At 56.2% G+C, this 57671-nt stretch carries 45 protein-coding genes, 5 tRNA genes and 1 riboswitch (2 of these 51 running past the window's edge); of the genes, 34 read left to right on the top strand and 16 right to left on the bottom strand.

Going from position 1 to position 57671, the window contains the following annotated elements; genetic code table 11:
- Nucleotides 1-1142, top strand: partial view of a YhjD/YihY/BrkB family envelope integrity protein gene (locus tag KUF54_RS09255; protein WP_370627606.1) — the 3' portion only. The gene continues 151 nt to the left of window position 1, outside the view; only the last 1142 of its 1293 coding nucleotides appear in the window; its start codon lies beyond the left edge, outside the window; it ends in the stop codon at nt 1140-1142.
- A 216-nt stretch (nt 1143-1358) separates the two neighbouring features.
- The gene (locus KUF54_RS09250; protein WP_219342488.1) at nt 1359-3230 is read left to right on the top strand and encodes a long-chain fatty acid--CoA ligase; all 1872 of its coding nucleotides are present in this window, start codon (nt 1359-1361) and stop codon (nt 3228-3230) included.
- A gap of 53 nt (nt 3231-3283) precedes the next feature.
- On the opposite strand, the gene KUF54_RS09245 is transcribed toward KUF54_RS09250, so the two are convergent.
- The 5 genes from KUF54_RS09245 to KUF54_RS09225 form a co-directional block, all read right to left on the bottom strand.
- Nucleotides 3284-3652: a DUF962 domain-containing protein gene (locus tag KUF54_RS09245; RefSeq protein WP_219342487.1), complete on the bottom strand. Its 369-nt coding sequence runs from the start codon at nt 3650-3652 to the stop codon at nt 3284-3286.
- A 96-nt stretch (nt 3653-3748) separates the two neighbouring features.
- The gene (locus KUF54_RS09240; RefSeq protein WP_219342486.1) at nt 3749-4606 is read right to left on the bottom strand and encodes a PoNe immunity protein domain-containing protein; all 858 of its coding nucleotides are present in this window, start codon (nt 4604-4606) and stop codon (nt 3749-3751) included.
- A 49-nt stretch (nt 4607-4655) separates the two neighbouring features.
- The gene (locus KUF54_RS09235; protein ID WP_219342485.1) at nt 4656-5282 is read right to left on the bottom strand and encodes a hypothetical protein; all 627 of its coding nucleotides are present in this window, start codon (nt 5280-5282) and stop codon (nt 4656-4658) included.
- A gap of 49 nt (nt 5283-5331) precedes the next feature.
- Complete coding sequence (locus KUF54_RS09230; protein ID WP_219342484.1) at nt 5332-6144, bottom strand: alpha/beta fold hydrolase; 813 nt, start codon at nt 6142-6144, stop codon at nt 5332-5334.
- A 68-nt stretch (nt 6145-6212) separates the two neighbouring features.
- Entirely contained in the window at nt 6213-7511 is a 1299-nt protein-coding gene (locus KUF54_RS09225) for an O-acetylhomoserine aminocarboxypropyltransferase (protein ID WP_219342483.1), read from the bottom strand.
- A 211-nt stretch (nt 7512-7722) separates the two neighbouring features.
- On the opposite strand from KUF54_RS09225, the gene KUF54_RS09220 reads away from it, so the two are divergent.
- The 3 genes from KUF54_RS09220 (at nt 7723) to KUF54_RS09210 (ending at nt 11342) form a co-directional block, all read left to right on the top strand.
- A complete protein-coding gene (locus tag KUF54_RS09220; RefSeq protein ID WP_219342482.1) occupies nt 7723-8175 on the top strand; it encodes a CBS domain-containing protein in 453 nt (150 codons plus the stop codon).
- Nucleotides 8176-8357: 182 nt separating this feature from the next.
- Nucleotides 8358-9455: a chorismate synthase gene (gene aroC / locus KUF54_RS09215; protein ID WP_219342481.1), complete on the top strand. Its 1098-nt coding sequence runs from the start codon at nt 8358-8360 to the stop codon at nt 9453-9455.
- A gap of 51 nt (nt 9456-9506) precedes the next feature.
- Complete coding sequence (locus tag KUF54_RS09210; RefSeq protein WP_219342480.1) at nt 9507-11342, top strand: bifunctional UDP-sugar hydrolase/5'-nucleotidase; 1836 nt, start codon at nt 9507-9509, stop codon at nt 11340-11342.
- A 136-nt stretch (nt 11343-11478) separates the two neighbouring features.
- Here KUF54_RS09210 and nrdR read toward each other — a convergent pair whose 3' ends face one another.
- From nrdR to KUF54_RS09195, 3 genes are all read right to left on the bottom strand, one after another.
- Nucleotides 11479-11964: a transcriptional regulator NrdR gene (gene nrdR / locus KUF54_RS09205; protein ID WP_219342479.1), complete on the bottom strand. Its 486-nt coding sequence runs from the start codon at nt 11962-11964 to the stop codon at nt 11479-11481.
- A gap of 21 nt (nt 11965-11985) precedes the next feature.
- Nucleotides 11986-13233: a serine hydroxymethyltransferase gene (gene glyA / locus KUF54_RS09200; protein ID WP_219342478.1), complete on the bottom strand. Its 1248-nt coding sequence runs from the start codon at nt 13231-13233 to the stop codon at nt 11986-11988.
- 33 nt (nt 13234-13266) lie between these two features.
- A riboswitch (ZMP/ZTP riboswitch) is annotated at nt 13267-13423 on the bottom strand.
- A gap of 126 nt (nt 13424-13549) precedes the next feature.
- Nucleotides 13550-14386 carry a lytic transglycosylase domain-containing protein gene (locus KUF54_RS09195; RefSeq protein WP_219342477.1) on the bottom strand — a complete coding sequence of 279 codons (837 nt, stop codon included), beginning with the start codon at nt 14384-14386 and terminating at the stop codon, nt 13550-13552.
- 890 nt (nt 14387-15276) lie between these two features.
- Between KUF54_RS09195 and KUF54_RS09190 the strand changes: the two genes are divergently transcribed.
- Both KUF54_RS09190 and KUF54_RS09185 read left to right on the top strand, forming a co-directional pair.
- A complete protein-coding gene (locus KUF54_RS09190; RefSeq protein ID WP_219342476.1) occupies nt 15277-19206 on the top strand; it encodes a DUF748 domain-containing protein in 3930 nt (1309 codons plus the stop codon).
- Between the two features lie 215 nt (nt 19207-19421).
- Entirely contained in the window at nt 19422-22109 is a 2688-nt protein-coding gene (locus KUF54_RS09185; protein WP_219342475.1) for a DUF349 domain-containing protein, read from the top strand.
- A 133-nt stretch (nt 22110-22242) separates the two neighbouring features.
- Here the strand turns inward: KUF54_RS09185 and KUF54_RS09180 are convergent.
- The 5 genes from KUF54_RS09180 to KUF54_RS09160 form a co-directional block, all read right to left on the bottom strand.
- Nucleotides 22243-22327 (bottom strand) — tRNA-Leu (locus KUF54_RS09180).
- 130 nt (nt 22328-22457) lie between these two features.
- A tRNA-Leu gene (locus KUF54_RS09175) sits at nt 22458-22542 on the bottom strand.
- Nucleotides 22543-22684: 142 nt separating this feature from the next.
- Nucleotides 22685-22769 (bottom strand) — tRNA-Leu (locus tag KUF54_RS09170).
- 142 nt (nt 22770-22911) lie between these two features.
- Nucleotides 22912-22996, bottom strand: a tRNA-Leu gene (locus KUF54_RS09165).
- Nucleotides 22997-23139: 143 nt separating this feature from the next.
- Nucleotides 23140-23224 (bottom strand) — tRNA-Leu (locus KUF54_RS09160).
- Nucleotides 23225-23258: 34 nt separating this feature from the next.
- On the opposite strand from KUF54_RS09160, the gene rnr reads away from it, so the two are divergent.
- Entirely contained in the window at nt 23259-26330 is a 3072-nt protein-coding gene (gene rnr, locus KUF54_RS09155) for a ribonuclease R (RefSeq protein ID WP_255576002.1), read from the top strand.
- Nucleotides 26331-26483: 153 nt separating this feature from the next.
- Here rnr and KUF54_RS09150 read toward each other — a convergent pair whose 3' ends face one another.
- The gene (locus KUF54_RS09150; RefSeq protein ID WP_219342474.1) at nt 26484-27872 is read right to left on the bottom strand and encodes an amidase; all 1389 of its coding nucleotides are present in this window, start codon (nt 27870-27872) and stop codon (nt 26484-26486) included.
- Nucleotides 27873-28097: 225 nt separating this feature from the next.
- On the opposite strand from KUF54_RS09150, the gene rpsB reads away from it, so the two are divergent.
- The 21 genes from rpsB (at nt 28098) to KUF54_RS09045 (ending at nt 50358) form a co-directional block, all read left to right on the top strand.
- Entirely contained in the window at nt 28098-28850 is a 753-nt protein-coding gene (rpsB, locus tag KUF54_RS09145) for a 30S ribosomal protein S2 (protein WP_219342473.1), read from the top strand.
- Nucleotides 28851-29045: 195 nt separating this feature from the next.
- A complete protein-coding gene (tsf, locus tag KUF54_RS09140) occupies nt 29046-29936 on the top strand; it encodes a translation elongation factor Ts (RefSeq protein WP_219342472.1) in 891 nt (296 codons plus the stop codon).
- A gap of 94 nt (nt 29937-30030) precedes the next feature.
- Nucleotides 30031-30753, top strand: coding sequence for a UMP kinase (gene pyrH, locus KUF54_RS09135; RefSeq protein WP_219342471.1), 723 nt, complete (start codon nt 30031-30033; stop codon nt 30751-30753).
- 36 nt (nt 30754-30789) lie between these two features.
- Nucleotides 30790-31350, top strand: a complete 561-nt coding sequence (frr, locus tag KUF54_RS09130; RefSeq protein ID WP_219342470.1) for a ribosome recycling factor — start codon at nt 30790-30792, stop codon at nt 31348-31350.
- 24 nt (nt 31351-31374) lie between these two features.
- Entirely contained in the window at nt 31375-32112 is a 738-nt protein-coding gene (gene uppS / locus KUF54_RS09125; protein WP_219342469.1) for a polyprenyl diphosphate synthase, read from the top strand.
- Between the two features lie 14 nt (nt 32113-32126).
- Nucleotides 32127-32984 carry a phosphatidate cytidylyltransferase gene (locus tag KUF54_RS09120; protein ID WP_219342468.1) on the top strand — a complete coding sequence of 286 codons (858 nt, stop codon included), beginning with the start codon at nt 32127-32129 and terminating at the stop codon, nt 32982-32984.
- Complete coding sequence (gene ispC / locus KUF54_RS09115; RefSeq protein WP_219342467.1) at nt 32981-34159, top strand: 1-deoxy-D-xylulose-5-phosphate reductoisomerase; 1179 nt, start codon at nt 32981-32983, stop codon at nt 34157-34159. The genes KUF54_RS09120 and ispC overlap by 4 nt, the downstream gene beginning before the upstream one ends.
- A gap of 90 nt (nt 34160-34249) precedes the next feature.
- The gene (rseP, locus tag KUF54_RS09110; RefSeq protein ID WP_219342466.1) at nt 34250-35620 is read left to right on the top strand and encodes an RIP metalloprotease RseP; all 1371 of its coding nucleotides are present in this window, start codon (nt 34250-34252) and stop codon (nt 35618-35620) included.
- A gap of 43 nt (nt 35621-35663) precedes the next feature.
- Entirely contained in the window at nt 35664-37979 is a 2316-nt protein-coding gene (bamA, locus tag KUF54_RS09105) for an outer membrane protein assembly factor BamA (RefSeq protein WP_219342465.1), read from the top strand.
- Nucleotides 37979-38485, top strand: coding sequence for an OmpH family outer membrane protein (locus KUF54_RS09100; RefSeq protein ID WP_219342464.1), 507 nt, complete (start codon nt 37979-37981; stop codon nt 38483-38485). The genes bamA and KUF54_RS09100 overlap by 1 nt, the downstream gene beginning before the upstream one ends.
- A gap of 15 nt (nt 38486-38500) precedes the next feature.
- Nucleotides 38501-39502 carry a UDP-3-O-(3-hydroxymyristoyl)glucosamine N-acyltransferase gene (gene lpxD, locus KUF54_RS09095; protein WP_219342463.1) on the top strand — a complete coding sequence of 334 codons (1002 nt, stop codon included), beginning with the start codon at nt 38501-38503 and terminating at the stop codon, nt 39500-39502.
- On the top strand, nt 39502-39942 hold the full coding sequence (gene fabZ, locus KUF54_RS09090) for a 3-hydroxyacyl-ACP dehydratase FabZ (RefSeq protein WP_219342462.1): 441 nt from the start codon (nt 39502-39504) through the stop codon (nt 39940-39942). The genes lpxD and fabZ overlap by 1 nt, the downstream gene beginning before the upstream one ends.
- 6 nt (nt 39943-39948) lie before the next feature.
- The gene (gene lpxA, locus KUF54_RS09085; RefSeq protein ID WP_219342461.1) at nt 39949-40746 is read left to right on the top strand and encodes an acyl-ACP--UDP-N-acetylglucosamine O-acyltransferase; all 798 of its coding nucleotides are present in this window, start codon (nt 39949-39951) and stop codon (nt 40744-40746) included.
- 50 nt (nt 40747-40796) lie between these two features.
- On the top strand, nt 40797-41993 hold the full coding sequence (lpxB, locus tag KUF54_RS09080) for a lipid-A-disaccharide synthase (RefSeq protein WP_219346342.1): 1197 nt from the start codon (nt 40797-40799) through the stop codon (nt 41991-41993).
- Nucleotides 41956-42687, top strand: a complete 732-nt coding sequence (gene rnhB, locus KUF54_RS09075) for a ribonuclease HII (protein WP_219342460.1) — start codon at nt 41956-41958, stop codon at nt 42685-42687. The genes lpxB and rnhB overlap by 38 nt, the downstream gene beginning before the upstream one ends.
- A gap of 119 nt (nt 42688-42806) precedes the next feature.
- Nucleotides 42807-43598, top strand: coding sequence for an RNA methyltransferase (locus KUF54_RS09070; RefSeq protein ID WP_219342459.1), 792 nt, complete (start codon nt 42807-42809; stop codon nt 43596-43598).
- 169 nt (nt 43599-43767) lie between these two features.
- A complete protein-coding gene (carA, locus tag KUF54_RS09065; protein ID WP_219342458.1) occupies nt 43768-44931 on the top strand; it encodes a glutamine-hydrolyzing carbamoyl-phosphate synthase small subunit in 1164 nt (387 codons plus the stop codon).
- Nucleotides 44931-48182 carry a carbamoyl-phosphate synthase large subunit gene (gene carB / locus KUF54_RS09060; protein WP_219342457.1) on the top strand — a complete coding sequence of 1084 codons (3252 nt, stop codon included), beginning with the start codon at nt 44931-44933 and terminating at the stop codon, nt 48180-48182. The genes carA and carB overlap by 1 nt, the downstream gene beginning before the upstream one ends.
- 219 nt (nt 48183-48401) lie before the next feature.
- Nucleotides 48402-48878, top strand: a complete 477-nt coding sequence (greA, locus tag KUF54_RS09055; protein WP_219342456.1) for a transcription elongation factor GreA — start codon at nt 48402-48404, stop codon at nt 48876-48878.
- A 126-nt stretch (nt 48879-49004) separates the two neighbouring features.
- Nucleotides 49005-49424, top strand: coding sequence for a DUF4149 domain-containing protein (locus KUF54_RS09050; protein ID WP_219342455.1), 420 nt, complete (start codon nt 49005-49007; stop codon nt 49422-49424).
- Nucleotides 49425-49470: 46 nt separating this feature from the next.
- The gene (locus tag KUF54_RS09045; RefSeq protein ID WP_219342454.1) at nt 49471-50358 is read left to right on the top strand and encodes a Kdo hydroxylase family protein; all 888 of its coding nucleotides are present in this window, start codon (nt 49471-49473) and stop codon (nt 50356-50358) included.
- 110 nt (nt 50359-50468) lie between these two features.
- Here the strand turns inward: KUF54_RS09045 and KUF54_RS09040 are convergent, their stop codons facing one another.
- Nucleotides 50469-51227 (bottom strand): glycosyltransferase, encoded by a 759-nt coding sequence (locus KUF54_RS09040; protein WP_219342453.1) that lies wholly within the window; start codon nt 51225-51227, stop codon nt 50469-50471.
- Between the two features lie 67 nt (nt 51228-51294).
- Nucleotides 51295-51759 (bottom strand): YhbY family RNA-binding protein, encoded by a 465-nt coding sequence (locus KUF54_RS09035; protein WP_219342452.1) that lies wholly within the window; start codon nt 51757-51759, stop codon nt 51295-51297.
- 32 nt (nt 51760-51791) lie between these two features.
- Between KUF54_RS09035 and KUF54_RS09030 the strand changes: the two genes are divergently transcribed.
- The 5 genes from KUF54_RS09030 to ppk1 all read left to right on the top strand — a co-directional run.
- Complete coding sequence (locus KUF54_RS09030) at nt 51792-52454, top strand: RlmE family RNA methyltransferase (protein WP_219342451.1); 663 nt, start codon at nt 51792-51794, stop codon at nt 52452-52454.
- Between the two features lie 259 nt (nt 52455-52713).
- A complete protein-coding gene (gene ftsH / locus KUF54_RS09025; protein WP_219342450.1) occupies nt 52714-54636 on the top strand; it encodes an ATP-dependent zinc metalloprotease FtsH in 1923 nt (640 codons plus the stop codon).
- Nucleotides 54637-54705: 69 nt separating this feature from the next.
- A complete protein-coding gene (gene folP, locus KUF54_RS09020) occupies nt 54706-55554 on the top strand; it encodes a dihydropteroate synthase (RefSeq protein WP_219342449.1) in 849 nt (282 codons plus the stop codon).
- Nucleotides 55555-55614: 60 nt separating this feature from the next.
- Nucleotides 55615-56949, top strand: a complete 1335-nt coding sequence (gene glmM, locus KUF54_RS09015) for a phosphoglucosamine mutase (protein WP_219342448.1) — start codon at nt 55615-55617, stop codon at nt 56947-56949.
- Between the two features lie 439 nt (nt 56950-57388).
- On the top strand, nt 57389-57671 hold the beginning of the coding sequence (ppk1, locus tag KUF54_RS09010) for a polyphosphate kinase 1 (protein WP_219346341.1). Its footprint extends 1790 nt past the window's final position; only the first 283 of its 2073 coding nucleotides appear in the window; its start codon is at nt 57389-57391; the stop codon falls past the right edge of the window.

Below are 57671 nucleotides of genomic sequence, written 5' to 3'. Positions count from 1 at the left end.
CCTTCACATCGCTGCTGGCGCTGGTGCCATTTTTTACGGTGGCGCTGGCTTTGTTTACGGCTTTTCCCATCTTTGGCAAAGCGCAAAACGTACTCGAGCGCTGGCTGATGGATAGCCTGATCCCCGAGACCATTGCGCGGCAGGTGCAGGGCTATCTCACGCAGTTTGCGTCCAAGGCTAGCCAGCTTGGCTTGGTTGGCTTTTCGATTTTGATCGTCACGGCGGTGATGCTGATCCTCACGATTGATCGCACGCTCAACAATATCTGGCGCGTGCGGCAGTTGCGCCCGCTGGGTCAGCGGGTGCTGATTTACTGGGCTGCCATCACGCTGGGTCCGCTGCTGCTGGGCCTGAGTTTGGTGCTGTCTTCGTATGTCATGTCGGCCTCTAAAGGCTTGGTCGATGCGCTACCTGGTAGCCTGCGCTTTGTGTTCGACTCCATTGAGTTTGTAGTGCTGGCTGCAGGCATGGCCGGGCTCTATCACTACGTGCCCAACACACCTGTGCGCTGGCGCGATGCTTGGGTGGGCGGCGTGTTTGTGGCGGTGTTCATGGAGGTGGCCAAAAAGCTGCTGGGCATTTACCTGTCATCCGTGCCCACCTACTCGGTGATTTACGGCGCATTTGCCACCTTGCCCATTTTGCTCATTTGGATGTATGTCGCTTGGAGCATTGTGTTGACCGGCGCCTTGGTCACTGCCTACCTGCCCACGGTGCTCAGCGGAGTGGAGCGGATGACCGGTCACAAAGGCTGGCAGTTTGAGCTGGCGGTTGAGGTGTTGCAATGCCTTGCCAAAGAGCGCGAGTTGCCCCACAAAGGCTTGTTTGTGCGCCAGCTCTCTAGGCGCTTGCGCATAGAGGAATCGCAAATTCAGCCCGTGCTGCAGGCCTTGGCCCAGCTCGATTGGGTAGGTGCCGTGCAGCCACCAGATGCCTATGTATCGCTAGAGAGCACAGAGCCCCGTTATGTATTGCTGGTGGAGCCACAAGCCACATTGATCGAGCCGCTGGTCGAGTTGCTGCTGCTGCAGCCATCCGAAGCAGTGCAGCCGCTGTGGCAGCGCGCAGGGCTTAACGCCATGACGATGGCGCAGCTGATTGCAGCGCCCATAAAAGATATTAATAGCGGTGATAAAAAATAATCAAACTCTATGAATAGCCTGCGTGATTAGTTAGTTATTTGATAGTGAGTGCGGGCTTCTTTTGGGAGGCGTTGCACAATCGCTTAACTACTCATTCGCCCGATGGGCTGAGACCTTATGCCGGTCCAGCCTTCGGGCGAATTTCATTCCAGCCTACAAATTCAGTCAGAGCTTGGCTCTACGCTGCGTTTTGTTGCATATTATTTTTTGATATTTATGAGCCAATCTGTTTTGGGCCAACCGGTCACTCAAGCCTGGCAGCAGCGAAGTCTGGCCCACATGCTGCAAGCGCGCGTTGCAGCCACGCCAGATTTACCTGCTTATCGTGAGTTCGCTGCCAAAGACCAGCCTTGGACTCAGCTGAGCTGGGCGCAGGCCGGTGCTGCTGTCATGCAGTTTCGCGCTGCTTTGCAGCAAAGCGGGATCCAGCATGGCGAGCGCATCGGCATTTGGCTGCCCAACAGCATCAACGCGATGTGCGCCGATCAAGGCGCCCTGCAAATGGGCGCGATCGCAGTGCCTGTGCACACCACAGACAACCCGGCCAGCATTGCCTATATTTTTGATAACGCCGAAATCAGCTTGCTGGTGCTGAGCAGTCTGAGCCAGTGGCAGCGCCTGCGCGCCACAGACTACGCCATGCCCAGCTTGCATACCGTGGTGGTGGCAGATGGAGTGCCGCCAACGTCGAGCATTGAAGGTCAGCCTCTTGTTGTAGATCAGCCGCGTCTGCTGTCGCTGGCAGACTGGCTGCAAGAGGGCGCCGCGATGGTCGCGCAGCCTGCCCCGGCTTTGCCAGAGCCCGGTGATGTGGCGGCCATCGTCTACACCTCGGGCACGACCGGCAAGCCCAAGGGCGTGATGCTGACCCACGCCAATGTGATGGCCAATGTGTCGGACTTTGCCCAGCGCGTGCAGCCGCGTCAGGACGATCGATTTTTGTCGTTTTTGCCGCTCTCCCACACCTTTGAGCGCACCGTGGGCTACTACTTGTCTATTGCCAGTGGCGCTTGCACTGCTTATGCGCGCTCAGCTGCTTTGCTGATGCAAGACATGCAGACGGAAAAGCCCACCATCCTCGTTTGTGTGCCCCGTATTTATGAGCGCGTGCACGCCAAGATGCTCGAGAAAATTCTGGCGGGCCCCGAGGCTGAGCGTCAGGCTTTTGAAGCGGCGGTGGAGTGGGGCTGGGCTAACTTCTGTGCGCGTCAAGATATTACCGATCTGCACAAGCACGATGCAGATTTGATTGGCACTCCCGCCCCTGCAGCCCACGCGCAGCTTGGTCAGCAGATTGCCCAGATGTTTGGTGGCTGTGTGCGCATGGCCATTACAGGCGGCGCTGCTATTCCGCAAAGCACGGCCCGCGCCTTTTTGGCGCTGGATGTGCCGCTGCTGCAGGGTTACGGCATGACGGAGACAACGCCCGTGATCTCCGTTGTTACGCTCGATAGCAACGACCCCGCGACAGTAGGCGCGCCCCTGCCCAGCGTTGAAATTCGCATCGGTGAGCAGCATGAGCTACAGGTGCGCGGTGCGACGGTGATGAAGGGCTACTGGAAGCGCCCTGAGGAAACGGCCGCCGCTTTTACGCAAGACGGCTGGTTGCGCACCGGCGATCAGGCTGAGTTGGTCAAGGGCCGCATTCGCATCAAGGGTCGCTTAAAGGAACTCATCGTCACCTCGACTGGCGAGAAAATCTCGCCCACCGATTTGGAGCAATCGATGCTGGCCGATCCCTTAATCGAGCAAATCATGGTGCTGGGCGATCACCGCCCCTATGTGAGCGCGATTGCGGTGTTGAGTGAGGAAAACTGGCCCTTGTTTGCCAAAGACAATGGCTGGGATGCAAGCGAGCCTGAAACGTTGCGCCAACCCGCTGTGGTGCAAACCATGCTCAAGCGCTTGCAGGCCTTGTGCGCAGATTTCCCAAGCTACGCCCAGCCGCGTGCGCTGCTGCTAACGCTGGAGCCTTGGAGTGTGGAAAACCAATTGCTGACCCCTACGATGAAGGTCAAGCGCCAGCCTATTTTGGCGCGCTACGCTCAAGAAGTTGAGAGCATTTACGGCAATCGCCGCATGGGCTAAGTCAGCTCTTGCCCATCAAAAAACGGACCTTAAGGGTCCGTTTTTTGATGGGGCTACATCTTGATGCGCCCGAGCAAAATATCGCGCCACATCATCCAGTCGCCCATGAAGCTGTAGAGCGGGCGTTTAAAGCTGGCGGGGCGGTTTTTCTCAAAACCGAAATGCCCCACCCAGGCAAAGGCATAGCCGCAGATCAGGCCTGCCAGTAAATACCACCAGTCCCCAGTCAGAAACAGCACCAGTAAAAAGCCCAGCGACAAACTGCTGCCTATGAAGTGCAGTCGCCTGCAGGTGGTGTCGCGGTGCTCACCCAGATAAAAAGGGTAGAACTCAGCAAAGCTTTTGAACTGGCGCGGGTCAAAAGTGGCGGCTGCGGCAGTAGCCGTGTCGCCCTCTCTTTCGGTGCTCGTGTTTTGAGACATGGCAAGCCTCAGTTTGATGAGATTTTTTCTTATACCGCCGAGCGTGCGAAAGGGTTAGCGGGTAATTGCGCGGCTGCTCCGTTTGATCGTTAAACGTTAAAAGCCGCTACGGGCGTTGGCAAAGTCAACTAGATCGGCTGGGTAGTGGGGCAGGTCGCGTAGCGCAACATCATCCCAGCCGTAGAGCACCGACAAGGCCCCCACCTCCAGCGCCCAGAAAAACGTGCCCAGCCAAAGCTTGCCTTTCTTTTGCTGCGAGGGTGACAAGCGCAAAAAATCAGCGTATTGGGTTTGCACATAGGCCACCAATGGCTCGGGTGATGGCTCGCCGAGCAGCTCGAAAAACGGCAGCAGCGCGCCATAGGGGCGGGGGTGGAACAGGGTCTCGTTGACCTCTTGAACCTCAATTGCGGCGGCGCTTAGATAGTCGAGCAGGCGGTCTGTATCAAAGGCCAGCACTTGCTCGACGATGGCAGGGATTTCTTCAGGTGCATCTAGCAGCACAGCCAACGCCATCAGGATGACGGCGTATTTGTATTCGGCGCTGCGGGCGTTGATGGGGGCGGGCACGCCGTAGTCCTCGCCCGTGGTTTGACTCATGCTGGCGCGCGCGTGGTGGGCCACAGCGGCGGTGTCTTTCCACAGCGCCACAGTCTCCAGATAAATGGGGCGCAGCACATTGCCGGGGAGGCCCAGATCAAGGCCGTAGATCAGCAAATGGCAGGCCTCTTGCCCGGCAGCCTGCCAGCCCCAGTAGTTCTCCAGTGCAGCATGGGCTTGCAGCGCAAACGGGGTCTGGTAGCCGGGGCTATTGGTAAACCGCTGCAGCGTAGCCAGCGCCGCCTTCCAGTCGGCTTTTTTATCCGCCAGATTGAGAGCGCGGCGTGGGTTGAGGCTGGTCAGGGGGATTTGCTTCCAGCTCTGTAGGGCTTGGGTGAGCTGGTTGTCAAACATCAAAATTATGTGAGGTCAAGGCGAGGATTACGGGAGAGATATGTAAGGGTCAGATTACTTTGAAGGATTCCACTTCAAAGATCAGTGTGTCGGGATCAGATTTTTTCGTCATGCCCAGCTCTTTTTTTACATCGAACAGCTTGACCTGACCCGTCAGCAAGATGCGGGCTGGCGGCTTGATCTCGCGCAGCGCCTGTGCCTTGTCCAAGGGAACCACCACGGTCTGTGAAGACAACATGCCTTGCGGTGGCTTGGGCTGGTTGATGTCGAAATGCGAGAGGAACAGATATCGCTTAGCTAGTACAGCGGTTGCAGGGCTGGTAGGTCCTGCCAGCCAAGGTGTGAAGCCATCAAAAATAATGGGCATTTCTACCGATTTTCCAGCGTACTGCTTGCCCAGCTGGAAGTTGTCTAGATCAATATAAATCTGGTTTTGCACATGCTGCGCAGCAGGCGCACTGCTTGCAGCTTGTGGTGTGGCAAATGGAGGTGCGCTGGCAGTGCTGGCTGGAGCGTTGTTGCTGGGTGCGGCTTGAGCTGCTGGGGCTGAAACGGCTGGCGCTTCAGAGGGCATGAGCTCTTGCTTGAGCTTGACGGCGCCGAAAACAATGCCAATCAGCAAACCGATGAGGGACAGTATTTTGTAGACCGCATTTTTTTCTAGGTTCTCAAGCATGTGCATTTCCTAAGGTGATCAGTGGGTACGAAATGTTGTCAAAAAGTTATCAAGAATTCTTCAAGAAATCGTGAATGGCAAACAGCGTAGCGTCGGGCGATTCTGTCATCTGGTTGTGGCCGTTGGCGATGGTTTGTACTTTGACGATTTTGCCTGCCGCTTGCGCCGCGGCGATCAGGCCTTTGGCGGCTTTGGGCGGCGTCATCTGGTCTTGCTCGCCCAGCACAAACAAAACGGGGCAGGTAATTTTCGCCATGGCCGCATCGCCGCCCGCATAGCTATCGCAGGCGGTAAAGCCGGTGTGCAGCAAGTTGGTGTTTGCATTGCTAGCCAGCACGCGGCGGCCCAATGCCATACCGGCACCAAACACCCAGCTGCCTGCGCCATTAGGGGGCGCCAGCGTGGCGCGCGAGAAGGTGTTGACCTTCTGAATCGCTTTTTCTGGGGTATTCAAGGCAGATTCGAGCAGCGCGGGCGAGACCTTCATGGGAAAGGCCGTGCCGACCAGCACCAGATGGCTGATGCGTACTTTCAAAGTGGCTGCCGCTTCCATCGCGATCAAGCTGCCCCAGCTGTGGCCGATGAGGGCGGCTTGCTTTAAGCCCGCGGCATCCATCAGTTGGGCGATGAAGGCGGCTGCATCTTCCACCGTTTTTGGCGCCGCGCCAGCACTTTTGCAATGACCGGGCAGATCCAGCGCCAGCACATTGAAGCCGTGGTTGGCCATGTAGCGGCTTTGCAGCGCCCAGACGCTGTGATCGCACAGCACACCGTGGATGAAGATGGCGGTGGGCTTGGCAGCATCGAACGCTTTGCCGCCGGTGTAGGCATAAATTTGGGCTTTGTTAACTTCAAAAAACATAGCTATACCTGTATATGGAATAAGGACTGGAGGCTGTTTTTATTCAAAATAAGGCATGTACGCCATTTTTATGCCGCTTTCTCTGCAGCCTTCAGTGCTCGCTTCAAGTCATCAATGAGGTCATCTGCATCTTCCAGACCAATCGATAAACGAATCGTGCCTTGGCTGATACCGGCTTGCGCCAGCGCCTCGTCGCTCATACGGAAATGCGTGGTGCTGGCCGGGTGAATCACCAAAGAGCGGCAGTCGCCCACATTGGCAAGGTGGCTGAAAATCTTGAGCGCTTCGATAAAAGTCTTGCCCTGATTGCGGTTACCCGCAATGTCAAAGCTAAATACCGAGCCTGCACCGCGCGGCAGCAGTTTTTGGGCCAGTGCATAAGATGAATGCGACTCCAGCATCGGGTGGCCCACGCGGCTCACTAGCGGGTGGCTGGCCAAGAACTGCACAACGCGCTCGGTGTTCTTCATGTGCCGCTCCATGCGCAGTGGCAGGGTTTCGATGCCTTGCAGAATTAGCCAAGCGCTGTGCGGGCTCAGGCAGGCGCCAAAGTCGCGCAGGCCTTCGCGGCGGGCGCGCAGCAAGAAGGCGCCCACGGTCGATTCTTCGCTGAACACCATGTTGTGAAAGCCGTCGTAGGGCTCGGTCAGTTCGGGGAATTTGCCCGATTTTTCCCAGTCAAAACTGCCGCCATCCACCACCACACCGCCAATGATCGTGCCGTGGCCCGACAGGAATTTGGTCGCCGAGTGATAGACGATGTCTGCGCCATGTTTAAAGGGCTGCATCAGCCACGGCGAGGTGAGGGTGGAGTCCACCAGCAGGGGCACGCCCGAGTCGTGGGCTATTGAAGAAATGGTGGGGATGTCCAGTACATCGAGGCCGGGGTTGCCCACGGTTTCGCCAAAGAATAATTTGGTGTTGGGCCGCACGGCAGCGCGCCAGCCGTCGATGTCGCCGGGCTTGACGAAAGTGGTCTCAATGCCAAAGCGGCGCAGTGTGTAGTGCAGCAGGTTTTGCGATCCGCCATACAGCGCTGTGCTGGCCACAATGTGGCTGCCTGCGCCCATTAGCGTGGCAATGCTTAGGTGCAGCGCGGCCTGACCGCTGGCAACCGCAATCGCGCCCACGCCGCCTTCCAAGGCGGAAACGCGCTGCTCCAGCACCGCGTTGGTGGGATTGCTGATGCGGCTGTAGACATGGCCGGGTCGCTCTAGGTTAAAGAGGCTTGCTGCGTGATCACTAGATTCAAAAACAAAAGAGGTCGTCAGATGAATCGGCGTGGCGCGTGCGCCGGTGGCGGGGTCGGGCTGGGCGCCTGCGTGCAGGCTGAGGGTGTCAAAACCGGGGTCTGAATAGCCGGGCATGTGGGGTCTCCAATATTTTTGATGCTGCTTGGCGATCAGCATAAAGCGACTGTGCAAAAGTGCTGCACTTGTCGCGCACCAAGATGGTGAATTTCATGGATGACCCGTAGCCTACTTGCCTTGATTGGAGTGCAATGTGGGCTATATTTGCAGAGAATTTTTTGCATTTTGTGCGCTCAAGCCTTGCGCCTGAGCCATTCGGAGAACAGCAATGAAAGTAAGTGACATCCTGCGCGTCAAAGGCAACACCCTCTATACGGTGTCGCCCGATGAGAGCTTGGCTGCTGCGGTGCAGGTGATGTCGGATAAAGACATCGGCTCGCTGGTCGTGATGGAGCATGGCGATGTGGTGGGCATGCTCACCTTTCGCGAGGTGATTCAGGGCTTTGTGAAGGCTGGCGGCATTGAGCGTGCTTCGGTGCGTGGCGCCATGGACGATGCGCCCATGACCTGCACCATGGAAACCGACATGGACGAGGTGCGCCGCATGATGCTGGACCGCCACGCGCGCTACATGCCCGTGATGGACAAGCGCATGCTGATGGGCGTGATCTCGCTGTACGACGTGGCCAAGGCCGTGGTGGACAGCCAGAACTTTGAAAACCGCATGCTCAAGGCCTATATCCGCGATTGGCCCGAAGGCGAGCGCCAAGGCGCGGATTGATCGTTCGGTCTTTTTAGATACCAGCCCCGCTTGATGCGGGGTTTTGCTTTGTGTGGGGTTTGCTTTTGTGGGGCGGCTAAGAGCCGCTCTTAGAGTCGCTCTTAGTGGCGATGGCTAGCGCAACAGACTGCCAACGCTTTTAGTGCAAGCGGCGGCATACCCGCGGGCATAATCGACGGTCTATGAGCGGCAATACCTTCGGCACAATTTTCACGGTCACCAACTTTGGTGAATCCCACGGCCCAGCCATTGGCTGCGTGATTGACGGCTGCCCCCCGGGCATGGCCTTGAGCGAGGCAGATATCCAGTTTGATCTGGACCGCCGCCGCCCTGGCACCAGCAAGTTTGTCACCCAGCGCAACGAGCCCGATGCGGTCGAGATTCTCTCGGGCGTGTACGAGGGCAAGACCACGGGCACGCCGATTGCGCTGCTCATCCGCAATACCGACCAGCGCAGCAAGGACTACTCCAATATTGCGCAGAGCTTCCGTCCTGGCCACGCCGACTACGCTTACTTTCAAAAGTACGGTATTCGTGACCCACGCGGTGGTGGTCGTTCTTCCGCCCGCATGACAGCGCCCACCGTGGCTGCAGGAGCCGTGGCCAAAAAATGGCTCAAAGAAAAGTTCGGCACCGAGTTTCGCGCTTGCATGACGCAGATCGGCGAGCTGCCCATTGGCTTTGAAAGCTGGGAGCATGTGCCCCACAATCCCTTCTTCGCGCCTGTGGCTGATGTGACGCAGTTCGAAGACTATATGAACGATCTGCGCAAAAGCGGTGACTCTTGCGGCGCTGCGCTGCGCGTAAACGCCAGCAACATGCCTGTGGGCCTGGGTCAGCCTCTGTATGACCGTCTGGATGCCGACATTGCCTACGCCATGATGGGCTTGAATGCGGTCAAGGCTGTAGAGATTGGCGCAGGCTTTGACAGCGTGGCCCAGCGCGGCACCACACATGGCGACTCGCTCAGCCCCCAAGGCTTTCGCAGCAACAACGCGGGCGGCATTGTGGGAGGCATCAGCACGGGCCAAGATTTGGAAGTGCGCATTGGCATCAAGCCCACCAGTTCCATCATCACGCCGCGTGAATCAATTGACGTGCACGGCAATACCGCTGAAGTCATCACCAAGGGCCGCCACGACCCGTGCGTGGGCATTCGTGCAGCACCCATTGCCGAGGCACTGCTGGCGCTGGTTGTGATGGACCACGCCTTGCGCCACCGTGCGCAGAACGCCGATGTGGATTCGGGCCTGGCGCCCATCCCCGCTTCCGCTGCCTGACATTAAAAACACCAATTTGTGAGGTACAACCGGGGACTCAGGAGAGTCGTGATGGTTGTAGCAAACACAAAGCCCAATCAACGCCAGCCCCGCGCCTTGTCGCTGGGCTGGCGTTGTGCATTTCGAAGCATGACCGCAAGCGCTGCTGCGGCGATTATGGCGATAGTCTTATCTGCCTGTGGCGGTGGTGTCGTCAAGCCCGCAAGCATGGAGATCACCTTGCTGGGCTTCAATGACTTGCACGGCAATTTAGAGCCGCCCAAGCAGGCGGTAGCAGCGCAAAACGCGCAAGGTCACAGCGTTGCTGTACCCGCCGGCGGCGCGGCTTATCTGGCGCAGGCCATTGCCCAGCGGCGTGCGGCCAGTCGCCATGTGGCGGTGGTGACGGCGGGAGACATGATTGGTGCATCGCCCATCGTGTCATCACTGTTTCTGGATGAGCCCACTATTGAGGCTCTGAATCTGATGAAGGTGGATTTTGCCGCCACCGGCAACCACGAATACGACCAAGGCGCTGATGAGTTGCTGCGCATGCAAAACGGCGGCTGCGAGAAGTTCACCAGCAAAGAGCCTTGCCAGTTGAGCAAGCCCTTTCAAGGCGCGTCGTTTCAATACTTGGCAGCTAACACGATTCGAGATGACGGCAAGCCGCTGTTTCCCGCAACCGCCGTGAAGTTTTTTGAGCAAGATGGCTTGCGCATTGGCGTGGGTTTTATTGGTATGACGCTCAAGAACACGCCGAAGATGGTGCGCCCCAGTGGCGTCAAAGGCTTGAGCTTTACGTCTGAGGCGCTGACGGCCAATGCGCTCATCCCGCAACTGCGCGCCCAAGGTGCTGATGTGATTGTGGTGATGGTGCATGAGGGTGGCAGCACCACGTCGGGCCTACAGGAGAACAGCTGCCAAGGCTTGTCTGGCGACATCGTGCCGATTTTGGAGCAGCTCTCTGGCGAGGTGGATGTGGTGATCTCTGGTCACACGCACCGCGCTTACCTGTGTGACTACGCCAAGGTTAATCTTGGCAAGCCATTCTTGCTGACCAGTGGTGGCCTGTACGGCACGCTGTTGACGGAAGTGACGCTCACGGTAGATGGCAACACGCGCCGCGTAAGTCGCAAGTCTGCGCGCCAGCATATCGTGCAGGGCGAGGCCTATACCAGCAGCGCAGGCGTGGTGGCGCTGCAGCCGGACTTTCCGGCTTTTGATGCTGATGCCGATGTGGCGCAACTGGTGGCCCGCTACAAGGCCGCTGCCCAGCCCTTGGCGGCTGCGCCAGTAGGGCGACTGGCCTTGGCCGCTATGCGCACGTTGCAAAGCAGTGGCGAAAGTGTGATGGGTCGCGTGGTAGCCGACAGCATCTTGGCCGCGACGCAAGATGCGGCAGCGGGTGGTGCACAGCTGGCTTTTATGAATTCAGGCGGCGTGCGCGCTGATCTGCTGCCGGATGCCAGTGGCCAAGTGACCTATGGGCAGCTTTTCAGCGTTCAGCCTTTTGGCAATACGCTGATGGTGATGAGTCTGACGGGTGAGCAAATTCGGCAGGTATTGGAGCAGCAGTTCAACAGCGGCAGCAACACCGTAGCTGCGCCGCGCATCTTGCAGGTATCGCAGGGCTTTGGTTACCGATTCGATCTCAGCCAGAATGCCGGTCAGCGCGTGAGTGATATTCGCCTCCATGGCCAACTGCTCGACATGACTCAAAGCTACCGCGTAGGCCTGCAAAGTTATCTGGGTACGGGTGGCGACAACTTCAGCGTCTTTACCCAAGGCCGCGATGTGGTGGGCGGCATGCTGGACTTGGATGCGCTGGTTGAGTATGTGCGTACGCAGAGTTTGACGGCGCCTATGGCGCTGCCGCTGCAGGATCGAATTACGCTTGTTCAGTAGCAAAAATATTATAAAAATAGCTTGCAGTCATTTCAGTGAATGGACTTGTAGCTCTTAAATTAATAGCATTTAAATGCAAGCGCTAAACAAAAAAACCACCCGAGGGTGGCTTTTGTATTGAGCTGGCTTATGTCTATCAGGCCGCTGCAGGCTTCTTAGCTGACTTGGACTTGGGGCTACGCACTTCATCCATGATGTTGGTGAAGTCGTCCACATCCTCAAAGCTGCGGTACACGCTGGCAAAGCGGATATATCCCACTTTGTCCAGGCCCTTGAGTTCATCCATTACCAACTCGCCAAGGCGGCTGGAATCGATCTCGCGCAGGCCTAAGTTGAGCAGTTTGTCTTCAATGCGCTCGATGGAGTCATCGATCAGCGCCGTGCTCACCGGCCGCTTGCGCAGCGCAATCTGGAAGGAGCCTTGCAGCTTGGCGCGCTCGTACTCAATGCGGCGGCCATCTTTTTTGACCACAGTCGGAAAGCTGACCTCGGGCCGCTCATACGTTGTAAAGCGTTTTTCGCAGCCACCGCAGCGGCGGCGGCGGCGAATGAAGCCCCCATCTTCGGACTCACGCGTTTCGACAACTTGCGTGTCCGGGTTGCTGCAGAAGGGGCACTTCATGGTGTGTCAGAGCAGCAGAATTTACTTGCTGTAGACAGGCAGCTTGGCGGTCAAGGCAGCAACCTTTTCACGCACAGCAGCCAAGTTGGCTTCGTCGGCGGGGTTTTCCAGCACATCAGCCACCAAGTTGGCGGTGATGCGAGTTTCTTCCTCGCCGAAACCACGGGTGGTCATGGCGGGAGTACCGATACGGATGCCGCTGGTCACGAATGGCTTTTCGGGGTCGTTAGGGATGGCGTTCTTGTTCACAGTGATGTGAGCCAGACCCAGAGCCGCTTCAGCCGCCTTGCCAGTAATGCCCTTGGCGCGCAGGTCCACCAGCATGACGTGGCTTTCTGTGCGACCAGAGACGATGCGCAGGCCGCGTTCGGTCAGCGTGTCCGCCATGACCTTGGCGTTCTTGACGACTTGTTCTTGGTAAGCCTTGAACTCAGGAGTCAGCGCTTCCTTGAACGCAACAGCCTTACCGGCGATCACGTGCATCAGCGGGCCGCCTTGCAGGCCGGGGAAGATGGCGCTGTTCAGTGCCTTCTCGTGCTCGGCCTTCATCAAGATCACGCCGCCACGGGGGCCGCGCAGGCTCTTGTGGGTGGTGGTGGTGACCACGTCAGCAAAAGGCACGGGGTTGGGGTACACGCCCGCGGCGATCAGGCCAGCGTAGTGAGCCATGTCCACCCACAGGATGGCGCCGACTTCCTTAGCGATCTTGGCGAAGCGCTCAAAGTCGATGTGCAGGGCGTAGGCAGAGGCACCGGCCACGATGATGCGGGGCTTGTGCTCACGGGCCAGCGCTTCCATCTTGTCGTAGTCGATGGCTTCGTTAGCGTCCAGACCGTAAGAGACGGCATTGAACCACTTGCCGGACATGTTCAGCGCCATGCCGTGGGTCAGGTGACCGCCTTCGGCCAGGCTCATGCCCAAAATGGTGTCGCCGGGCTTGGCAAACGCCATCAGCACTGCTTGATTGGCTTGGGAGCCGGAATTGGGTTGCACGTTGGCGGCTTCTGCGCCAAAGATTTGCTTGATGCGGTCGATGGCCAGTTGCTCGACCACGTCCACATGCTCGCAACCACCGTAGTAACGCTTGCCGGGGTAGCCTTCAGCGTACTTGTTGGTCAGCTGGGAGCCTTGGGCTTCCATCACGGCGGGCGAGCAGTAGTTCTCGCTGGCGATCAGCTCGATGTGCTCTTGCTGGCGGTGGTTCTCAGCTTCAATAGCTGCAAACAGTTCGGGGTCGACTTTAGCGACGGTATCGGTGCGTTGAAACATGGCAGTCCTGTGAACTAAAAATTCCCTTGAAGCAAGGGCTGCCCAGGCGAACGGCTGAAACGCTTGTGGATTGCAATCGCTGCGACCTTGGGCGGTACGCTCCCCAGTGGTTCACAGACCTTGCAGTCTGCTGGTTTCCACGTCAGCGGCAGAGAAATTTCTGCGCCTATCGCCAGTTGCGTACACCCTCTAGTGTAGCTGAGCTGACATATCTCAAAGCCGTAACAGCGCTATTCCTGAGCACTTGCGTGCGGGCATAAAAAAAGCTGGCACAGAGGCCAGCTTGAAAAAAATCGACAGTTTATGGATTGAAAACTTACAGGCTGGAACCAGCAACGGTAACTTGCTCAGAGTGAGACACCGTTGTGGACTCCACTGCCTTGGGCGCAGCAGGCTTGGTCGCAACCAAAGTGCTAGCGCCTAGGCCAGCGCCTTGGCGCATACGTTGATGCTCGGCCAGTACTTTGGCGGCGTAGCCACCGTCGCTTGGCAGATTAGCAGCACCTACGTAGTAGCGCAGACCACCTTCGATAGAGCCAGCGCGTGCAATGCACTCCTTGAGCACCTTGACGCCAACTTTGAGGTTAGTCACGGGATCAAATGCAGCATGACGGCCGCCAAAGCTTTCGTACTTGTCGGTGTGGACCTTAGTCATCACCTGCATCAAACCTTGAGCACCGACCGAGCTTTGGGCAAATGGGTTGAAACTCGACTCAATGGCCATGATGGCCAAAATCAGCGTGGGGTCCAGCTTGTTGGCTTTGCCCAAAGCATAGGCTTCGCTGACCAAGGCCGCGATGGGCTCTGGAGCGACGCGGTACTTCTTGCTGAGCCAAAAGGCGACAGCGGCTTGATCCTTGGGCAAGCTTGTGGGGTTGACTGCGGTGGCGCGGTCGCTGGCGACAACGATCTCGGAAGCTGGAGCTTCTTCGATGATGGTTTCAGCCACAACGGGCAGGCGTGTATCGAGCCACTCGCGCAGCTCAGTTGCACCAGCCAGACGCAGGTCTGGGCGGGAAATTAAAATCAAGGCCGAAATGGCCACGGCCAAGCCCAAGAGGGCGAAACCGTTGTGGGTAAGAGCAAGAAAACCGTTGGCCGTCTTATGGCCCAACGTTCGCGCAGAGGCGACTAATTTTCCTGACGCTGGCATAGCTAGTCCTTTCTTGGCTATCGCCCGAGGTTCAACCGGATCAGTGACACGGTGAAGCCAGAGGCAGCACGCCGATGAGGTTTGCTGCGGGCCGATTAAAAGCACCTCGGCGAGGCGCTGATCGGTCTGCTCAGTCGTGAGGCAGCGGAAACAAAAAACGCTCAATTTGAGCGCTGGCGGATTCTAAAAGTGCTCTTAATGCATAGTCAATACTAACAAAAATACTTTTTAGATATTAAAGTAATTTGAAAACATGTATATGCATACAGTTTTTTAAAAAAACATAGAAAAACTCATTGGGCGCAAGAGGGAAAAGCTCTGATATCGTGACATCTGTCATGAAGGCGAAATAAAGTGCAAAAAAACGCTTAACCCTTCGCAAGCGCAGATATAGTGAATCTGCCTGCTATGTTGCAGGTGCTTGCCAAAGGAAAGGGAAAGCAAATCTCGCTACGGCTTTTGATTTCATAGGCTGTCAGCACTTGCTCTTTATCTTCGCTTGAGGCACTTAAGGGAGCAATCTTTGCTTCCAGCAGTAGGGACCCTATCCTCCATGACTGCAAAAGACGGCCCGGTCTGGTACCGGCCGTGAAGCCCGGAAGACGGTTTTGACCGCTTCCGGGCTTTGTCATTTCTGGGGCGCATTTAAGTACATTTATGAGCAGTAATGCGCCGCACATTGTTTGCATTTTTTGAGATTTAAACGGGGAAAAGGTGTGAGCTGTAGCGCAAACTTCTCCTTGGAAATCGCGTTGTTTGCTATCTATATATAGAGCGATGTTTTCAAGGCCGCTGGGCGTACAAGGTACAGTTATGTCCTAGTCGTCTAAAGCGCCTTGTTTTTGAAAGCCGGGGAGGCTTTCAGCTCTTGCATAAATTTAAAATTACCCATGTCACTGCTTACATCGAATCGCTGGTTGCGCCGGCTTCTCGGGTCTGTTTTAGTCCTTTTGCTGTTGTGGCTGCTTTTGTGGGCCGTGGTGCCCATCGTGGCCAAGAGTCAGCTGCAAAAGCAAGCCTCTGCCAAGCTCGGGCGCAGTGTGCATGTGGGAAAAATCGATTTCTCGCCTTGGGCGCTGTCCATCACCTTGCATGATCTGGTGATCGATAAAGCTATTAAAAAAGTAGCTAGTAGTGAAGGTGTTGACGGGGCTGAAAGCCAAAAAGACCTTGAATCTGCAGCCCAGCCCCAGCTAGAAATCAAGCGCATTTTCGTCAATGCCAGCGCGCAGTCTTTGTTTAGGCTCGCTCCTGTGCTTGATGCCATTGAGGTGGATGAACCGGTGGTTCGCCTAACCCAATATTCGCTGGGCAAGCTCGATATTGATGATGTGATCGCCAAGCTCTCTGAGCCCAAGGACGAAGATCCATCCAAGCCGGTCAACTTTGCGCTCTACAACATCGCGCTGCGTGATGGCCGTATTGAACTCAATGACGAGTCCGTGCAGCGCAAGCATGAACTAAAAGGTTTGCAGCTGAGCATTCCTTTCATCAGCAACCTAGAGTCCAAGCGTGAAATCAAGGTGCTGCCGCATCTGGCTTTTGACTTGAATGGCAGTCAGTTCAACTCCACGGGCGAGAGCACTCCGTTCACAGATAGTCGCCAGACTGCGATGACGCTCAAGTGGGACAAGATCGATCTCGCGCCTTATTTGGGCTATGTGCCGGCCAGCGTGCCAGTGCTGCCTTTGGCGGGTGTGCTGGATACAGATCTGCAAATTCGCTTTGAGGAAAAAGAGCAGGCCGTGGTGAGCGTCAGCGGCAAGCTGGCTTTGTCGGGCGTGGAGTTGCAAGATCGCCAAAATGCACCGCTGTTGACCTTTGAAGCCCTTGAAGTACAGCTCAAAAATGTGCAGCCGTTGCAAAACCAGATTGCGCTTGAGTCGGTGCGCTGGGTTAAGCCTGAGGTGCATGCCAGCCGTAATGCGCAGGGCGTGATCAATTGGCTGGGTTTGACTGCACCTGCTAAGTCTGCTGCGCCTGTATCTGCCTCTGCATCTGCATCTGCATCTGCGTCCACACCTGATGCTTCTGACGAGGTTGCTGAGCAGCCGAAGGTGCAAGCGAAGGCAGCCACTGCGGCAGAAAAGACCGTTAGCCCTTTAGCAATCAGTGTCCAGCAGTTCGATATTGATAGCGGGATTGTGCACTGGCACGATGCCGCCACTGGCGCGGCCCCTGCCGCGCTGACGCTCGCGCCGATGGCTGTGCAGGTTAAGAACATTGCTTGGCCTATGAGCGAGCCGTTGAACCTGACGGCAACGACGGGTCTGCATTCTGGCGAACGAGCCAAGACTGAAGGCGCTGCCCAACTGGTGGTTGATGGCCAAGCCACTGTCAAAGACGGCAAGCTGGAGCTGAAACTGGAGCAACTGCCCCTGCAATGGGTGCAGCCCTATATTGAGGCGCACTTTAAGCCGCAGCTCAGCGCCATGCTCAACACCAAAGCCCAGGTTTCTTGGGGTGAGGGCGGCGTGCAGGCGCAGGTGGCTGAATTAACGGCTGACAAGCTGCAATTGCAAGATAAACAGGCGCCAGTCAACGTCGAGCAAATCAAGGTAACGGGTATACATGTCGATTTGGCTGCGCAGCAAGTGCAGGTGGAGTCGATTGCCTTGCAAAAGCCCCAACTGGCTGCCATACGCGATGCGCAAGGCCGCTGGATGTATGAGCGCTGGCTGCCCAAGGCTTCGGGCGCCAAACCAGCGCAGCATGGTGGCAAGGTGGAGCCTAGTAAGCCATGGTCCGTCAAACTGGCATCGATTGCCGTGGATGGCGGATCTATCCAATTGCGCGATTCAGCGCCCGCGCAAGGGCAGGCAGCGCAAGTGGTGCAGTTGGATGTGAATGGTTTGAACGTGCGCCTAGGTGCTTTTGAGCCTTTAGCCACCAAAGCAGCACCCACGCCGCTGGAAATTTCAGCGCAACTGGCGGCCAATCGCCGTGTGAATGCGGGCAGCTTGCAGTTCAAGGGGCAGTTTGGCTTGACCCCTGTGTCTGCCCAAGGTCAGTTGCAAGTCAAGGCGCTGCCTTTGCATGCGTTTGAGCCTTACTTTGGGCACAAGCTCAATGTGGATTTGGTACGTGCGGATGGAAACTTCAAAGGCAAGGTCAACTATTTTGCCCATGCCAAGGGACCGCAAGTCGCCGTACTGGGCGATGTCGAGCTGAACGATCTGCGTGTGCGCTCCACCTTGGCGGCTCCCGTGAAGGAAGAAGCAGGTAAACCCACCACAGCCAAGGGCGCGCTGACTGCGGTGTTGAACGAATCAACGGCTGACCGCGGCAAGGCCATGGCTGCCAAGACAGGTCTGGGCCTGCCAGACGATTTGCTGGCTTGGAAGATGCTGGCTGTGCGCGGGCTGGATTTGAATATGCAGCCCGCCCAGCCGCTTCGGGTGAGCGTGCGCGATACGGCGCTGAGCGACTTTTTTGCCCGTGTGATTGTGCAGCGCAATGGCCGCATTAACCTGCAAGACATTGTGAAGACTGAAAAGTCTGAGCAGTCGGTAGAGCAAAACGAGCAAAGCAACGCAAAAGTTGCTGCGGGTGAAAAGCCTGAGGCGGGTAAGGCTGCGGCAGTGAGTGAGCCAGCCAAGCCTGAGGGCAGTGGCCCTGCGCCCGTCATCAAGGTCGGTCCCATCGTGCTGACGGGCGGCAAGGTGCAGTTTTCTGACTATTTCATTCAGCCCAATTATTCGGCTGATTTGAGTGAGCTAAAGGGCCGCCTGAGCGCCTTCTCGTCTGAAGCGCCTGCGGGCCAGACTGAGCCGCAAATGGCTGATCTGGAGATCAAGGGCAAGGCGCAAGGCACGGCGACGCTGGACATTGGCGGCAAGATCAACCCGCTTGCCAAGCCGCTGGCGCTGGATATTCGTACGCAGATGAATGACCTGGAGCTGTCGCCGCTGTCGCCTTACTCCATCAAATACGCGGGCTACGGCATTGAGCGCGGCAAGCTGTACATGGATGTGAACTACAAAGTGCTGCCAGATGGGCAACTTACAGCATCCAACAAACTGGTGCTGCGCCAGCTGACCTTTGGTGACAAGGTTGAAGGCGCGCCTGCATCGTTGCCTGTTAAGTTGGCCGTGGCCTTGTTGTCTGACCGCAATGGCGTGATTGATTTAGATGTGCCGCTGAGCGGCTCGCTCAACGATCCTCAGTTCCGTCTGGCACCCATCGTTTTCAAGGTGCTGGGCAACATCATCATGAAAGCCGTGACTGCGCCGTTTGCGTTGCTGTCGGGTGCGTTCTCGGGCGGCGATGAGTCGGGCGGAGTGAGTTTTGCCGCGGGCAGCGCGCTGCTGGATGCCAAGGCAAAAGATCAACTGGCCAAGATCGTCAAGTCGCTCAATGACCGCCCGGCGCTGAAAATGACGGTGGTCGGTGAATCACGAGAGGCTGAGGATAAGGAAGCTTGGAAATCTGCGGAACTTGATCGCCTGCTGCTGGCCCAAAAACGCCGTGCTGCCATCCGTGATGGCAAAAGCGGTGATGACGTGGTTGAAGTGCTTGATACCGAGCGAGCCGCGCTGCTCAAAGCCGTTTATGGCCGTGCTGATATCAAAAAGCCCCGCAATGTGGTCGGACTAGCGAAAGAGCTTCCAGTCGATCAAATGACCGCTTTGTTGGTGGCAAGTATCAACGTCCCAGATGACGCCATGCGTGAGCTGGCGCTGGCGCGTGGCGTTGCGGTGCGAGACTATCTGTCCACCCAGAAGCTGCCTTTGGGGCGACTGTTTCTGGGCGCTCCCAAACTTGATGTAAAGGACAAGGACTGGACGCCGCGCGCCCAGCTGAGTCTGTCTGCACAATGAAAAATGCAATGCAAAATCCCTTGTGATTTCGCATTTTTTGGCTTGCCTTTAAATAAAGGCGAAAATACCTGTTTGCCCAAGCATGAAGATGCGTGGGCTTACGCTTGGAAAGTCTGCCCTCATGTGGGTTGACATGGGTCTGTCGCAGCGTTGACTGCGAGGGCCGCCAGGCATTTTCTGACCCCTACATGACATCTATTTCTCCTAGCAGCACCATGTCTGATGCATCTGAAGTGAACCCGGCCTCTGCCAAGAATTCTGAGCAACATCCGCTGGATGCATTGACGGGTGGTGCTTTCTCCGCCGAAACCTCGGGTGATCGCGCTTCGCGCATCCGCGATTGGCTGGCCACTCAACCCACGGTTGAGCAACTCCAAGACGTTCACAAAGAGCTGAGCAAGGGCGACAAGAGCGCCGCCCGCGCAGTGCGTGAGCGTCTGGACGAAATTCGTCGCACCGCCAATCAGGAAAAAATTTCCGTGGAATGGGCTGAAAAGGCTCAGGCTCTGTTGGCGGCAACGCCTTTTGATGCCGCTGCCGCTGCCGCTTGGCAGCGTGATGCTGCTAAGGCGGGTGCTGCGCTGTCGCGTGAGCCCCTGTCCCAGTTCAAGGCTCAGCTGGCCGAGCGTGTGAAGGCTGTGGAAGATCTGCAGCACCGCACCCAGGTGCAGCGCGAAGTGGCTTTGCTGCTGGCTCAGCGTATCGAAGTGCTGTCCACCAAGTCTTGGAAGGACGCTAAGTCTGTGCTCGAAGCATTGGGCGCCGACGTGGCTCGCTGGCAAGTTCAGGCCAAGGAACTGACTGGTGACGCCAGCTGGACCAGCGTGGATAGCCGTTTTCCTCCTCAATTGGAAGCAGCATCTGCACAGCTGGCGCTGGTTTGGGACGCTTTCCAGTCTGCACTGGCGCAAACCGAAGCATCTGCCGCTGACGAAGCCGCTCCTTTACCTTCCGTGCCGGTCTGGGCGGATGAGATTCGCGTGGCCCGTGGCCTGCCGCCTGAAACGGCTGCCGCTGGCGCGGCCAAGCCCGCTGCTGCCCGTGCGCCTGCGGGCGCTGGCGGTCGTGGCAAGCCAGCCCCTGAGCAGGTTGAAGCAGCCAAGGCTGGCTTGAACCAAGCTCTGCAAGCGCTGCAGGCAGAAACTGCTGGCGGCAACAGCAAAGCTGGATCTGACGCAGTGCAAGCCATGCGCGCTGCCATCAAGGCCCATGGTCGCTTTGTGGACGAGGCTCTGGTGAGCGAAGTGCACGCAGCCCTGGTTGCTGCGGGTGATGCTGCTGGTTGGCAGCGCCAAAACGCAGACAAGATGCGTGAAGAGCTGGTGGCCAAGGCTGAAGCCTTGCTCAACCGTCCCGACGGTCAGGCGATGGGTGGTCGCAAAATTCAGGAAACCCTGCGCAATCTGCGTGAGCAGTGGAAGCTGGCTGACCAAGGCTCCATGGCAAACCATGGCCTGTGGAAGAAGTTTGACGAAGCCTGCAACGCTGCCTACAAGGTGGTGGAGTCTTGGCACGACAAGATTCGCCATGACAGCACGGAGGCCAAGGCTCAGCGTCTGGCTCTGGTTGAAGAAATCAAGGCTTGGGCTGCAGCCAATGCCGCCAGCCAAGACTGGAAGAGCATGCTGCGCGCACTGCGCCAGTTTGGCGAGCGCTGGCGCGAAAGCGGCCATATCGGCGAAAAGTTGTTTGCTGAACTGCAGCCGCTGTTCAAGCAAGCCATGTCGGCTGCTGAAGCGCCCCTGCAAGCTGCGCAAAAGACCAGCTTGGAGCGTCGCCACGCCATGATTGCTGAGGCAACAGCTCTGGGCGAAGCCGCTAGCTTGCGTATCGATGCTGTGAAGGATTTGCAGCAGCGCTGGCAAGCTGAGGCACAAGTCGTACCTTTGGATCGCAAGCATGAGCAAAAGCTGTGGGATGCATTCCGCAAGCCTTTGGATGATGCTTTTAACCGCAAGAGCGTGGAGCGTGGCTCGCGTGCGCCTGCTGTGGAGTTGTCCGAGCATGACCGCCGCGTGATGGATGCATCTAAGGCTGTGGAAGCTGCTAACGCTAGTGGTGATGCGCAGAAGATCCGCTCGGCTTTGGCTGAGCTGGAAGCTGCTATCAAGGCCCAGCCTGCTGCTGCAGCTCCTGCAGCCAAGGCTGAAGAAAATCAGGCTCCAGCCCAAGCAGATCAAGCGTCTGAAGCTACTGAAACAGAAGCAACTGCCGAAGCAGCTCCTGTGTCGGCCAAGCCTGCCCGCCCCGTGGTGGCAGTGCGTGGTGATGACCGCCCTGGCATGAAGAAAGAAGCGGCTCCTGCAGCTACAGGTCGCCCAGGCGACCGCCGTGATGGCGGCCGTGGTCGTGACGGTGCGCGTGGTGCTGCAGGTGATCGCGGTGGCCGTGATAGCCGCGACATGGGTCGTGGCCCGCGTGAATTCATTCGTGAAGATCGCGGTCCGCGTCTGGCTGACCCCGCTTTCCGCGCTCAGCGTGATGCGGTGGAGCATGCTCAAGAAGCTTTGCGCAGATTGGCGGCTCAAGCTCATGGCGAGGCACTGACGCAACTGCTGGGTGCATGGCAAGCGCGTGATGCGGAGCAGCTGCCTTCGGCCCAGCAACTGGGCGGTAAGGTGACAGCCCCTGTGCGCAGCTCTTGGTCTGGCGCTGTGACTGCTGCACCTAAGGGTAATGCTGGTGAAGCGCTGTTGCGTTTGGAGATGGCTGCTGATGTGCACACACCGGCAGACCAGATGAACGCACGCCGTGCACTGCAATTGCAGCTGCTGACGCGCCGCAACGAAGCTTCGCCTCAGCAGACTTGGGGTCAAGATGTTGCCACCGTGCTGGCCAGCACCAGCGATGAGGCTTCTGCCCGCCGCCTGCAAACAGCTCTGAAGCAACTGCTGCGCAAGTAAGCATTGCTTGATCGATCAAAAAAGGGAGCCGTCTGGCTCCCTTTTTTTATGGCGCGGCATGAGCCTGCTTGCTGAAAATTGAAGAGGGAAAACGAAAAAGCCGTCGCATTTGCATGCAACGGCTTTTTGTATTTGGTGCCCAGAAGAGGACTCGAACCTCCACGATGTTACTCGCTAGTACCTGAAACTAGTGCGTCTACCAATTCCGCCACCTGGGCTTTCAGAGTGGATGAATTATATAGCGGGAAAACCCGTATTTCTCTTGTTTGCTGTGATTTTTTGCGAAAACTTGAGGAAGGGGTAGAAGCGAAAAAGCCGCTGCATTTGCATGCAACGGCTTTTTGTATTTGGTGCCCAGAAGAGGACTCGAACCTCCACGATGTTACTCGCTAGTACCTGAAACTAGTGCGTCTACCAATTCCGCCACCTGGGCTTTCAGAGTGGATGAATTATATAGCAGGAAATTCAGTGCTCAAGCCGGTTGAGTGCAATTTGGCTAAAGATTTTTTAAGAGGGTAGCTTTGTTGCGGGCAACGAAAAAGCCGTTGCATTTGCATGCAACGGCTTTTCGTATTTGGTGCCCAGAAGAGGACTCGAACCTCCACGATGTTACTCGCTAGTACCTGAAACTAGTGCGTCTACCAATTCCGCCACCTGGGCTTTCAGAGTGGATGAATTATATAGCAGGAAATTCAGTATTCACGCTTGTTGAGTGCAATTTGGCTAAAGATTTTGAAAGAGGGCAGCGTTGCTGCGAAAAACGAAAAAGCCGTCGCATTTGCATGCGACGGCTTTTTGTATTTGGTGCCCAGAAGAGGACTCGAACCTCCACGATGTTACTCGCTAGTACCTGAAACTAGTGCGTCTACCAATTCCGCCACCTGGGCTTTCAGGGAAGCTTCATATTGTAGTCTAATTTATTGACTTACAAACGAATCTTCAATTTCTCTAAGATGCCGTTAGACTTAAACATTGCAAAAAAGTAATGTTTACCAAGTTTGTCTCAACCCTTGTGGGTTATCGTTAAACTTGGTGCCCAGGAGAGGACTCGAACCTCCACGGAATTACCCGCTAGTACCTGAAACTAGTGCGTCTACCAATTCCGCCACCTGGGCATCTCAGGAAAGACATAGATTGTATATCAAGAAAATGAACCCTCGCGAAAATGGCACCGATATGAATGAAGAAATTTTGGGAACTGTGCAGGGCCACCGCGATGGACATGGTTTTGTAGTCCGTGACGATGGTGAGCGTGACATCTACCTGCCGTCCAATGAAATGCGAGCCGTGTTGCACAAGGACAGGGTTCAGGTGCGCATTGCGCGCCAAGACCAGCGTGGTCGCCCTGAAGGTCGTGTGCAGGAGATTGTGGAGCGTCCCGATCAGCCCATCATTGGCCGCTTTCTGCAGGAAAGCGGCGTCTGGCTGGTCGCTCCTGAAGACAAACGCTATGGGCAGGACATTTTGATTCCTGCGAAGGCTACGGGCTCAGCCACGGTCGGGCAGGTCGTTGTGGTGAAGTTAACGGAAGCGCCGGCCTTGTTTGGCCAGCCTGTGGGCCGCATTGTTGAAGTGCTGGGCGAGGTTGATGACCCCGGTATGGAAATTGAAATTGCAGTGCGCAAATACGGCGTGCCGCATATTTTCTCGGATGCGTGCTTGGAGCAGGCTAAGGCCTTGCCTGAAAAAGTGCAGCCAGCGGATCATGCCGGGCGCATTGACCTGACAGATATTCCTTTGGTCACGATTGATGGCGAAGACGCACGTGACTTTGACGATGCCGTGTATTGCGAGCCTGCAAAGATTGGGCGCGGCAAGGGCTGGCGTTTGTTGGTGGCGATTGCCGATGTGAGTCACTACGTGACCACGGGTAGCGCCATTGATGTGGATGCCTACGACCGAGCCACCAGCGTTTACTTCCCGCGTCGCGTGATTCCGATGCTGCCGGAAAAGCTCAGCAACGGCTTGTGTTCGCTCAACCCTGATGTGGATCGCATGTGCATGGTTTGCGACATGCTGATCACTGAGCAGGGCGAGATTCACGCCTATCAGTTCTACCCTGCCGTCATGCACAGCCATGCGCGCTTTACCTATACCGAAGTGGCGGCTATTTTGGCCAACACCCGTGGGCAAGAAGCGTCCAAGCGTAAGGATCGCGTACAGGACTTGCTGAATCTGCATGGCGTTTTTCAATCGCTGCTTAAATCGCGCCAAGTGCGCGGTGCGGTGGATTTTGAAACCACAGAGACGCAAATCGTTTGCGATGACAACGGCCGCATCGACAAAATCGTGCCGCGCACGCGCAATGAGGCGCATAAACTGATTGAAGAGGCCATGCTGGCGGCCAATGTCTGTAGTGCTGACTTTATTGACCAGAGCGGCCAGTTGGGTCTGTTCCGCGTACATGACAAGCCTTCGATGGAAAAGCAGGAAATTCTGCGCAACTATCTCAAGGCCATGGGTGTGGGCATGAGCATCAGCGAGAACCCCACAACCAAGGAGTTCCAGGAGATTGCTAACGCCACAAAGGATCGTCCTGACTCGCAGCAAATTCATACCATGCTGCTGCGCTCTATGATGCAGGCCTTCTATACGCCTGAAGGCTCGGGTCACTTTGGTTTGGCATTTGATGCCTATACCCACTTTACCAGCCCGATTCGTCGCTACCCAGACTTGCTGGTGCATCGCGTCATCAAGGCGGAGTTGGGCGGCACGCATTACCGCTTGCCTAACCTGCCACCGCCCGGAGAGGCTGAGGCGAAGATGGCCAAGCGCTTGGCATCACGCGTGGTACCGCCAGATCAAAAGCCGCGCAAAAAACGCGCTGCGGCCAAAGACTTTCAAGCGTGGGAAGCTGCCGGCCTGCATTGCAGCGCCAATGAGCGCCGTGCGGATGAAGCCAGTCGCGATGTGGAAGCTTGGCTCAAGTGCAAGTACATGCGCGAGCATTTGGGTGAAGAGTTTTCCGGCATGGTTTCGTCGGTGACTACCTTCGGCATCTTTGTGACGCTGGACGCCATGTATGTGGAAGGTCTGGTTCACATCACCGAGCTGGGTGGGGACTACTTCCGCTTTGATGAGGCGCGCCAAGAGTTGCGTGGCGAGCGTTCGGGCGTGCGTTACGGAATTGGTGCGCGGGTGCGTGTGCAGGTCAGTCGCGTTGATCTGGATGGTCGTCGTATCGACTTCCGTCTGGTGCGCGACGGTGAAGATGCGCCGGTGCAATCGACTCGTGCTGGCAACGGCGCAGGTAACAGTGGTGGTAAGGGTGCTGGTAAGGGCAATACTGCTGGCGGTAGTTTCAGTCCTCGCGCTCAAGGCAAGGATGATGGCCGTGGTCGCCGTGGTCGCCGTGGCGATAACCGTGGTGGGCGCGATGGCAGAGATGGCCGCGAGCCGCGTGCACCGCGCGACGAGCGCGGTAATGCTAGCAATGGCGATAAGTGGAGTCGCCGTGATGCCAAGTCTAATCGCGCACAGCGCAATGATGCGCAGGCCCCTGCTCAGGCAAGAGCGCCTGAGAAAAATGCGAGCTGGAAAGATCGTAAGGAAGCACAAAAGCCAGTGAGCGAGAGCGTCAATCTGGCGGCGCTGGAAGCTGAGTACGACCGCGAGCGAAAGGCTGTAAAGCCGGCGCCTGTGGTTGCGCCAGCTCCTGCGCAGGTGCCCGTGTCTGCCCCAGTGGTTAGCAAGCCGCACAAGGCCGCTGCCAAAGTCGCTACTGAGGCCGCAGCTAAGGAATCGACTCAGCCTGTGACTAAGCCAGCCAAGGCCGCTGATAAGCCCGCCACTAAGCAAACGACGAAGCAAGCCGCTAAGCCTGCTGCCAAGGTTGCCGAAAAGGTGAAGGCCAAGGCGACAGAGAAGGCTGCGCCTAAGAAGAAGGTTGCTGCTTTGCTGGAGGCTCCTGCTTCTGTGGAGGCCCCCGCGGTCACTGGTGCGCCATCAAAGCCCGCTAAACCTGCTGCAAAACCTCTTGCTAAGGCTGCCGTTAAAGCAGCAAAGAAGGCGCCAGCGGCTAAGAAGGCATCTGCCAAGACCGCTGAAAAAGCGCCTGCACCAGTGTCTGCCCCTGTACCGGATAAAAAAACGATGAAGGCGGCGGTCAAGCCTGCTGCTAAGGCTGCGGCCAAGAAGACTGCTCCGGCTAAAACTACTGCGGCTAAAACTGCATCGACTAAGTCAGCTGCCAAAACCACTAAGCGCAAGACAGAGTCTTAAAGCTTCTTGCTTTGATAGCAAAAAGGCCTTGCCCGATAACGGCAAGGCCTTTTTTATTGCTCGATAGCTTGGGGTGTGTACCCAGCGATGCTTGAGGTTTTTTATTGCTTCTAGTCCATGATTTATATGGACTTGTAGCTATCAAAAAAATAGTTAATTTTGCTTTAACACAGCCTCGATATCTGCGCTGATATTCAGCACATCATCGTCGCGCAGAGCTGCGTGCCAGATCATCAGCCCCATGGGTAGCTCGTTTGCGTTGTGGCAGGGTAGAGAAAGAGCGCATCCATCCAGCATATTGATCACGCTGGTGTTGCGCAGCAGCAGTGCGTTGACGCGCACAAACTCTTCATCTCGCGCGGCGTCGGCGGCTGCGTCTTTGCCGTTAGCAGGTGCAACCGAGGCAATCGTGGGCGCCACGATGGGCGTGGTCGGCGAGAGCAGGGCGTCGTACGCTGCAATGGCTTTTTGCATCTGGGAGATCCAGTTTTTGCGAGCGGCCAGTAAGTCCAAATAGTCGGCAGCGCTCATGCGGGCGCCGCGTTCTATGCGCGAGCGCACGCGTGGGTCGTACAGTGCTGCTGTTTCGGGGGCTTGCAAGAAACGGCGGTGCCAAGCGTAGCTCTCGGTGGGCGAGAAGCCACCGATGGCGTTGACGTGGGCAAGCTCGTTCAACTCCGGCAGGTCAATCCATTCAATGTGCGCGCCAGCGGCTTGAAGTTGCGCAATGCTGCGCTCAAAAGCGGTGCGAACGGCGGGCTCAATGTCGTCAAAGAACACTGCGCGAGGCACGGCCAGTCGCCATTGGCTCAGGCCGCGATCATCCTTGGTTACTTTGCGGTCGGCCAAAATTTCATGAATCAGCACAGCATCGCGTACGCTGCGGGTCAGGGCGCAGGCGGTGTCTAGAGTGGGCGAAAGCGGTACGGCCCCATCGGTTGGGACTAGGCGCGCTGTGCTTTTGAAGCCAACCAAGCCATTGAGCGCGGCTGGGATGCGGATGGAGCCGCCTGTGTCTGACCCCAGTGCCGCCCATGCCGCACCGCTGGCGACGGAGACTGCTGCGCCAGACGATGAACCGCCGGGAATCCGCGCTGGGCGCGAGGGCGCTAATTGTGGGTTGGCGGGGTGGCTAGCGTCGAGTGCGGCGGGCGTGCCAAAGTTCGGGTTGATGCCCACGCCTGAGAAGGCGAACTCCACCATGTGCGTGCGGCCTATGATTGCGGCGCCTGCGGCGATCAAACGCGAGACAGCTGTGGCATTGGTTTGGGCGACAGGCGCAGCTTGAAGCACGCGAGAGCTGGCTGAGCTCACGGATCCTTCGGTGTCAAACAAATCTTTGACGGAAATAGCCAAGCCAGCCAAAGGGCTTGTGGGCGGTGTTTCGGCTGCGGCCCAGCGAGCCTTATTCAAAAAAGTTTGGCTGAAAACGTGAGTGCATAGCGGGCTTTGCGCGGCTGCGATGCTCATTTCCATGAGGTTTGAGGCGCTGTTGCGGCCTTCGCGAATCTCAAGAGCGGCGTGACTGAGGTCGAATTGCATGACAGTGTGCTAAAATTTTGCGGCTTTGCTAAGGGTTACTCCGTGAGGGGTAACTTTTAAAGCACTGGGGTGGTTGATGCAGCGGCGCTTTTGCCTGCTACAGCACTCGCTTTCAGGGTGGCAAGGCAAATAGCAAACCGGCCTATTCAAGGTGTTGCGGCTTCTCTTTCAGAGACGCTGTAATCGTTGGGCCGGATTTTAGACCCAACCTTTGAGGTAATTAACATGGCAGTAACAATGCGCGAGATGCTGGAAGCCGGCGTCCACTTTGGTCACCAAACTCGTTTCTGGAATCCCAAGATGGCTCCGTTCATCTTCGGTCACCGTAACAAGATTCACATCGTTAACCTGGAAAAGTCGCTGCCGATGTTCCAGGACGCCCAAAAGTTCGTCAAGCAATTGACTTCTAACGGCGGCACCGTGCTGATGGTTGGTACAAAGCGTCAAGCCCGTGATGTGGTGGCTGAAGAGGCTAAGCGCGCTGGCGTGCCTTTCGTCGACCAGCGCTGGTTGGGCGGTATGCTGACTAACTTCAAGACCGTCAAGACTTCGATCAAACGTCTGAAGGACATGAAGGCTCAGCAAGAAATCGGCTTGGACGCAATGTCCAAGAAGGAACAGCTGATGTTCGTTCGCGAACTGGAAAAGCTGGAAAAAGACATCGGCGGCATTCAAGACATGAACGGTCTGCCTGACGCAATTTTCGTGATCGACGTGGGCTTCCACAAGATCGCTATTGCTGAAGCCAAGAAGCTGGGTATTCCTCTGGTCGGCGTGGTTGACACCAACCACAACCCCGAAGGTATCGACTACGTGATCCCTGGTAACGACGACTCCGCTAAGGCAGTCGAGCTGTACGCCCGCGGTATCGCTGACGCGATCCTGGAAGGCCGTGAAGCCCGTCTGAACGAAGTGGTGAAGGCTGCTGCTGGCGACAACGGCGACGAATTCGTCGAAGTGGAAGCGTCCGCCGCCTAAGCGAAGTCCGGCTGCGCGAGCGCATCGCGAAAAAAAAGCGGGGCTCTGAGTAGCCCCGTTTTTTTAGCCGGAATCCTGATTGGACTTACGCAAGGAAGAATGCACCAGCGGTGCGTCGCAGAGGCAAGCCTCTTGCCCTGACCAGTTTGCGTAAGTCGTTTCTGTAACGAACCGAACTGACACTGGAGAAATACGATGGCAATTACTGCAAGCATGGTCGCTGAACTGCGCGCCAAGACCGACGCCCCCATGATGGAATGCAAGAAGGCTCTGACTGAAGCTGATGGCGATATGGCCAAGGCTGAAGAGCTGCTGCGCGTCAAGCTGGGCACCAAGGCTGGTAAGGCTGCTTCCCGCGTGACTGCTGAAGGCGTTGTGGCTGCTTTCATCGAAGGCGGCAAGGGCGGCCTGATCGAAGTGAACAGCGAAACCGACTTCGTGTCGAAGAACGACAGCTTCATGGCTCTGGCTAACGCTGCTGCCAAGCTGGTCGCTGAAAACAATCCTGCTGACATCGAAGCTCTGGGCGCTCTGGCCTACGAGCAAGAAGGTTTCGGCCCCACTCTGGAAGACGTGCGCAAGGGCCTGATCGGTAAGATCGGCGAAAACATGTCTTTCCGTCGCTTCAAGGCCTTTGAAGGCACTGTGGCTGCTTACGTGCACGGCTCGAGCATTGGTGTGGTTGTCGAGTTCGACGGCGACGCTGTTGCTGCCAAGGACGTGGCAATGCACGTGGCTGCGATGAAGCCCGCTGCTCTGACTTCCGCTGAAGTGTCTGCTGAGCTGATCGCTAAGGAGCGCGCTGTGGCTGAAGCCAAGGCTGCTGAATCCGGCAAGCCTGCTGACATCGTTGCTAAGATGGTTGAAGGCTCCGTGCAGAAGTTCCTGAAAGAAGTTTCCCTGGCTGACCAGGTCTTCGTGAAGGCTGCTGACGGCAAGCAAACCGTAGCTCAGATGCTCAAGGCTGCTAACACCAACGTGAAGGCATTCACCATGTTCGTGGTGGGCGAAGGCATTGAGAAGAAGGTTGACGACTTCGCTGCTGAAGTGGCCGCTCAAGTGGCTGCAGCCAAAGCTGGCGCTTAAATCTAAGCTTTAGCTAACAATCGCGGCCTTGAGCCGCGATTGATTTATCCCCCTCCCGTTTTCACATTTATTTCATTTCCACCGGAGAAACACCATGTCCAACGCCAAACCAGCCCACAAGCGTATTTTGCTCAAGCTGTCAGGGGAGGCGTTAATGGGGGATGATCAGTTCGGTATCAACCGCACCACGATCGAACGCATGGTGTCTGAAATCGGGGAAGTGACCAAGCTGGGTGTGCAAGTCGCCGTAGTGATCGGTGGCGGCAACATCTTCCGCGGGGTGGCGGGCGGCTCGGTCGGTATGGACCGTGCTACTGCTGATTACATGGGCATGCTGGCAACGGTGATGAACGCGTTGGCTCTGGCTGATGCGATGGACAAGCAGGGCATGACAGCTCGCGTGATGTCTGCAATTGCGATTGAGCAAGTGGTCGAGCCCTACGTGCGCCCCAAGGCGCTGCAGTACCTCGAAGAGGGCAAGGTTGTGGTGTTTGCCGCAGGTACAGGCAACCCCTTCTTCACCACGGATACAGCCGCTGCGCTGCGCGGCGCCGAAATCGGTGCTGAAGTGGTTCTGAAGGCTACCAAGGTCGATGGCGTGTACACGGCCGATCCCATGAAGGATCCCACCGCCACCCGCTATGAAAAGCTGGCTTTTGATGAGGCCATCTCTCGCAATTTGGGCATCATGGACGCCACCGCTTTTGCGCTGTGCCGTGACCAGAAACTGCCTATCCGCGTGTTCTCCATCGTTAAGCCCGGCGCCCTCAAGCGCGTGGTTATGGGCGAAGACGAAGGCACTCTGGTGTACGCTTAAGCGCTTGCCGCCTAATGCCCGCAAAGGAACAAGAACATGACGATTGCTGAAATCAAAAAGAACACTGAAACCAAGATGGGTCAATCCATCGAGGCTTTGAAGAACAACCTCTCGCGCGTGCGTACTGGCCGTGCAAACCCCGCGCTGCTGGACACTATCCATGTGGAGTACTACGGCTCTATGGTGCCTTTGTCTCAGGTGGCCAACGTGTCCCTGATGGACTCGCGCACCATCAGCGTGCAGGTCTGGGAAAAGCCCATGGCCGCCAAGGTGGAAAAAGCCATTCGCGAAAGCGAATTGGGCCTGAACCCCGCATCCATGGGTGAGCTGATTCGCGTGCCCATGCCTCCTATGAGCGAAGAGCGCCGCAAGGAAATGACCAAGCTGGCTCGCAACGAAGGCGAAAACTCCAAGATTGCGATTCGTAATCTGCGTCGCGATGCCAATGAAGGCGTCAAGAAGCTGGTGAAGGACAAGGAAGCTTCTGAAGACGATCAAAAGCGTTGCGAAGCCGACATCCAAAAGATCACTGACAAGCGCATTGCCGAAATTGACATGCTGGTGGCTGCTAAAGAGCAGGACATCATGGCGGTCTAAGGCTTGGCCAAAGGACTTGCACTTTTGACATCTCAAAAAAACGGCGCGCCGCCGCGCCATATCGCCGTCATCATGGATGGCAATGGGCGGTGGGCCAAGCGCCGACTGCTCCCGCGCCTTGCTGGTCATAAGCAGGGCGTGGAGTCTCTGCGCCGTTGTGCTCGCGCTTGTGTTGAGCGCGGCGTGCAGGTCCTCACGGTGTTTGCGTTTTCTTCCGAGAACTGGAACCGCCCGCAAGAAGAGGTCTCTGGCCTCATGAATTTGCTGGCTTCGGCTCTGGCTAAAGAAGTGGCGCAACTCAGTCGTGATGGTGTGCGCCTGTACTTTGTGGGTGAGCGCCAAGGCTTGAGCGACAAAGTGCGCGCAGGCTTGGAAGAGGCCGAGCGCTCTACGGCGCACAACACGCGCTTGATTCTGAATGTGTGCTTCAACTACGGCGGCCGCTGGGATATTGCTCAGGCCGCGCAAAAAGTGGTGGTACAAGGCCTAGAGCTCAATCCTGAGAATCTGGACAAAGCGATGGCGCTTGCCCATGTACCAGACCCAGACTTGATGATTCGCACGGGCGGCGAAACGCGCATTAGCAACTTTTTGCTCTGGCAGGCAGCTTATTCTGAGCTGTACTTCAGCAATGCTTTGTGGCCCGAATTTGACGAAGCTGCGTTGGATGCTGCTATCGCTGTTTTCAGCGCTCGTGAGCGTCGCTTTGGCCAGACTTCTGAGCAAATTCAACCATCGACTGCCGTCAATCAGACGGCTTAACTACAAGAGGTGCCATGCTCAAGCAGCGCGTTATTACCGCTTTGATTTTGTTGGCCATTTTGCTGCCCGCATTGTTTTATTCGGACAGCACTGTCCCATTTGCCGTGCTGATGCTGGCGTTTATGGCAGCAGGTGCTTGGGAGTGGGGGCGTCTCAACGGTTTTGGGCAAGCGGGCTCTTTGACGCTGGGCGCGATCTGCACTGCTATGTGCGCAGGCTCTTGGTGGGCAGGCTGGCTGGATCAGTCCTTGACAACAGTTTGGCTGATTGCTGGTGCTTGTTGGGTGCTGGGCGGCGTGTTGCTGTTGAAGGCCGGCGTGGCGGGCTGGCCCCATATTCCCGCTGCGGTGCGACTGGTGGGCGGCGTGTTGGCCTTGTGGCTGGCGTGGATGGCCGTGGTGCAGGCGCGCAATATTGGTATCAATTATTTGATGTCGATGCTGGTGCTAGTTTGGGTGGCTGACGTCTTCGCGTATTTCGCGGGTCGTACTTTTGGCCTCAAATTCACCAAAAACAAATTGGCCCCCTCCATCAGTCCCGGCAAAAGCTGGGAAGGTGTTTGGGGCGGCATGTTGGGTGTGATCGCTCTGGCTTTGGTCTGGAGCTGGGCTGACCGTCACTATGGTGCCAGCGTTCCCAGTTTTTATTCGGTGCTGCAAACGCGTGGGCTTTGGTTCCTGCTGCTGGCTGCAGTGTTTATGGCTGCGATGAGTGTGGTGGGCGACCTGGTCGAATCCCTCATTAAGCGCAGCGTTGGTGTCAAGGACAGCAGCGGCTTGCTGCCCGGCCATGGTGGTGTTCTGGATCGTATTGATGCGCTCCTGCCCACGCTGCCGTTGGCGATGATGCTCTCATCCTTTGTACATCCATGAAGCAGAAAATCACGGTTCTAGGTTCTACCGGCTCGATCGGAACGAACACCTTAGATGTGGTGGCGCGCCACCCTGATCAATACGAAATTTTTGCTTTGAGCGCAGCCACGCAAGTGGATTTGATGCTCAAGCAATGCGCCCAATTCAAGCCGCGTTTTGCGGTGATGGCCAGTGCCCCGCATGCACAGCAATTGGCTGAAAAAATCAAGAAAAATGGCCTTCAAGTCCAGGTTCTGCAAGGATCTGACGCTCTTGAAGTAATAGCATCTCATCCTGATGTGGATGCTGTCATGGCGGCGATTGTGGGCGCGGCTGGTTTGGCGCCTTGCTTGGCGGCGGCCAAGGCCGGCAAACGCTTGCTGCTTGCCAATAAAGAAGCGCTGGTGGTGGGTGGTGCCTTGTTTATGGACACCGTCAAGCGCCATGGTGCAACGCTGCTGCCGATTGACAGCGAGCATTCCGCCATCTTCCAGTGTCTTCCTGAAGACAGCCGCACTTGGGCTGATCGCATCGATTGTTTGTTGCTGACCGCATCGGGCGGCCCATTTCGCCAGCGTGACCCGGCAACTCTGTCTCAGATCACGCCTGAGCAAGCCTGCGCGCACCCTAACTTTTCCATGGGCCGCAAGATCTCGGTGGACTCTGCCACCATGATGAATAAGGCGCTGGAAGTGATTGAGGCGCGTTGGTTGTTTGACATGGCGCCTGAAAAAATCAAGGTCGTCATTCACCCCCAACAGATCGTGCACTCCATGGTGCAGTTCAAAGATTCGTCTGTGCTGGCGCAATTAGGTACGCCTGATATGCGTGTGCCCATTGCCTGCGGTCTGGCTTGGCCTGAGCGTATTGCAAGCGGCACACCGGTGCTGGACTTCACCAAGTTAGCAGCACTGACCTTTGAAGAGGCGGATGCCCAGCGTTTCCCCGGCCTGCACCTGTCTTGGCAGGCTCTGCGAGCGCCTGAAGGCACGACCACAGTCCTGAATGCGGCCAATGAAATAGCAGTGGCTGCATTCTTGGAGCGCCGTTTATCATTTGATCGCATTCATGCGGTGAACCTGCAAACGCTTGAATCTGTGCAACCAGGCGCAGTCTCTACTCTGGAAGATTTGATGGCCTTGGATGCGCGAGCGCGCGAGCAGGCGGCTGCAATTGCCCAGCAGTGGGCTTGCTGATCGGCTGCAAGGTGCGACTTGCTGGTGGGTGGCAGTTGAACTTGTCGCCCATCGCATGCTCTCAACAGGTATTGGAATAAAGGAGTTCAGGTGCTGCTGACCGTTGTCGCTTTCATTGTGGCTCTGGGGGTTCTCATTGCGGTGCACGAGTGGGGCCACTATCGCGTGGCTGTTGCTTGTGGCGTCAAGGTGCTGCGCTACTCCATCGGCTTTGGTAAGCCTTTGCTGCGCTGGACCAGTAAAAAATCCGGTACCGAATATGTGATTGCGGCCCTGCCATTGGGCGGCTATGTGCGCATGCTCGATGAGCGTGAGGGTGAGGTCAAGCCTGAAGAAAAGCATCTTGCTTTTAACAACCAACCCCTGAAATCGCGTGCTGCCATTGTGGCGGCAGGCCCTGCCGCCAACTTGGTTCTAGCGATTGCTTTGCTGGCGGTAGTCAATTGGCTAGGCATGAGCGAGCCAGCGGCGCGGCTGGCCGCTCCACCTGCAGGCTCGATGCTGCAAGTAGCGGGTGTGCAAAGCGGCGAATGGGTGCAGCGTGCCTCGATCGGTGGTCAAGAATGGCAGCCAGTGCGTGCCATGGGTGATTTGCGCTGGCTGGTGACTACAGCGGCGATGGATGGCGAGTCGCTGCAACTGGAAGTCGCATCGCAAGCCAACGGCGCGCCGCGCGTGGTGCCATTGAATCTGGCGGCGCTGCAGCAAAAAGAGCCTGATGCTGTTTTTTTTGAAAAAATTGGTTTGCTCGGAGCATGGAGCAGCCCTGTTGTTGAAGATGCGGTTGCCGGTGGTCCTGCCGATAAAGCGGGCCTGAAAAAGGGCGATGTCATCATCAGTATCAACGGCCAGCCATCTTTAGATGGTGCGCAGGTGCGTGCTGCGATTCGGGCTTCTGGCTCTGCAGGTAGTGTGGATGCTCAGGCTTGGGTGATTGATCGGGCAGGGCAGCGCTTAACGCTAGAGGTGCAGCCGGAGTTGCTGCCTGCCAAAGACGGTCAGCCTGCAAGTGCCCGAGTGAATGCTTTTATTGGTAGTCAGCCCGAGATGGTTCAGGTTCGTCGCGGCCTATGGGATGGGCTGAGTGCCGGTGTACAAAGGACTTGGGAGCTATCTTCCATGACGCTGCGCATGATGGGGCGCATGCTGATTGGCGAGGCTTCATTGAAGAACATTAGCGGTCCTTTAACGATTGCCGATTACGCAGGCAAGTCGGCCAATATGGGCTTGGTTCAATACTTATCGTTTCTTGCGCTCATCAGCATCAGTTTGGGTGTGCTCAACCTGCTACCATTACCTGTTCTCGACGGTGGGCACCTGATGTATTATCTTTGGGAAGGCGTGACGGGACGCAGCGTCTCCGATGTCTGGGCCGAAAGGCTGCAGCGCGCAGGTGTGGCAGTTATCTTGATGATGATGTCAATTGCCTTTTTCAACGATATCAACCGGCTCTGGGGCTAACTTTTACCGCAACGGTAGGCCGCATTCGCGGCGATTTCCACTCATGAAAAAACATTTCAATCGCTTGGGCATGCGCTCTGCAACTGCCTTGGCTGCTATGGTTTTAGCTGCTCAAGCAGCATGGGCGCTGGAGCCCTTCAAGGTTCAAGATATCCGCGTTGAGGGCTTGCAGCGTGTGGAGGCCGGTACGGTCTTCGCCTCCATGCCTTTGCGCGTTGGTGATGACTACAACGACGAAAAGGGCGCAGCTGCTATTCGTTCGTTGTTTGCTTTGGGCTTGTTTAAGGACATCCGCCTTGAAGCCAATGGCAATGTGCTGGTCGTGGTCGTTGAAGAGCGCCCCACCATTGCTGAAGTGAACTTTGCTGGCACCAAAGAGTTCGACAAGGACACCCTGACCAAGGCTATGCGCGATGTGGGCTTGGCCGATGGCCGCCCCTTCGATAAGGCGCTGGCGGACCGTGCTGAGCAAGAACTCAAGCGTCAATACATCAACCGCAGCCTGTACGGCGCGGAAGTGGTGACTACCGTTACGCCTATTGAGCGCAATCGTGTGAACTTGACCTTCACCGTCTCCGAAGGTGATCCTGCCAAGATCAATGAAATTCACATTGTTGGCAACAAAGCTTTCAAGGAATCCACGCTCAAAGACCTGTTCGATCAGGACACTGGTAACTGGATGAGCTGGTATACCAAGTCGGATCGTTACGCTCGTAATAAGCTGAACGCTGACTTGGAGTCTCTGCGCTCTTACTACCTGCAGCGCGGCTATTTGGAGTTCCGGGTGGACTCCACGCAAGTCGCTATCTCGCCAGACAAGCAAAACATTGGCCTGACGGTCAATGTGCACGAAGGCAATCAGTACGTGGTTTCCGGCGTCAAGCTGGACGGCAACTTCCTGGATCGTGACGATGAGTTCAAGTCTCTGGTCAAAATCAAGCCCGGCGAGCCCTATAACGCCGACCAAGTTGCTGAGACTATCAAAGCATTTACTGACTATTACAGTAACTTCGGCTTTGCTTTCGCTAAGGTGGAAGCAGTGCCTGAAATTGATCGCGCCAATAACCGTGTGAATATCACGCTGCAGGCCCAGCCTTCACGCCGTGCTTATATTCGCCGTATCAGCGTCAGCGGCAATAACAAAACCCGCGATGAAGTAATTCGCCGTGAGTTCCGTCAGTTTGAAGCCTCTTGGTATGACGGCCAGAAAATCAAGCTGTCACGCGACCGCGTTGATCGTTTGGGCTTCTTCACGCAAGTGGGCATCGAAACTCAGGAAGTGCCTGGCTCCCCCGATCAGGTTGATCTGATGATCAATGTGGTGGAAAAGCCCACCGGTTCGATTCAGCTGGGTGCAGGTTTTTCTAGCGCCGAAAAAGTTTCTCTGTCCTTTGGTATCAAGCAGGAAAACGTTTTTGGCTCCGGTAATTATCTGGGCTTGGATGTCAACACCAGTAAGTTCAACCGGACGCTGGTCGTTTCGACCACTAACCCGTACTTTACGGACAGCGGTATCTCTCGCACCTACGATTTGTACTACCGCACCACCCGTCCTTACTACGACAGCGGTGCCTATCAAATCATCACCAAGGGCGCTAGCGTGCGCTTTGGTGTGCCGTTTAGTGAAATTGATACGATTTTCTTCGGCGCAGGCGTTGAAGGTAATCAAATCAAGCCTGGTAATTACATGCCAGGCATTTATAGCCAGTATTGCGGAGGCTCTGATCAAGAGCAAGTGGGTTGCTCCAAGACCGGTATTCCTTTGACTTTGGGTTGGTCTCGCGATAACCGAGATAGCGCTTTGGCACCTAATGCTGGTCGCTACCAGCGTTTGAACTTGGAAGCTTCTTTCCTGAGCGATATGCGCTACATGAAGGCGAATTACCAAGTTCAGCAATACATTCCTTTGACCAAGAAATACACCATCGCGCTGAACGGCGAATTAGGTTGGGGCAAGGGCATTGGCGGTAATCCCTACCCAATTTTCAAGAATTTCTATTCGGGTGGTCTGGGATCTGTTCGTGGCTTTGAACAGGGTTCGCTGGGCCGCCGTGATAGCGTGAATACGAATCTGGCGCTTGGCGGTACGCGCAAGCTGACCCTGAATGGTGAATTCATGGTGCCGTTCCCCGGCGCTGGCAATGACAGAACCCTGCGTCTGTTTACATTTGTAGACGTGGGTAATGTATGGGCGGAAGGTGAAAGTATGGAGTTAAACTCTTTGCGTGCCTCCACAGGTATCGGTATTAGCTGGATTTCTCCATTGGGTCCGCTGCGTTTGGCTTATGCTCAGCCTATTCGTAAGCAAACCAACGATAGAATCCAGAAACTGCAATTCCAAATCGGAACATCTTTCTAATGAAATCTCTCTCTAGCCATCTTTCTCTGGCTGTGCTGCTTGGCGCAATGGCCGTCTCTGCGCAAGCACAGGAATTCAAGGCAGGTTTTGTGAACACGGATCGTATCTTCCGTGAAGCATCTGCAGCCAAGGCTGCCCAAGCCAAGCTTGAGCAGGAGTTTTCCAAGCGTGAAAAGGAATTGGTCGATCAAGGTAATACCTTGAAGACTGCTTCCGATAAGTTCGAGCGTGAAGCACCGACGATGGCGGAAAGCCAGCGCGCTTCGCGTCAGCGTCAGCTGGTGGATCAGGATCGTGAATTCCAGCGCAAGCGCCGTGAGTTTCAAGAAGATCTGAATGCTCGCAAGAACGAAGAACTGTCCACAGTCCTGGAACGTGCGAACAAGGTAGTCAAGCAAGTCGCAGAAGCTGAAAAGTACGATGTGATCTTGCAAGAAGCTGTATATATCAACCCCAAGTTTGATATTACAGACAAGGTGCTCAAGACCCTGAATGGCGCAAAGTAATCTGAAGGATACTTTGTGAGCGTTCTATTGGGACAGATTCTCGATGCGCTCGGCGGAGAACTGGTGGGTGGTGATCGCGAGACATTGATTTCGCGCATCGCTCCCCTGGACTCCGCAGGCCATGGTGATCTCAGCTTTTTAAGCAATCCTCGCTATCGCCAGCAGCTGGCCGCCTCTCAGGCGGCTTGTGTCATTGTGGCGCCTTCCATGCGTGTTGAAGCTGCCCAGCGCGGCGCTTGCATTGTTGCGGCGGATCCGTATGCCTATTTTGCGCGTGCTACCCAGTGGTGGAAGGCGCATCAGCAAGGCGGCAAGCTGCAGGGCATTCATCCCACGGCTGTCGTGGATGCGTCAGCTCAAGTGCATGCTGCGGCCTATGTCGGACCACTTTGTGTAGTGGAGGCTGGTGCGGTGATTGGCGCGGACACAGTGCTTAAGTCGCGTGTCACCATCAGCCATGGTTGTGTGGTGGGCGAGCGCTGCATTGTGCATTCTGGCGTGGTGATCGGTGCGGATGGTTTTGGCTTCGCACCCTCGGCCGGTCAGTGGGAAAAGATTGAGCAGCTAGGCTGCGTGCGCATTGGTAATGATGTGGAAATCGGTGCCAACACCTGCATTGATCGCGGGGCACTGGATGACACCGTCATTGAAGACGGCGTGAAGATTGATAATCTGGTGCAAATTGCGCACAACGTGCACATTGGTGCACATACGGTGATTGCGGGTAATACCGGTATTGCTGGTAGTGCGCGCATCGGTAAGCGTTGCCAAATTGGCGGTGCGGCCAATATTTTGGGGCATTTGACGATTGCGGATGGCACGGTGATTTCACCGACCTCCATGGTCACTCGTTCTTTGCCCAAAGCAGGTTTTTATACAGGCATCTTTCCGTTGCAAGAAAACGGGCAATGGGAAAAGAACGCTGCAACATTCAAGCAGCTGTATGTGCTTCGTGAGCGCATCAAAAAGCTTGAACAAACGCTGGCTGAAGCTCAGCGTAGCAACAACGGAAATTGATGATGGACATTCAAGAAATTCTCAAGCAACTACCTCACCGCTATCCTTTTCTTTTGGTAGACCGGGTGTTGGAGCTTGAGAGCAACACACGCATCAAGGCGATTAAGAACGTTACGTTCAACGAGCCCTTCTTCACAGGTCATTTCCCTGGTCGTCCCGTCATGCCTGGCGTGCTGATTCTTGAAGCTCTGGCGCAAGCGGCTGGTTTGCTGGCTTTTGATGCAATGGGTCAGGTGCCCGATGAAAACAATATCTACTACTTTGTGGGTATTGATTCCGCACGCTTTAAGCGCCCTGTGGTGCCGGGTGATCAGTTGGTGATGGAAATTACCATCGACCGCGTGCGCGGTGGTATCTGGAAGTTCAACGCTGTTGCGAGTGTGGACGGCGAAGTGGCCACTGAAGCCCAGCTCATGTGCACCATGCGCCACGTGGGATAAGCATTAATGGTTTCAGCGAGTTTGATTCACCCCACCGCCATCATTGACCCGGCGGCCCAGCTCGACACAACTGTGTCGGTCGGGCCGTACGCTGTTATTGGGCCGCGGGTGCGCATTGGTGCCAACACTTCGGTGGGGGCGCATTGCGTGATTGAGGGTGAGACCACCATTGGGTGCGATAACCAGATTTTCCAGTTTGCCTCTTTGGGTGCGCAGCCCCAAGACAAAAAATACGCGGGCGAGCCCACGCGGCTGATGATCGGTGATCGCAACACGGTGCGCGAGTTCTGCACCTTCAATACCGGCACTGCTCAAGATCGTGGCGAGACCACCATCGGCAATGACAACTGGATCATGGCCTATGTGCATATTGCGCATGACTGCATCTTGGGCAACCAGATCACCATGGCCAATAACGCCACGCTGGCGGGTCACGTGCAAGTCGGTGACTGGGCGACGATTGGCGGCCTCACCGGTGTACTGCAGCGTATGCGTATTGGCGCACATGCCATGGTGGGCTTTCAGGCCCATGTGAACAAAGATGTGCCTCCGTTCATGACGGTGGATGGCAATCCTTTGGCTGTGCGCAACGTGAACCTTGTGGGCCTCAAGCGCCGGGGTTTCTCTGATGTGCGTATCGCCGCTGTGCGTGAAATGCACAAAAACCTGTATCGCCAAGGCTTGACGCTAGAGCAGGCTTTGCAGGCGATGGACGCTATCAAGCTGGCCACGCCTGAGGCGGCTCAGGATGTGGAATTCATGCAGAGCTTTTTGGCCTCTGCCACCAACGGTATTACCCGTTGATAGCAGCTTGCGCTGAATCTACTTAAGTTTGAGACGTGAATAGCATTGAAATGCAACAGCAGCATGGACTAGCAGCTTCGAAAACCGTAGCGCCCAGCATCGCCATGGTGGCGGGCGAGGCCTCGGGTGATTTGCTCGCTTCGCTGCTGCTTGATGGTTTGCGTCAGCGCTGGCCTGATGCCACAGCCATGGGCATTGGCGGCGAGAAGATGCAGGGGCGCGGTTTTGATGCGTGGTGGCAGTCTGAACGACTGGCTGTACATGGCTACAGCTGGGAAGTTTTGGCCCGCGTGGCCGAGTTGCTGGGCATTCGCAAAAAGCTGCGTCTGCGCTTGATTGCACACCCGCCCTCAGTGTTTGTGGGTGTGGATGCGCCGGACTTTAATTTGGGTTTGGAGACCTCGCTGCGTGAGGCAGGTGTCAAAACGGTTCATTTCGTTTGCCCCTCCATCTGGGCTTGGCGTGCCGACCGCATCGAAAAAATTCGCAAAGCGGCTGACCATGTGCTGTGCATTTTTCCGTTTGAGCCAGAGTTACTGGCCCAGCACGGAATAGAAGCAACCTATGTGGGCCACCCGCTGGCTCAGGTCATCCCGTTGCACCCCGATCGCGCTGCGGCGCGTGGACGGCTGGGTTTGCCTGAAGAGGGGTTGGTGCTGGCCTTGTTGCCTGGCAGCCGCCGCTCTGAAGTGCGCTATATCGCTTCAGGCTTTTTTAAGGCTGCAGCCTTGGTGCTTAAAGCACTACCTGCTACTAAAATCGTAGTGCCTGCGGTTCCTTCTTTGTATGAAGAAGTGCAGCGCATTGCTGCGCAGGCGGGCATGGCCGACAAAGTGCTGATCGTCAAAGGTCAATCCCACGATGTGCTGGCTGCTTGTGACTGCACGTTGATTGCCAGCGGCACTGCCACGCTGGAGGCCGCGCTGTACAAGCGCCCCATGGTCATCAGCTACAGCATGCACCCTTGGAGCTGGCGCTTGATGAAGCGCAAGCAGCTACAGCCTTGGGTGGGACTGCCCAATATTTTGTGCGGCGATTTTGTCGTGCCCGAGTTGCTGCAGGACGCGGCAACCCCTGAGGCACTGGCGCAAGCCGCACTGGGCTGGCTTAGAGCCAGCCAGGATTCTCCTATCACCATTGAAGCGCTGGTTGAGCGCTTCACCGCGCTACACCACGAACTGCGCCGAGATACTGCCGAACTGGCTGCCCATGCGATCGAAAAAATCATTGCCTCCCCAGCTGCTTGAGCAAGATAGCCTGCCCTGGCATCCGCCCGGGCTGGTTGCAGGGGTGGATGAAGCAGGGCGCGGCCCTTTGGCTGGCCCTGTCGTTGCGGCGGCTGTCATCTTGGATGACATGAAGCCCATCACGGGTCTGAACGACTCTAAAAAACTCACGGCCAACCGCCGCGAGGTGCTTTACGACGAAATCCGCGCCAAGGCGCTGTGCTTTTGCATAGCGCAGGCATCGGTGCAGGAAATTGATGAAATCAACATTCTGCGAGCCACCTTGCTGGCCATGCGTCGTGCGGTGATGGGCTTGCGCCTGAAGCCTGTGCTGGTGTTGGTGGATGGCAACCAGCTGCCGCAAATTGATGTGCAGGCCGAGGCCATCGTCAAAGGCGACTCCTTGGTGCAGGCTATCTCAGCCGCGTCCATTTTGGCCAAAGTCACGCGTGACCGTTGGTGCGAGCGGCTGGATCTGCAATACCCTCAATACGGCTTTGCCGGCCACAAGGGTTATGGCACGGCGGCACACTTGGCGGCTTTGCGCATGCATGGCGCAACAGCAGAGCATCGCCGGTCTTTTGCGCCTGTCGCGCAGGTCTTGCTGGCGGGGCAGGTATGTGAGGGCGGCTTGGCGCTGCCCGTGCTGTGTGAAACAGGTGTTTCCGGCGTGACTTCGACTTTGTCCATGTCGCAGGTGTCGCTGTACGCCTGATGCTTTCATCATTGCAATCTTGAGTGCGCCGCAGGGCCAGCTCAGGCGCTTTATCTTCAGAATATAAAAGCTCGGCAGGCATGAGCAGGCCGGGTTTTCTTTTTTATCCAGAGGTTGACATGGCTGCACGCCCACAAGTCACGGAAATTAATTCGCGCGACAACGCTTTTGTCAAAGAGCTGCGCCGCCTCTCGCAAGACAGCACGGCCTATCGCAAGCAGGGTCAAGTTTGGCTCGAAGGTGACCACCTGTGCCGTGCCGCATTAGCGCGCGGCCTAAAGCCCAAGACGGCAGTGTTTGCTCAGTCTTTTTGGTCTCAAGTCCCCGATGAATGGGCGCAGGTAGCTAGCAAAGTTGTAGTAATGGCGGATGTGCTGTTTGATGAAATCAGCAGTCTGGAATCGCCCGCCCGCATGGGCTATGTGATGGACTGGGATGCCGGTGTGCAGGTGCAAAGCGGCGTCGCCACCGTGGTGCTCGATCGCGTGCAGGATGCTGGCAATGTGGGCTCCATCTTGCGCAGTGCTTCGGCTTTTGGTTTTACGCAAATCGTGGCTTTGAAGGGTACGGCTGCACTGTGGAGTCAAAAAGTGCTGCGCGCCGGTATGGGTGCTCACTTTGGTCTGCATTTGGTGGAAGCTGCTTCGATTGAAGACGTCCAGTCGCTGGGCGTGCCGCTGATAGTGACCAGCTCCCATCAGGGGACATTGATCCATGAAGCCCATCTTCCTTGGCCTTGCGCATGGGCTATGGGGCATGAAGGCCAAGGTGTGGGCGAGGCGCTGATGGAGATGGCCGAGCACCGTATCAGCATTGCTCAGCCAGGAGGTGAGGAATCACTTAACGTGGGTGCGGCGGCCGCTATTTGCCTGCATGCAAGCAGCGTAAGCATGCTGGTGCGAAGAGGGTAATCCCGAGGCGTTTTAAGGGGCTGAGGTCGACTGGGCCTATAATGGGCGGCTTTCAAGCATCTTTCTACGCCTAGCGACGCTACCTCGCCATTTCCCTGCAGACAAAACGTCCCAGCACACTTGCCGGGGCCTCGTTGGGCGTACCGTAATTAAAAAACCGGAGAACCCAGTGCTTTTGTCTCTCAAGGGAAATTTCCCATCCGCCATTCTGGCGCTCGCAGACGGCACGGTCTTTATTGGCAACTCGATTGGTGCGCAAGGCACCACAGTGGGTGAAGTCGTTTTCAACACTTCGCTGACTGGCTATCAAGAAATCCTCACTGACCCCAGCTACTGCCAGCAGATCGTAACTCTCACGTATCCGCATATCGGCAACTATGGCGTCAACTCTGAGGATGTCGAGGCTGACAAGATCCATGCTGCAGGTCTGATCATCAAGAATCTGCCTTTGCTGGCCAGCAACTTCCGCAGCGAGCAAACGCTATCGGAATACCTGATTGCTGACAGCACGGTTGCCATTGCCAACATCGATACCCGCAAGCTGACTCGTTTGCTGCGAGACCAAGGCGCTCAAAACGGTGCGATTGTGGGTCTGGCAGCAGGCGAAGCTGTGACGCAAGCCAAGATTGACGAAGCCATTGCCGCTGCCAAGGCCGCCCCTAGCATGAAGGGTCTGGATCTGGCCAAGGTAGTGACCACCGATAAGTCTTACACATGGACTGAAACCGAGTGGAAGCTGGGTCAGGGTTACGGCAAGCTGGAGTCGCCAAAGTTCAAGGTTGTGGCCTATGACTTCGGCGTGAAAAAGAACATTCTGCGCATGCTGGCCGAGCGCGGCTGCGACGTGACCGTGGTGCCTGCCCAGACTCCTGCCAAGGAAGTGCTGGCGATGAACCCCGATGGCGTGTTCCTGTCCAACGGCCCTGGCGACCCCGCACCTTGCGACTACGCCATTGCTGCTGCGCAAGAGATCATGGCTGCCAAGATGCCTTTGTTTGGCATCTGTCTGGGGCACCAGATCATGGCTTTGGCCTCTGGCGCCAAGACCTTCAAGATGCAAAACAGCCACCACGGTGCCAACCATCCTGTCAAGGATTTGGACACTGGCCGCGTCAGCATTACCAGCCAGAACCACGGTTTTGCGGTGGAAATGGAATCGTTGCCTGCCAACACCCGCGCTACGCACATCAGCTTGTTCGACGGCACGCTGCAAGGCTTGGAGCGCACAGATGTTCCTGCCTTCTGCTTCCAGGGTCACCCCGAAGCATCGCCCGGCCCGAACGATATCGGCTATCTGTTTGACCGCTTCACCGCGCTGATGGAGAAGAACTAATGCCTAAGCGCAACGACCTAAAAAGCATTCTGATTATTGGCGCCGGTCCCATCGTGATCGGTCAGGCCTGCGAGTTTGACTACTCCGGCGTTCAGGCCTGTAAGGCCCTGCGCGAAGAGGGTTACAAGGTCATTTTGATCAACAGCAACCCTGCCACGATCATGACCGACCCCGCTACTGCGGACGTCACCTACATCGAGCCCATTACCTGGCGGACGGTCGAGAAGATCATCGCCAAGGAACGTCCCGATGCCATCTTGCCCACCATGGGTGGCCAGACTGCGCTGAACTGCGCGCTGGACTTATGGAAGCACGGCGTGCTGGATAAGTACAAGGTCGAACTGATTGGCGCCAAGCCTGAAGCCATCGACAAGGCCGAAGACCGCTCCAAGTTCAAGGACGCCATGACCAAGATTGGTCTGGGCTCCGCACGTTCCGGCATCGCCCACACCATGGACGAAGCTTGGGCTGTGCAAAAAGAGATGGGCTTCCCCACTGTCATTCGCCCCAGCTTCACGCTGGGCGGCACAGGCGGCGGCATTGCCTACAATTCAGAAGAGTTCGAGACGATTTGCAAGCGCGGTCTGGAGGCTTCGCCTACCAACGAGCTGCTGATCGAAGAATCTCTGCTGGGCTGGAAAGAGTACGAGATGGAAGTGGTGCGCGACACCGCTGACAACTGCATCATCGTTTGCTCCATCGAAAACTTGGACCCTATGGGTGTGCATACCGGTGACTCCATCACCGTGGCGCCTGCTCAGACCTTGACCGACAAGGAATACCAGATCATGCGTAACGCATCTCTGGCCGTTCTGCGCGAAATCGGTGTGGACACTGGCGGCTCTAACGTGCAGTTCTCGGTGAACCCCAAAGACGGCCGCATGATCGTCATTGAGATGAACCCCCGCGTCTCGCGTTCGTCGGCACTGGCTTCCAAGGCTACAGGCTTCCCTATCGCCAAGATCGCGGCCAAGCTGGCTGTGGGCTTCACGCTCGATGAACTGAAGAACGAAATCACCGGTGGTGCAACCCCTGCTTCGTTCGAGCCTTCGATCGATTACGTGGTCACCAAGATCCCACGTTTCGCATTTGAGAAGTTCCCCACAGCGGATGACCGCCTGACCACACAGATGAAGTCTGTGGGCGAAGTGATGGCCATGGGTCGTACCTTCCAAGAATCCTTCCAAAAAGCCCTGCGTGGTCTGGAAGTAGGCGTGGACGGTATGAACGAAAAAACCCAGGATCGCGAGATTCTGGAAAAGGAATTGGGCGTGCCCGGTCCCGACCGCATCTGGTATGTGGGTGACGCTTTCGCAGCCGGCTGGACGCTTGACGAAGTGCACAACATCACCAAGATCGACAAGTGGTTCCTGGTGCAGATAGAAGAGATCATCAAGATCGAGCTCGAGCTGGACCAAGTCGCTGCCGCCAAGGGTGACGGCGCTTTGGCATCGCTGGATGCCGGCACCCTGCGCGCTTTGAAGCAAAAGGGCTTCTCGGATCGCCGTCTGGCCAAGCTGCTGCACACCACCGACAAGGCCGTGCGTGAAGCGCGCAAGGCCCTGAAGGTGCGCCCCGTGTTCAAGCGCGTGGACACTTGCGCGGCTGAGTTCGCATCGAACACGGCGTACATGTACTCCACGTACGATGATGAGTGCGAAGCAGCGCCGACCAACAAGAAAAAGATCATGGTGCTGGGCGGTGGCCCGAACCGTATCGGCCAAGGTATCGAGTTTGACTATTGCTGCGTGCACGCCGCCATGGCCATGCGCGAAGATGGTTACGAAACCATCATGGTCAACTGTAACCCTGAAACCGTGTCCACCGACTACGACACGTCCGACCGCCTGTACTTCGAGCCTTTGACGCTGGAAGACGTGCTGGAAATCGTGGACGTGGAGCAGCCTGAAGGCGTGATCGTGCAGTACGGCGGTCAAACGCCTTTGAAGTTGGCTTTGGGTCTGGAAGCTGAAGGCGTGAAGATCATCGGCACAACGCCCGACATGATTGATGCGGCGGAAGACCGTGAGCGCTTCCAGCAAATGCTGCATACGCTGGGTCTGCGCCAGCCGCCAAACGCCACGGCCCGTACCGAGCCAGAAGCTTTGGAAAAGGCTGCGGCGCTGGGCTACCCGCTGGTGGTGCGTCCTTCCTATGTGCTGGGCGGCCGTGCGATGGAAATCGTGCACGAGCAGCGCGATCTGGAGCGCTACATGCGCGAAGCGGTGAAGGTCTCCAACGACTCTCCCGTGCTGCTGGACCACTTCCTGTCTAACGCTATTGAGTGTGATGTGGACTGTGTGCGTGACAAGACCGGTGCCGTGTATATCGGCGGCGTGATGGAGCACATCGAACAAGCTGGCGTGCACTCCGGTGACTCCGCTTGCTCGCTGCCTCCTTACTACCTGAAGGCCGACACCATCACCGAAATCAAGCGCCAAACCGCTGCCATGGCCGAAGGCCTGAGCGTGGTGGGCCTGATGAACGTGCAGTTCGCCATTAAGGAGGTAGACGGCCAGGACGTGATCTACGTGCTGGAAGTCAATCCACGTGCCTCGCGTACCGTGCCTTTCGTCTCTAAGGCGACCGGCGTGCAACTGGCCAAGGTGGCTGCGCGCTGCATGGCTGGTCAAACGCTGGCTGAGCAGGGTGTGACCAAGGAAGTGACACCACCTTACTTCAGCGTCAAGGAAGCCGTGTTCCCGTTCGTGAAGTTCCCCGGTGTGGACACCATTCTCGGCCCCGAGATGAAGTCCACTGGTGAAGTCATGGGCGTGGGCAAGACTTTTGGTGAAGCCTTCGTTAAGAGCCAGTTGGGTGCGGGTGTGAGCCTGCCCGAGACGGGCACTGTCTTCTTGTCGGTGAAGAATAACGACAAGGCGCGTGCCGTGGCCGTGGCCAAAGAGTTGGTCGCCATGGGCTACAAACTGAGCGCGACTCGCGGTACAGCGGCTGCGCTGGAAGAAGCGGGCATGTCGGTTCAGGCCGTCAATAAGGTCACTGAAGGCCGCCCTCACGTGGTGGACATGATCAAGAATGGCGACGTCGCCATGGTCATCAACACCGTGGAAGAGCGCCGCAACGCCATCGCTGACTCGCGTCAGATTCGTACCAGCGCCTTGCTGGCGCGTGTGACGACTTTCACCACCATCTTCGGCGCAGAAGCGGCTGTTGAAGGTATGAAGGCCATGCGTGGCAATCTGGAAGTGCATTCCGTTCAAGAGCTGCACGCCATGTTGACCAAGGCCTAAAACGCCTAAACCCGGCTTGGCTCGTATGAGTCGCCGGGTTTTTACCGCAGTTTTGCCTTCTCAAACGGGGCATAATCAGCGCTAATGTATTTCAACCGCCGCGCGGCAACACGCGGCGGTTTGCTTTTGGGGCACAGGCCCCTGTTTGACGTGGTCAGGCAGATCTGTGCGAGAAGTGCCGCGCACTGCGCGGTGTTTGCTGAATTTGGAGACTCGATCATGGCCACCATCCCAATCACGACACGCGGAGCGGAAAAGCTCAAGGCAGAACTGCAACGTCTGAAAACTGTAGAGCGCCCCGCCATCATTCAAGCCATTGCTGAAGCACGCGCACAAGGTGATTTGAGCGAAAACGCAGAATACGAAGCCGCCAAGGATGAGCAAGGCTTTATCGAAGGTCGCATTATTGAGGTGGAAGGCAAGCTGTCTGCCGCGCAAATCATTGACCCGACATCTTTGGATGCGGGTGGTCGCATCGTGTTTGGTGCCACCGTTGACTTGGAAGACGAAGACAGCGGCACTAAGGTGACCTACCAAATCGTGGGTGAAGACGAAGCGGATTTAAAGTTCGGTCTCATCAATGTCTCCAGCCCCATTGCCCGCGCCTTGATTGGCAAGGAAGAGGGTGATGTCGCTGTTGTGCAAGCCCCAGGTGGGGTGCGTCGCTACGAAATTGTCGGCGTAAAGTACATCTAAGCACCCCCTGAGGCGCTGCGCGCCTTCCCCCTCTCTGCTTCGCGGAGGGGGACGATGCCTTCGCCGCGAGGCGGCTCTTGCTTGGCATCACTGACATGTGCCCTGCTGTGTTGAGGACCGCTGACTATGTTTAAACGTTTTCCTGTTTTTCTGGCTGCTTTGTGGTGGGGTAGTTTGTGCTCTATCGGCTTTGTGGCTGTGCCCATGCTGTTTGCCAATCTGCCCGCTCCGGCGATGGCGGGCTTTATGGCGGCCAAATTGTTTGCGGCGCAAACATGGATTTCTATAGCATGCTGTGCGCTTTTACTGGTCTTTTCAAAGCGTAGGCATGCTGAAAAGATTGAAGAGTGGGCACAAGCAGCTATCGGTTTTGTGATCGCAGGCATGTTGCTGGCCTTGATGGTCCAGTATGGCGTGTCGCCCAAAATTGTTGCGCGTGAAAACCTCAAGCTCTGGCACAGCGTGGGCACCGGTATGTATGCCCTGCAGTGGCTGTGTGCCGCTATCGTGTTATGGCGCGTTGCAGGTGCTCGTAAGCAAGCTTGATTCAGCCCAAGCCCAGTAAAGCGGCTGGGAGTAAACTGCCAAGGCCATGGAATCTCAAATCGTAAAAATCGACGCGACTGACTGGACGGGTGTTCAGTGTCGCGATGAATGGACTGCTGCTGTTGAGGCGGGCAAGTTGCTGTATTTCCCGCAACTGACCTTTCAGTTGACCGAGCAGGAAAAAACGCTGCTTCGCCCCGATGTGCGCGACCCCAAGGCGCGCAATATCAGCCTCAATGTTGATGGCTCAATCAAGGGCGTTGCAGGCGATGAAGCCACGCAAAAGCAGGTAGCTGCCATGGTGGGCCGCTTTCGAGATCAGGCCACAGCCCTGATCGCAGGCTTGTTCCCTGATTACATGCCTGTGGTGCGCATGGCGCCCACCAGCTACCGCCCCTCGCAAGTTGAAAGCCGCGCCCAGTCTTGGCGTGCGGATGACAAGCGCATGCATGTGGATGCTTTCCCATCACGCCCTAATTACGGCGAGCGCATCTTGCGAGTCTTCACCAATGTGAACCCCGCAGGCCAGCCGCGCGTGTGGCGTGTGGGTGAGCCCTTCACCGATGTTGCCAAGCGCTTTGTGCCGCGTGCCAAGCCCTACAGCGCCTGGCAAGCCAAGGCGCTGGAGCTGCTGCATGTGACCAAGTCTTATCGCAGCGAATACGATCACCTGATGCTGCAACTGCACGACGGCATGAAGGGCGATATGGACTACCAGCAAAATGCGCCGCAGGAGACTGTGCCGTTTGCTGCGGGTTCGACCTGGGTGTGTTTCTCCGATCAGGCCGTGCACGCGGTGATGTCCGGCCAGTACATGCTGGAGCAGACTTTGTTTTTGCCGCCGGGCAGCGAATACAACCCTGCCGCCAGCCCACTGTCTATCCTTTCGCGAATGAAGGGTCGTCCGCTGGTGGATGCCAAGCACCGCAAGTAGGCTGTGCTCTCCCCTTTGTAGCGCGAAGCGCGCAACAAAAAAGGCGTTGAACCTTGTGGTCAACGCCTTTTGTTTTGGCTGCAAGCAATGCAGCTATCAGAGGTGAGAGATCAGCCCCATGCCTTTTCGATCCATTTTGCGGGTTCGATATGACGAAAGCGCTTGTTGCGACGGCCTTCCAAGGCGTCGGGTGGATTCACCTCACCGTGAAAGATCACAACGCACGCGTTGGCGGGCGGTACAGGCTCTTTCCAGTAATTGCTAGGCCAAGTCGGAATGCAGTAGTACTTGAAGCTGGGGCACCAAGCCGCAGGCCAGTAATCCAGCTTGCCTTGCTTGTGCAAAAAGTGCGACAAATACTCTTGCTCATTGCGGTACTTGGCCTGCATTTCTTCGGTGTTAGCGCGGAAATTCTCCAGAACATCAGCATGCGCGCCTAACTCAAAACGGTAAACCGAGGAGTTGCCGACAATGCGTTCACCAAAGCGCCAAAAGCGTGGGTAGTCGTGGATGATGCGAAATTCACCGGGCAGGGCAAAGAACTCATCCATGCTACCGACAATAACCACATCTAGGTCAAGGAATAACGCCTGCCCCTTGAGTCCGTGCAAATCACGCTCAAAAGTGGTGAGTTTTTTCCAAGCCCCATCACGCTGGCCGGGCGCCAGGTGAATGTTCAAGTCTGGAATGGGCAAGCACTCCACCTCAGGGCGAATCCCTTCGGTGTTGTCGGTCAGGCAGACAAAGCGAAAATCTCCGCTGAGATGGCGGCGCACCATGGCGTAGAGTCGATTGACGTACTCTGGGCCGTATTTGGTACCCCATTTCATGCAAAGAATGTGGCGTTGCTGCTGTGTGGTCTGAACCATGGGTAAAAGCGGTCTCAGCGAAGAAATTAGCAAATAAGCGGTGTGCTGCGGATCTTAAAGATCCCGCTTAGCGGCCTCGTTTGATCGACTTTTGCTTAGGCTTGGCGCGCTTGATGGTACCGCCAGCGGTCAGGCGCTGGTTACCCAGTACGCGCAGTTGCTTGACTTCAGGCTTGGAGCCGGTACGGCCAAACTTCAGTACCTTGATATCGCGAGGGCCGGGCATGCGGTCTTCGTCGTGCTGGCGTTCCTTTTCAGGAATAGGGCGCCACAGCACCAGCAATTTGCCGATGTGCTGAATAGGCGCTGCACCAAGTTCGTCGCAAAGCTTCATATAGATTTGCTCACGGCTGGCACGGTCATCGCCAAAAACGCGGACCTTGATCAGGCCATGGGCATTGAGTGCGGCGTCTACTTCCTTCTGTACAGCAGGGGTCAGACCATCGCCACCGATGAGGACAACAGGGTCCAAATGGTGGGCTTCAGCGCGGTGTTCCCGGCGCTGGGCAGGAGTTAATTCAATTTGGGACATACCCGTATTATCAAGGCTGCGAGAATCTAGGTATGAAAACGAAAACTAAAAGTAAGAAGGTCAATAAGAATTGGCTGCACGATCACCTCAATGATCCGTATGTAAAAGCTGCTCAAAAGGATGGCTACCGCGCTCGCGCGGCCTACAAACTCAAGGAAATTGATGAGTCTTTCAAGCTCATTAAGCCTGGCCACACTGTGGTTGACTTAGGTTGCACCCCAGGTGCATGGAGCCAGTATGTGCGCCGTCGCCTCTCGCCCACAGGTGCTGCTGTGGGTGAGTTGAATGGCCGCATCATCTCTCTGGACTTGTTGCCAATGGACCCTATCGAGGGCGTGCAATACATTCAAGGTGATTTTCGCGAGGAGTCGGTATTGGCTCAGCTTGAGGAAGCCATGCAAGGCGGCAAGGCTGATGTCGTGGTTTCGGACATGGCGCCCAACCTTTCAGGCAGTGGGGTAACCGATGGTGCGCGGGTTGCTTTGCTGATCGAAATGGCGGTTGAGTTTGCGATCAATAATATGAAGCCTGAAGGGACATTGGTGGTCAAACTCTTTCATGGAAGCGGCTATAACGAATTGGTCGACTTGTTCAAGCAGACCTTTAAACTCGTCAAACCGATCAAACCCAAGGCGTCGCGCGATCGATCTTCCGAGATCTTTTTGGTGGGGGTAGGATTGAAGCAGTCCACCTGAGCGCTGTAACTCACTGTGTAAACAGGTTCTAGGGTCATTTTCTTTGATGCCTGGGTCACTAAGGCCAATGAAAATGATAGCGTAAAGCATTGATAAATCATTGGCTTAGCTCATTTTTGACGCAAGACTGCATTCTGCCTATGGCTGCAATAGGGTGAAATAGCCGTCCTTGGCGCTTGAAAGACCTAAAATGAGCCTCAACTAGGTTTAGAAGTTCTCTTCTGAACCTTTTCATCTGAATATTCCTTTGGAGCCCCGCTTGAACAATCAGTGGTTTTCAAAAGTCGCCGTCTGGCTTGTCATTGCCATGGTGCTGTTTACTGTGTTCAAACAGTTTGACACCCGAGGCGCCGGTGGTGCATCTAATGTTGGCTACTCGGAATTCCTGGAGCAGGTTCGCAGTAACCGTATTAAAGCTGCAACTATTCAGGAAGGTGCTGGCGGCACTGAGGTCGTTGCGACCACAACTGACGATCGCAAGATTCGCACCACAGCTACGTTCCTTGACCGTGGACTGGTTGGCGATCTGATCAATAACAACGTCAAGTTTGACGTGAAGCCGCGTGAAGAAGGCTCGCTGCTGATGTCCCTGCTCGTCAGCTGGGGCCCTATGCTGCTGCTGATTGGCGTATGGGTTTACTTCATGCGTCAAATGCAAGGCGGCGGCAAGGGTGGTGCGTTTAGTTTTGGTAAGTCCAAGGCCCGCATGCTCGACGAGAACAGCAATACTGTTACTTTTGCGGATGTTGCAGGTGCTGACGAAGCTAAAGAAGAAGTCAAAGAAGTCGTTGACTTCTTGCGGGACCCTAACAAGTTTCAAAAGCTGGGTGGTCGCATTCCTCGCGGTTTGTTGCTGGTCGGCCCTTCTGGTACAGGTAAGACTTTGCTGGCTAAGTCCATTGCGGGTGAAGCCAAGGTTCCTTTCTTCTCCATCTCGGGTTCTGACTTCGTAGAAATGTTCGTCGGCGTGGGTGCTGCCCGTGTTCGCGACATGTTCGAAAATGCCAAGAAGAATGCCCCTTGCATTATTTTTATCGATGAAATCGATGCCGTGGGCCGCCAGCGTGGCGCAGGCATGGGTGGCGGTAACGATGAGCGCGAGCAAACTCTCAACCAGATGCTGGTTGAGATGGACGGTTTTGAGACCAATCTTGGCGTGATCGTGGTGGCTGCAACCAACCGCCCAGACATTCTGGATGCCGCTTTGCTGCGCCCTGGGCGTTTTGACCGTCAGGTTTATGTGACGCTGCCCGATATTCGTGGCCGTGAGCAGATCCTGAACGTACACATGCGCAAGATCCCTGTCGGCCAAGACGTGAACCCCGCGATCATTGCGCGTGGCACACCTGGTATGTCTGGCGCTGATCTGGCTAACCTGTGTAACGAAGCTGCCCTGATGGCTGCCCGCCGCAATGCGCGCACTGTTGAGATGCAAGACTTCGAAAAGGCCAAAGATAAGATCATCATGGGCCCTGAGCGCAAGAGCATGGTCATGCCTGAAGAAGAGCGCCGCAACACGGCCTACCATGAAGCAGGCCACGCACTGATCGGTAAGTTGCTGCCTAAGTGTGACCCGGTACACAAAGTCACCATCATTCCACGTGGCCGTGCGCTGGGTGTGACGATGAGTTTGCCTGAGAAGGACCGTTACTCCTATGACAAGGAGTTCATGCTCAACCAAATCGCTATGTTGTTTGGCGGTCGTATTGCTGAAGAAGTTTTTATGCACCAGATGACCACTGGCGCATCGAATGACTTTGAGCGTGCGACGCAAATTGCCCGTGACATGGTTACGCGCTACGGCATGACGGAGGCTCTAGGCACGATGGTTTACTCCGAGCAAGAAGGTGAGCCTTTCTTGGGCCGTTCCTTCAGCCGCGGCTCTAGCTTGTCTGAAGCGACTATGCAAAAGGTGGATGATGAGGTTCGCCGCATCATTGACGAGCAGTACACACTGGCGCGCAAGTTGATTGAAGACAATAGTGACAAGATGCATGCCATGGCCAAGGCTATGCTTGACTGGGAAACCATTGATGCTCAGCAGTTGGATGACATCATGGCTGGTAAACAGCCCAGCCCTCCCAAGGATTGGACGCCTCGCAATCCTCCTTCATCCGATGACGGAAACTCGTCGGGCGGTACGCCAGCAGCAAGTGCAGATGCTGCACCAACAACAGCTTAAAAACTGATGCACACGAACAAAAGGTCCTTAGGGGCCTTTTGTTTTTTCATTTTCTGAGATCGGATTCTTATGTCGCAACAGTGGCAAACATCGCGTTTTCTTTTGCAACTTGATAAGCCCCAAGTCATGGGCATTGTGAATGTAACGCCCGATTCTTTTTCTGATGGCGGCAAGCACGCAAGAGTGTCTCAAGCGATGGCTCATGCAGAGCTGCTCTTAAAGCAGGGCGCGCATATTCTGGATATTGGAGGCGAGTCCACCAGGCCGGGGTCACCTGCTGTCAGTTTGCAAGATGAGCTAGATCGTGTGCTGCCGATGCTGCGAGAAGCGGTCAAACTTAATGTGCCGATCTCGGTCGATACCTATAAGCCACAGGTAATGCAAGCTGCTTTGGATATGGGCGCTGACATCATCAATGACATCTGGGCGCTACGCCAGCCGGGTGCTTTTGAGGTAGTGAGTAAGCACGGCAAATGCGGTGTTTGTTTGATGCATATGCACAAGAATCCCCAGGAGATGCACCTCGATCACATGCAAGGCAACGCAGTGGCTCAGGTCGCAGATTTTTTGCGGCAAGTCACACAACCCTTGCTTAATGCGGGTGTTGAGCGTTCACGCATCGTCTGGGATTACGGCATTGGCTTTGGCAAAAGCGTGGCACAAAATTTTTCCTTGCTTGCACATCAGCAGACGCTGCTAGGTCTAGACTTTCCGCTTCTTGCTGGCTGGTCACGCAAGGGCTCTTTGGGGCAGGCTTCTGGTCTGCCGTTAGAAGAGCGCATAGTGCCCAGTGTGGCTGCAGCCTTACTGGCGGTTGAGCGTGGTGCGCGCATAGTGCGCGTGCATGATGTGAAGGACACTGTGGCTGCGATATCTATTTGGCAGGCCATGCATGACCAAGACGCAATGAAGGTTTGAGTAAGAGCCTTCACAACACGCTAAAGCAAGAACACTGAATCAGTAAAAGGAAAAAAGAACATGGCACGTCAGTATTTCGGCACGGATGGGATTCGCGGCACGGTCGGCAAGTCGCCAATTACGCCAGATTTTGCACTGCGCTTGGCACATGCGGTGGGGCGTGTGCTGCGACGTACACAAGAGCGTCCACTTGTGTTGATCGGCAAAGACACACGTATTTCTGGTTACATGCTTGAGAGTGCGCTGGAGTCTGGCTTTAACTCGGCTGGCGTTGATGTGATGCTGCTGGGGCCTTTACCCACACCTGGCGTGGCCTACTTGACGAGGGCTCAGCGCGCCAGTTTGGGTGTGGTGATCAGCGCCAGTCACAACCCGTTTTATGACAACGGCATCAAATTCTTCAGCGCCGAAGGCACCAAGCTGTCTGATGCTTGGGAAGAAGAGGTCGAGGCTGCGTTGAAGGAAGAGCCTGTCTGGGCAGAGTCTGCTTCGCTGGGTAAGGCGCAGCGCTTGTCAGATGCAGCGGGCCGCTATATAGAATTTTGCAAAAGCACGTTCGACTCAAGTTTGTCGCTGCGCGGACTGAAGATCGTGGTCGATGCGGCGCATGGCGCCGCCTACCAAATTGCGCCTAAGGTTTTTCATGAATTGGGCGCGAATGTGGTGGCAATTGGCTGCTCGCCAGACGGCCTGAATATCAACGAAGGTGTGGGTGCAACCCACCCTGAGGCGCTGGTGAAAGCTGTGCGCGCCAATAATGCCGACTATGGCGTTGCGCTGGATGGTGATGCTGACCGCTTGCAGTTGGTGGATGCTCAAGGCCGTCTCTACAACGGAGACGAGCTGCTGTATCTCATGGCGGCTGACCGTCTGGCCGCAGGTGGTGAAGTGTCCGGCGTGGCAGGCACCTTGATGACCAATATGGCAGTGGAGCTGGCCATCAAAGCGCAGGGTATAGGCTTTGTGCGCAGCAAGGTGGGTGATCGTTATGTGCTGGAAGCGCTGAAAGCCAACGGCTGGCAACTGGGCGGTGAAAGCTCGGGCCATCTGCTGGCACTGGACAAGCACACCACCGGTGATGGTCTGGTCAGTGCTTTGCAGGTGCTGCAGGCTTGCGTGCGTTCTAACAAGACGATTGCACAGTGGCTGGAGAAAGTGACGCTGTTCCCTCAGGTCATGGTCAATGTGCGTTTGCAGCCGGGTCAAGATTGGAAAAGCAACCAGCAGCTGCCCATAGAGCAGGCAGAAGTTGAAACCCTGCTAGGGAACGCAGGCCGTGTTTTGATCCGCGCCAGTGGGACGGAACCTCTGGTTCGTGTCATGGTCGAAGCTCAAGATGCCGCTACGGCCAGCGCTTGTGCAGAGCGACTCGCTGCAGTTGTCAGGGCCAGTTAAAGAGTGAAGACTGTCATAGACAGTCTTCAGTGTCATTAATTGGTCATGTGATTGACATAAATCGGCGGCAGACTGTAGGCATGCCCTTAAGGGCGCTTCAGGCTGTGTATGCCGTTGTTGACTCATGACCCAATCCACTCAAGCCGGTTCTGGCTTTGCATCTTCTTTTCTCGCCCCCGTAACGGCTTTGGCTGAAGAGGTTTCGGCGCTGCCCTTGTCTGTACGCGCAAAAGTTGGGGAAACAGTTCCCATGCCACAGGAGCTGGCTCACGATCTTCATATACCTAATGAAAAAGTGCCGCGCATTGGGTTGGCTGCGGTTGCGAAACCTCAGGCTGGCGGGCAACATGGAACGATCGGTAAGGCTTTGGCTGAGCCGGTCAAATCTGTCACCAAAGCGCCGCGCAGACGTCGTGCAGCGCCTAAGACTGAGGTTGCCATGCCCCCTGTGATTGAGTCGACTCTAGAACTTCTGGACCGTGATCAAAACATACTCATTTTTAATGAGCGGGTTTTGAGTTGGGCCGAGCGTGAAGACGTTCCTCTGCTTGAACGACTGCGCTATCTGTGCATTGTTTCATCCAACCTGGACGAATGGTTTGAAGTGCGTTGTGCCCCCCATGTCTCAGCAGCTAAGGCTGGAGATGAAGTCGGCACTTATACGATTGCCAGCTTTGAGAGGCTGATGGCCACGGCGCATAGCCTGGTGGCCAAGCAGTACC

The organism is Comamonas sp. Y33R10-2 (genome assembly GCF_019355935.1).
GTDB lineage: Bacteria > Pseudomonadota > Gammaproteobacteria > Burkholderiales > Burkholderiaceae_C > Comamonas.
This window is presented reverse-complemented; position numbering and strand designations above follow the sequence as displayed.

Bases quoted from the DNA above. Each gene is read 5' to 3' on its own strand.
- rpsB (WP_219342473.1), top strand. From the start codon at position 28,098: ATGGCAGTAACAATGCGCGAGATGCTGGAAGCCGGCGTCCACTTTGGT.
- KUF54_RS09220 (WP_219342482.1), top strand. From the start codon at position 7,723: ATGAAAGTAAGTGACATCCTGCGCGTCAAAGGCAACACCCTCTATACG.
- tsf (WP_219342472.1), top strand. From the start codon at position 29,046: ATGGCAATTACTGCAAGCATGGTCGCTGAACTGCGCGCCAAGACCGAC.
- KUF54_RS09185 (WP_219342475.1), top strand. From the start codon at position 19,422: ATGTCTGATGCATCTGAAGTGAACCCGGCCTCTGCCAAGAATTCTGAG.
- KUF54_RS09225 (WP_219342483.1), bottom strand. From the start codon at position 7,511: ATGCCCGGCTATTCAGACCCCGGTTTTGACACCCTCAGCCTGCACGCA.
- KUF54_RS09245 (WP_219342487.1), bottom strand. From the start codon at position 3,652: ATGTCTCAAAACACGAGCACCGAAAGAGAGGGCGACACGGCTACTGCC.
- KUF54_RS09210 (WP_219342480.1), top strand. From the start codon at position 9,507: ATGGTTGTAGCAAACACAAAGCCCAATCAACGCCAGCCCCGCGCCTTG.
- folP (WP_219342449.1), top strand. From the start codon at position 54,706: ATGTCGCAACAGTGGCAAACATCGCGTTTTCTTTTGCAACTTGATAAG.
- glmM (WP_219342448.1), top strand. From the start codon at position 55,615: ATGGCACGTCAGTATTTCGGCACGGATGGGATTCGCGGCACGGTCGGC.
- KUF54_RS09150 (WP_219342474.1), bottom strand. From the start codon at position 27,872: ATGCAATTCGACCTCAGTCACGCCGCTCTTGAGATTCGCGAAGGCCGC.
- KUF54_RS09250 (WP_219342488.1), top strand. From the start codon at position 1,359: ATGAGCCAATCTGTTTTGGGCCAACCGGTCACTCAAGCCTGGCAGCAG.
- bamA (WP_219342465.1), top strand. From the start codon at position 35,664: ATGAAAAAACATTTCAATCGCTTGGGCATGCGCTCTGCAACTGCCTTG.
- pyrH (WP_219342471.1), top strand. From the start codon at position 30,031: ATGTCCAACGCCAAACCAGCCCACAAGCGTATTTTGCTCAAGCTGTCA.
- rnr (WP_255576002.1), top strand. From the start codon at position 23,259: ATGAACCCTCGCGAAAATGGCACCGATATGAATGAAGAAATTTTGGGA.
- KUF54_RS09070 (WP_219342459.1), top strand. From the start codon at position 42,807: ATGGCTGCACGCCCACAAGTCACGGAAATTAATTCGCGCGACAACGCT.
- KUF54_RS09035 (WP_219342452.1), bottom strand. From the start codon at position 51,759: ATGTCCCAAATTGAATTAACTCCTGCCCAGCGCCGGGAACACCGCGCT.
- nrdR (WP_219342479.1), bottom strand. From the start codon at position 11,964: ATGAAGTGCCCCTTCTGCAGCAACCCGGACACGCAAGTTGTCGAAACG.
- KUF54_RS09045 (WP_219342454.1), top strand. From the start codon at position 49,471: ATGGAATCTCAAATCGTAAAAATCGACGCGACTGACTGGACGGGTGTT.
- KUF54_RS09190 (WP_219342476.1), top strand. From the start codon at position 15,277: ATGTCACTGCTTACATCGAATCGCTGGTTGCGCCGGCTTCTCGGGTCT.
- KUF54_RS09240 (WP_219342486.1), bottom strand. From the start codon at position 4,606: ATGTTTGACAACCAGCTCACCCAAGCCCTACAGAGCTGGAAGCAAATC.
- lpxA (WP_219342461.1), top strand. From the start codon at position 39,949: ATGGTTTCAGCGAGTTTGATTCACCCCACCGCCATCATTGACCCGGCG.
- lpxB (WP_219346342.1), top strand. From the start codon at position 40,797: ATGCAACAGCAGCATGGACTAGCAGCTTCGAAAACCGTAGCGCCCAGC.
- rnhB (WP_219342460.1), top strand. From the start codon at position 41,956: ATGCGATCGAAAAAATCATTGCCTCCCCAGCTGCTTGAGCAAGATAGC.
- ispC (WP_219342467.1), top strand. From the start codon at position 32,981: ATGAAGCAGAAAATCACGGTTCTAGGTTCTACCGGCTCGATCGGAACG.
- greA (WP_219342456.1), top strand. From the start codon at position 48,402: ATGGCCACCATCCCAATCACGACACGCGGAGCGGAAAAGCTCAAGGCA.
- fabZ (WP_219342462.1), top strand. From the start codon at position 39,502: ATGATGGACATTCAAGAAATTCTCAAGCAACTACCTCACCGCTATCCT.
- KUF54_RS09230 (WP_219342484.1), bottom strand. From the start codon at position 6,144: ATGTTTTTTGAAGTTAACAAAGCCCAAATTTATGCCTACACCGGCGGC.
- KUF54_RS09235 (WP_219342485.1), bottom strand. From the start codon at position 5,282: ATGCTTGAGAACCTAGAAAAAAATGCGGTCTACAAAATACTGTCCCTC.
- carB (WP_219342457.1), top strand. From the start codon at position 44,931: ATGCCTAAGCGCAACGACCTAAAAAGCATTCTGATTATTGGCGCCGGT.
- frr (WP_219342470.1), top strand. From the start codon at position 30,790: ATGACGATTGCTGAAATCAAAAAGAACACTGAAACCAAGATGGGTCAA.
- KUF54_RS09040 (WP_219342453.1), bottom strand. From the start codon at position 51,227: ATGGTTCAGACCACACAGCAGCAACGCCACATTCTTTGCATGAAATGG.
- KUF54_RS09030 (WP_219342451.1), top strand. From the start codon at position 51,792: ATGAAAACGAAAACTAAAAGTAAGAAGGTCAATAAGAATTGGCTGCAC.
- KUF54_RS09100 (WP_219342464.1), top strand. From the start codon at position 37,979: ATGAAATCTCTCTCTAGCCATCTTTCTCTGGCTGTGCTGCTTGGCGCA.
- KUF54_RS09195 (WP_219342477.1), bottom strand. From the start codon at position 14,386: ATGCCAGCGTCAGGAAAATTAGTCGCCTCTGCGCGAACGTTGGGCCAT.
- KUF54_RS09120 (WP_219342468.1), top strand. From the start codon at position 32,127: ATGCTCAAGCAGCGCGTTATTACCGCTTTGATTTTGTTGGCCATTTTG.
- KUF54_RS09050 (WP_219342455.1), top strand. From the start codon at position 49,005: ATGTTTAAACGTTTTCCTGTTTTTCTGGCTGCTTTGTGGTGGGGTAGT.
- glyA (WP_219342478.1), bottom strand. From the start codon at position 13,233: ATGTTTCAACGCACCGATACCGTCGCTAAAGTCGACCCCGAACTGTTT.
- aroC (WP_219342481.1), top strand. From the start codon at position 8,358: ATGAGCGGCAATACCTTCGGCACAATTTTCACGGTCACCAACTTTGGT.